General features: G+C 43.2%; 57 protein-coding genes (2 of these 57 cut by a window edge). 39 read left to right on the top strand and 18 right to left on the bottom strand.

Going from position 1 to position 57,671, the window contains the following annotated elements; all coding sequences use genetic code 11:
• Together F8C76_RS04455 and F8C76_RS04460 are read right to left on the bottom strand one after the other, a co-directional pair.
• A protein-coding gene (locus F8C76_RS04455) for a PQQ-dependent sugar dehydrogenase (RefSeq protein WP_152130634.1) crosses the window boundary here: on the bottom strand, positions 1-625 show its 5' portion. It extends 575 nt beyond the left edge of the window; only the first 625 of its 1,200 coding nucleotides appear in the window; its start codon is at positions 623-625; the stop codon falls past the left edge of the window.
• Positions 626-700: 75 nt separating this feature from the next.
• On the bottom strand, positions 701-1,258 hold the full coding sequence (locus tag F8C76_RS04460; RefSeq protein WP_152130635.1) for a DUF4251 domain-containing protein: 558 nt from the start codon (positions 1,256-1,258) through the stop codon (positions 701-703).
• A 91-nt stretch (positions 1,259-1,349) separates the two neighbouring features.
• Here F8C76_RS04460 and F8C76_RS04465 point away from each other — a divergent pair, with 91 nt between their 5' ends.
• The gene (locus tag F8C76_RS04465) at positions 1,350-3,566 is read left to right on the top strand and encodes a carbohydrate binding family 9 domain-containing protein (RefSeq protein ID WP_211372115.1); all 2,217 of its coding nucleotides are present in this window, start codon (positions 1,350-1,352) and stop codon (positions 3,564-3,566) included.
• Between the two features lie 13 nt (positions 3,567-3,579).
• Here the strand turns inward: F8C76_RS04465 and F8C76_RS04470 are convergent, their stop codons facing one another.
• From F8C76_RS04470 to F8C76_RS04490, 5 genes are all read right to left on the bottom strand, one after another.
• Positions 3,580-4,497, bottom strand: a complete 918-nt coding sequence (locus tag F8C76_RS04470) for an EamA family transporter (RefSeq protein ID WP_152130636.1) — start codon at positions 4,495-4,497, stop codon at positions 3,580-3,582.
• 108 nt (positions 4,498-4,605) lie between these two features.
• A complete protein-coding gene (locus F8C76_RS04475; RefSeq protein ID WP_129652438.1) occupies positions 4,606-4,938 on the bottom strand; it encodes a hypothetical protein in 333 nt (110 codons plus the stop codon).
• Positions 4,939-5,098: 160 nt separating this feature from the next.
• Positions 5,099-5,791 carry a YiaD family glycine zipper/OmpA-like lipoprotein gene (locus F8C76_RS04480; protein WP_152130637.1) on the bottom strand — a complete coding sequence of 231 codons (693 nt, stop codon included), beginning with the start codon at positions 5,789-5,791 and terminating at the stop codon, positions 5,099-5,101.
• Between the two features lie 3 nt (positions 5,792-5,794).
• Positions 5,795-6,280, bottom strand: coding sequence for a lipocalin family protein (locus tag F8C76_RS04485; protein WP_129652440.1), 486 nt, complete (start codon positions 6,278-6,280; stop codon positions 5,795-5,797).
• 89 nt (positions 6,281-6,369) lie between these two features.
• Entirely contained in the window at positions 6,370-8,346 is a 1,977-nt protein-coding gene (locus tag F8C76_RS04490) for an alpha-ketoacid dehydrogenase subunit alpha/beta (RefSeq protein ID WP_152130638.1), read from the bottom strand.
• 110 nt (positions 8,347-8,456) lie between these two features.
• Between F8C76_RS04490 and F8C76_RS04495 the strand changes: the two genes are divergently transcribed.
• The 5 genes from F8C76_RS04495 (at position 8,457) to F8C76_RS04515 (ending at position 12,618) form a co-directional block, all read left to right on the top strand.
• A complete protein-coding gene (locus F8C76_RS04495) occupies positions 8,457-9,407 on the top strand; it encodes an isopenicillin N synthase family dioxygenase (protein ID WP_152130639.1) in 951 nt (316 codons plus the stop codon).
• Between the two features lie 3 nt (positions 9,408-9,410).
• Complete coding sequence (locus tag F8C76_RS04500) at positions 9,411-9,740, top strand: translation initiation factor (protein ID WP_152130640.1); 330 nt, start codon at positions 9,411-9,413, stop codon at positions 9,738-9,740.
• A 143-nt stretch (positions 9,741-9,883) separates the two neighbouring features.
• Positions 9,884-10,816 (top strand): DUF1835 domain-containing protein, encoded by a 933-nt coding sequence (locus F8C76_RS04505; RefSeq protein WP_152130641.1) that lies wholly within the window; start codon positions 9,884-9,886, stop codon positions 10,814-10,816.
• A gap of 1 nt (position 10,817) precedes the next feature.
• Positions 10,818-11,702 (top strand): nucleoside phosphorylase, encoded by an 885-nt coding sequence (locus F8C76_RS04510; protein ID WP_152130642.1) that lies wholly within the window; start codon positions 10,818-10,820, stop codon positions 11,700-11,702.
• A gap of 67 nt (positions 11,703-11,769) precedes the next feature.
• On the top strand, positions 11,770-12,618 hold the full coding sequence (locus F8C76_RS04515; RefSeq protein ID WP_152130643.1) for a substrate-binding domain-containing protein: 849 nt from the start codon (positions 11,770-11,772) through the stop codon (positions 12,616-12,618).
• A gap of 94 nt (positions 12,619-12,712) precedes the next feature.
• On the opposite strand, the gene F8C76_RS04520 is transcribed toward F8C76_RS04515, so the two are convergent.
• On the bottom strand, positions 12,713-13,378 hold the full coding sequence (locus F8C76_RS04520) for a uracil-DNA glycosylase (RefSeq protein ID WP_152130644.1): 666 nt from the start codon (positions 13,376-13,378) through the stop codon (positions 12,713-12,715).
• 253 nt (positions 13,379-13,631) lie between these two features.
• On the opposite strand from F8C76_RS04520, the gene F8C76_RS04525 reads away from it, so the two are divergent.
• The 3 genes from F8C76_RS04525 (at position 13,632) to F8C76_RS04535 (ending at position 18,592) form a co-directional block, all read left to right on the top strand.
• Positions 13,632-15,803 (top strand): endonuclease MutS2, encoded by a 2,172-nt coding sequence (locus F8C76_RS04525; protein ID WP_152131469.1) that lies wholly within the window; start codon positions 13,632-13,634, stop codon positions 15,801-15,803.
• A gap of 369 nt (positions 15,804-16,172) precedes the next feature.
• On the top strand, positions 16,173-16,991 hold the full coding sequence (locus F8C76_RS18840) for a hypothetical protein (RefSeq protein WP_211372116.1): 819 nt from the start codon (positions 16,173-16,175) through the stop codon (positions 16,989-16,991).
• Between the two features lie 143 nt (positions 16,992-17,134).
• Positions 17,135-18,592, top strand: a complete 1,458-nt coding sequence (locus F8C76_RS04535) for a Gfo/Idh/MocA family protein (protein ID WP_152130645.1) — start codon at positions 17,135-17,137, stop codon at positions 18,590-18,592.
• Between the two features lie 165 nt (positions 18,593-18,757).
• On the opposite strand, the gene F8C76_RS04540 is transcribed toward F8C76_RS04535, so the two are convergent.
• Positions 18,758-19,039, bottom strand: coding sequence for a hypothetical protein (locus F8C76_RS04540; RefSeq protein ID WP_152130646.1), 282 nt, complete (start codon positions 19,037-19,039; stop codon positions 18,758-18,760).
• Between the two features lie 176 nt (positions 19,040-19,215).
• Between F8C76_RS04540 and F8C76_RS04545 the strand changes: the two genes are divergently transcribed.
• The 10 genes from F8C76_RS04545 (at position 19,216) to F8C76_RS04590 (ending at position 28,818) form a co-directional block, all read left to right on the top strand.
• The gene (locus F8C76_RS04545) at positions 19,216-20,034 is read left to right on the top strand and encodes a hypothetical protein (protein WP_152130647.1); all 819 of its coding nucleotides are present in this window, start codon (positions 19,216-19,218) and stop codon (positions 20,032-20,034) included.
• 302 nt (positions 20,035-20,336) lie between these two features.
• The gene (locus F8C76_RS04550; protein ID WP_152130648.1) at positions 20,337-20,855 is read left to right on the top strand and encodes a RidA family protein; all 519 of its coding nucleotides are present in this window, start codon (positions 20,337-20,339) and stop codon (positions 20,853-20,855) included.
• A 38-nt stretch (positions 20,856-20,893) separates the two neighbouring features.
• Complete coding sequence (locus F8C76_RS04555; RefSeq protein WP_152130649.1) at positions 20,894-21,556, top strand: hypothetical protein; 663 nt, start codon at positions 20,894-20,896, stop codon at positions 21,554-21,556.
• A gap of 45 nt (positions 21,557-21,601) precedes the next feature.
• A complete protein-coding gene (locus F8C76_RS04560) occupies positions 21,602-22,057 on the top strand; it encodes a GNAT family N-acetyltransferase (RefSeq protein WP_152130650.1) in 456 nt (151 codons plus the stop codon).
• Positions 22,058-22,253: 196 nt separating this feature from the next.
• Positions 22,254-22,712: an SRPBCC family protein gene (locus F8C76_RS04565; RefSeq protein WP_152130651.1), complete on the top strand. Its 459-nt coding sequence runs from the start codon at positions 22,254-22,256 to the stop codon at positions 22,710-22,712.
• Between the two features lie 66 nt (positions 22,713-22,778).
• Positions 22,779-24,308 (top strand): dienelactone hydrolase family protein, encoded by a 1,530-nt coding sequence (locus F8C76_RS04570; RefSeq protein WP_152130652.1) that lies wholly within the window; start codon positions 22,779-22,781, stop codon positions 24,306-24,308.
• 4 nt (positions 24,309-24,312) lie between these two features.
• Positions 24,313-26,064, top strand: a complete 1,752-nt coding sequence (locus F8C76_RS04575) for an arylsulfatase (RefSeq protein ID WP_249042360.1) — start codon at positions 24,313-24,315, stop codon at positions 26,062-26,064.
• A 73-nt stretch (positions 26,065-26,137) separates the two neighbouring features.
• A complete protein-coding gene (locus F8C76_RS04580) occupies positions 26,138-26,707 on the top strand; it encodes a Crp/Fnr family transcriptional regulator (RefSeq protein ID WP_152130653.1) in 570 nt (189 codons plus the stop codon).
• Between the two features lie 79 nt (positions 26,708-26,786).
• Entirely contained in the window at positions 26,787-28,061 is a 1,275-nt protein-coding gene (locus F8C76_RS04585) for an NAD(P)/FAD-dependent oxidoreductase (RefSeq protein ID WP_152130654.1), read from the top strand.
• Position 28,062: 1 nt separating this feature from the next.
• On the top strand, positions 28,063-28,818 hold the full coding sequence (locus tag F8C76_RS04590) for a DJ-1/PfpI family protein (protein WP_152130655.1): 756 nt from the start codon (positions 28,063-28,065) through the stop codon (positions 28,816-28,818).
• A 329-nt stretch (positions 28,819-29,147) separates the two neighbouring features.
• Here F8C76_RS04590 and F8C76_RS04595 read toward each other — a convergent pair whose 3' ends face one another.
• A complete protein-coding gene (locus F8C76_RS04595; protein WP_152130656.1) occupies positions 29,148-30,746 on the bottom strand; it encodes a thiol-activated cytolysin family protein in 1,599 nt (532 codons plus the stop codon).
• A 301-nt stretch (positions 30,747-31,047) separates the two neighbouring features.
• On the opposite strand from F8C76_RS04595, the gene F8C76_RS04600 reads away from it, so the two are divergent.
• Positions 31,048-32,805 (top strand): tetratricopeptide repeat protein, encoded by a 1,758-nt coding sequence (locus F8C76_RS04600; protein ID WP_170283976.1) that lies wholly within the window; start codon positions 31,048-31,050, stop codon positions 32,803-32,805.
• Between the two features lie 14 nt (positions 32,806-32,819).
• Here the strand turns inward: F8C76_RS04600 and F8C76_RS04605 are convergent, their stop codons facing one another.
• Positions 32,820-32,999, bottom strand: a complete 180-nt coding sequence (locus F8C76_RS04605; protein ID WP_152130658.1) for a hypothetical protein — start codon at positions 32,997-32,999, stop codon at positions 32,820-32,822.
• 267 nt (positions 33,000-33,266) lie between these two features.
• Here F8C76_RS04605 and F8C76_RS04610 point away from each other — a divergent pair, with 267 nt between their 5' ends.
• Entirely contained in the window at positions 33,267-33,971 is a 705-nt protein-coding gene (locus F8C76_RS04610) for a hypothetical protein (protein WP_152130659.1), read from the top strand.
• Positions 33,972-34,271: 300 nt separating this feature from the next.
• Here the strand turns inward: F8C76_RS04610 and F8C76_RS04615 are convergent, their stop codons facing one another.
• Positions 34,272-34,553, bottom strand: coding sequence for a hypothetical protein (locus tag F8C76_RS04615; RefSeq protein ID WP_152130660.1), 282 nt, complete (start codon positions 34,551-34,553; stop codon positions 34,272-34,274).
• A gap of 394 nt (positions 34,554-34,947) precedes the next feature.
• Here F8C76_RS04615 and F8C76_RS04620 point away from each other — a divergent pair, with 394 nt between their 5' ends.
• The 17 genes from F8C76_RS04620 to F8C76_RS04700 all read left to right on the top strand — a co-directional run bounded on the left by F8C76_RS04620 (position 34,948) and on the right by F8C76_RS04700 (position 50,843).
• Positions 34,948-35,400, top strand: a complete 453-nt coding sequence (locus F8C76_RS04620; RefSeq protein WP_152130661.1) for a hypothetical protein — start codon at positions 34,948-34,950, stop codon at positions 35,398-35,400.
• A gap of 152 nt (positions 35,401-35,552) precedes the next feature.
• Positions 35,553-36,212, top strand: coding sequence for a DMP19 family protein (locus F8C76_RS04625; RefSeq protein WP_211372117.1), 660 nt, complete (start codon positions 35,553-35,555; stop codon positions 36,210-36,212).
• 321 nt (positions 36,213-36,533) lie between these two features.
• Positions 36,534-37,601, top strand: a complete 1,068-nt coding sequence (gene rsgA / locus F8C76_RS04630; RefSeq protein WP_152130662.1) for a ribosome small subunit-dependent GTPase A — start codon at positions 36,534-36,536, stop codon at positions 37,599-37,601.
• A 154-nt stretch (positions 37,602-37,755) separates the two neighbouring features.
• Positions 37,756-38,379, top strand: coding sequence for an FISUMP domain-containing protein (locus tag F8C76_RS04635; RefSeq protein ID WP_170283977.1), 624 nt, complete (start codon positions 37,756-37,758; stop codon positions 38,377-38,379).
• Between the two features lie 122 nt (positions 38,380-38,501).
• Positions 38,502-39,638, top strand: a complete 1,137-nt coding sequence (locus tag F8C76_RS04640; protein ID WP_170283978.1) for a DUF4369 domain-containing protein — start codon at positions 38,502-38,504, stop codon at positions 39,636-39,638.
• 70 nt (positions 39,639-39,708) lie between these two features.
• Positions 39,709-40,809: a serine hydrolase domain-containing protein gene (locus F8C76_RS04645; RefSeq protein WP_152130665.1), complete on the top strand. Its 1,101-nt coding sequence runs from the start codon at positions 39,709-39,711 to the stop codon at positions 40,807-40,809.
• A 13-nt stretch (positions 40,810-40,822) separates the two neighbouring features.
• Positions 40,823-42,055 (top strand): transglutaminase domain-containing protein, encoded by a 1,233-nt coding sequence (locus tag F8C76_RS04650; RefSeq protein WP_152130666.1) that lies wholly within the window; start codon positions 40,823-40,825, stop codon positions 42,053-42,055.
• 84 nt (positions 42,056-42,139) lie between these two features.
• A complete protein-coding gene (locus F8C76_RS04655; RefSeq protein ID WP_152130667.1) occupies positions 42,140-42,904 on the top strand; it encodes a gluzincin family metallopeptidase in 765 nt (254 codons plus the stop codon).
• A 41-nt stretch (positions 42,905-42,945) separates the two neighbouring features.
• Positions 42,946-43,383, top strand: coding sequence for an acetyltransferase (locus F8C76_RS04660; protein ID WP_152130668.1), 438 nt, complete (start codon positions 42,946-42,948; stop codon positions 43,381-43,383).
• Positions 43,380-43,877 (top strand): hypothetical protein, encoded by a 498-nt coding sequence (locus tag F8C76_RS04665; RefSeq protein ID WP_152130669.1) that lies wholly within the window; start codon positions 43,380-43,382, stop codon positions 43,875-43,877. Before F8C76_RS04660 ends, F8C76_RS04665 begins: the two co-directional genes overlap by 4 nt.
• The gene (locus tag F8C76_RS04670; RefSeq protein ID WP_152130670.1) at positions 43,838-44,446 is read left to right on the top strand and encodes a hypothetical protein; all 609 of its coding nucleotides are present in this window, start codon (positions 43,838-43,840) and stop codon (positions 44,444-44,446) included. Before F8C76_RS04665 ends, F8C76_RS04670 begins: the two co-directional genes overlap by 40 nt.
• A 187-nt stretch (positions 44,447-44,633) precedes the next feature.
• Complete coding sequence (locus tag F8C76_RS04675) at positions 44,634-45,059, top strand: hypothetical protein (protein WP_152130671.1); 426 nt, start codon at positions 44,634-44,636, stop codon at positions 45,057-45,059.
• A gap of 44 nt (positions 45,060-45,103) precedes the next feature.
• Entirely contained in the window at positions 45,104-46,726 is a 1,623-nt protein-coding gene (locus F8C76_RS04680; RefSeq protein WP_152130672.1) for a M28 family metallopeptidase, read from the top strand.
• Between the two features lie 45 nt (positions 46,727-46,771).
• Positions 46,772-47,605 carry a sialate O-acetylesterase gene (locus tag F8C76_RS04685; RefSeq protein WP_170283979.1) on the top strand — a complete coding sequence of 278 codons (834 nt, stop codon included), beginning with the start codon at positions 46,772-46,774 and terminating at the stop codon, positions 47,603-47,605.
• Between the two features lie 112 nt (positions 47,606-47,717).
• Positions 47,718-49,355, top strand: coding sequence for a serine hydrolase (locus tag F8C76_RS04690; RefSeq protein WP_152130674.1), 1,638 nt, complete (start codon positions 47,718-47,720; stop codon positions 49,353-49,355).
• Between the two features lie 235 nt (positions 49,356-49,590).
• Complete coding sequence (locus tag F8C76_RS04695; protein WP_211372118.1) at positions 49,591-50,403, top strand: serine hydrolase; 813 nt, start codon at positions 49,591-49,593, stop codon at positions 50,401-50,403.
• 32 nt (positions 50,404-50,435) lie between these two features.
• Complete coding sequence (locus F8C76_RS04700) at positions 50,436-50,843, top strand: thiol-disulfide oxidoreductase DCC family protein (RefSeq protein WP_129652476.1); 408 nt, start codon at positions 50,436-50,438, stop codon at positions 50,841-50,843.
• Between the two features lie 45 nt (positions 50,844-50,888).
• Here F8C76_RS04700 and F8C76_RS04705 read toward each other — a convergent pair whose 3' ends face one another.
• Genes F8C76_RS04705 through aroC form a run of 5 tightly spaced genes read right to left on the bottom strand, consistent with a single transcriptional unit; the run spans position 50,889 to position 56,372 of the window.
• On the bottom strand, positions 50,889-52,061 hold the full coding sequence (locus F8C76_RS04705; RefSeq protein ID WP_152130675.1) for a peptidase MATCAP family protein: 1,173 nt from the start codon (positions 52,059-52,061) through the stop codon (positions 50,889-50,891).
• On the bottom strand, positions 52,058-52,885 hold the full coding sequence (locus F8C76_RS04710; RefSeq protein ID WP_152130676.1) for an N-formylglutamate amidohydrolase: 828 nt from the start codon (positions 52,883-52,885) through the stop codon (positions 52,058-52,060). Before F8C76_RS04710 ends, F8C76_RS04705 begins: the two co-directional genes overlap by 4 nt.
• The gene (gene gshB / locus F8C76_RS04715) at positions 52,878-53,909 is read right to left on the bottom strand and encodes a glutathione synthase (RefSeq protein ID WP_152130677.1); all 1,032 of its coding nucleotides are present in this window, start codon (positions 53,907-53,909) and stop codon (positions 52,878-52,880) included. Before gshB ends, F8C76_RS04710 begins: the two co-directional genes overlap by 8 nt.
• A gap of 16 nt (positions 53,910-53,925) precedes the next feature.
• Entirely contained in the window at positions 53,926-55,251 is a 1,326-nt protein-coding gene (locus F8C76_RS04720) for a dicarboxylate/amino acid:cation symporter (protein ID WP_129652480.1), read from the bottom strand.
• A gap of 56 nt (positions 55,252-55,307) precedes the next feature.
• Entirely contained in the window at positions 55,308-56,372 is a 1,065-nt protein-coding gene (gene aroC / locus F8C76_RS04725; protein WP_152130678.1) for a chorismate synthase, read from the bottom strand.
• A 193-nt stretch (positions 56,373-56,565) separates the two neighbouring features.
• Between aroC and F8C76_RS04730 the strand changes: the two genes are divergently transcribed.
• Positions 56,566-57,477, top strand: a complete 912-nt coding sequence (locus F8C76_RS04730; RefSeq protein ID WP_152130679.1) for a UDP-2,3-diacylglucosamine diphosphatase — start codon at positions 56,566-56,568, stop codon at positions 57,475-57,477.
• Here the strand turns inward: F8C76_RS04730 and F8C76_RS04735 are convergent.
• A protein-coding gene (locus F8C76_RS04735) for an FAD-binding and (Fe-S)-binding domain-containing protein (RefSeq protein ID WP_152130680.1) crosses the window boundary here: on the bottom strand, positions 57,448-57,671 show its end. The gene runs 2,692 nt beyond the window's last position; only the last 224 of its 2,916 coding nucleotides appear in the window; its start codon lies off the right edge, out of view; it ends in the stop codon at positions 57,448-57,450. The two genes, F8C76_RS04730 and F8C76_RS04735, sit on opposite strands and share 30 nt — an antisense overlap.

The raw sequence follows: 57,671 nt of genomic DNA on the forward strand, positions 1-57,671 counted from the left end.
GGTCCATACGGGTGATGGTGGCAAAGCGCTCATCCTCACTACTGCGCTCGCAAATGTTACAGGGAGCACCAACGGGGACGTACAATTTCCCATCAGGCCCAAAGGCGATATATTTCCAGCCATGATGGAACTCCGTTGGATAATCGTCATAGATCACCACAGGTTCTGGCGGATTGGCCAAATTGTCCTCAATATTGTCATAACGCAAAAGCTTGTTCACCGCGGCCACATACAAAGACCCATCCCTGAACGCCACTCCATTGGGCTGCTCCAGATCGGAAGCGATCTCAAAAATCTTTTCAGCCTTTAGGTCGCCATCCGCATCTTGGAGGGCATATACCTTGTTCTCGTTACGTGTTCCCACAAAAAGAGTCCCTTTGTCCCCCATGGCCATGGAACGGGCACCCTCCACATTCTCGGCATAGGTGCCAATCCTAAACCCTTCGGGGAGGTTCAACAGTTCCAAGGGCAAACTGGATTCGGAAGGTGTGTGGATAACCTCTGGTTCGGTTTGGTCATTGGCTTGTTCCTCATTGGTTTCCTCCTTTTTTCCATTACAGGAGAAGACCATCAACGAAATGGCCGATGCAAAAATCAATTTGTAGGGTACTTGGGAATATTTCATCACGCTATTTTTAAGTGCTATGGATTTCTTGCATAAAACTATGACAAAAAGATGTAATTCAAGACTAGGAGTAAATTATTCCGGGTTATAAGGCTCCCATGTGCCATCATACCAGATAGGTCCCCTATGGGAGCTTACAACACTGATATTACTGATTTGGGATGGGAACACATGGGCGGTAACTTGATAGTTCTCCACTCCCTCGTTTACGGAAAACTGGATGGTATATCCATCACCCTTTTTGGTAGGTTCCACAGTGAAGTCCTTGGCCAATCCCTTAAAGTGGATTCCCCCTTTACGTGGATTGTACGTTCCTCCTATCTGTCGTAGACCAAAATAAGAGAGATCGGCCATAACACTATCCTGGACTACCCGCAAGTAACTACCACTTCCGGTAATGTCTATACGGTTAATGGAGCTGCCCGGGGAAATCAATCCTGCATTGGCAATACTGGTCAAGGCCTGATCGGGCATGGGTCGGGCCCAACGTGCAGTGATATCAATGGATTTTTGTGAAATAGCGTTGTTCAATGCTTCCAATTCGGCAGTCGAAACCTTGGACCCAGGGTTTGAGGCACAGCCTGCGGCCCCTAGTATCAATACCACAAACATATATTTTATAACGGTCTTCATTACAATGGATTAAAGGTCTTTACAAAATAATCAATCCCTGAAAGATTTCCGATTTAAAGAGTATATTTAACATCAAACCAGACCTCACTTTATGAAAATTGCCTTCGGAAAACCCTTTGTGGTCTTAGCGCTGTTGAACGTTTTTTTTGCGTCATCACAACAAACCCTGACCCAAAGTAACAAGCCCACTTATTTTGCCACAGAACTTGAAACCGACCCTCAAGTGGACGGCGAAATCATCAACGACCCCCTATGGCAGAACATTCCTGCCATCACGGATCTGGTGCAGATAAAACCCAATTACGGGGAAGCGGTCTCGGAACGGACCGAAGTACGAGTGGCGTATACGGCCACTACCTTTTATGTAGCCGTGGTCTGTTACGATAAAAACGCGAAAGGCATTGTGGTTTCCGACTCCCGCCGTGATGCGGACCTGAACGATGAAGACAGCTTTCTCTTTATCATTGATACCTACCACGATAGACAAAATGGCTTTCTTTTCGGCACCAATGCGCAAGGAATGGAATACGATGCGCAAATAGACAATGAGGGTAAGGGGAACAACAATGCCAATCGGCAACAGGGCGGTGTCATTGGGGGCACCAACCTGAATTGGGATGCCACTTGGAAGGTACGTTCGCAATTGGGCGATTATGGTTGGAGTGCCGAGTTTGCCATTCCTTTCCGGTCCCTGCGTTTTGCACCGGGCAAAGACAAGACCTGGGGACTCAATTTTCAACGCAACATCAGCAAGAATACGGAAACTGCGTATTGGACCTCCCTCCCCTTGGGTTTTGATATGAAACGTTTGTCCTTGGCCGGAAACCTTAGCGGACTGAACCTGAGAAATCCCGGCAACCTGAAACTGATTCCCTATGTGCTGGGACAGTATGTGAACGACAAATCCGTATCGCCCAACGAAACGGACACCCATTTTGATGCAGGGGCGGACATCAAGTACAGTGTTACGCCCAGTCTTACGCTGGACCTTACCTATAACACCGACTTTGCCCAAGTAGAGGTGGATGATCAACAGGTGAACCTAGACCGTTTCAACCTCTTTTTTCCTGAGAAAAGGGCGTTTTTCTTGGAAAATGCGGGGCAGTTTGGTGTGGGAAGCCCGGGAGAAGTGGACCTGTTCTTCAGCAGGCGCATCGGTATCGGTGAGGATGGCAGCTTGGTCCCCATCATAGGCGGGGCACGATTGTCCGGAAAAGTGGGACAGACCAACGTAGGGTTTTTGAGCATGTTCACGGATGATGTGGTCGAGGCCGATATTGAAAAGAACAACTTTACCGTGGCCCGCGTCAACCATAACTTTGGGGGGACACGATCTTCCTTGGGCGGTATTTTAGTGAATAGAGCTGGTCTGGGCGAGATGGACGATGACTATAACCGGGTCTATGCCATGGATGGCAAATGGGGCATTGGGAACAAAGCCACGATCAATGGTTTTGTGGCCAAGAGTGTTACCCCGGGCATTGAAAATGGGGACCATGCCTTTAAGATCTTGGGCAATTATGAGTGGAGTGGTTGGAACATCAATGCAGGATATACCGAAGTTGGTGAAGGATTCAACCCTGAAGTGGGCTTTTTGCAACGAACTGCCTTTAGAAAACCTGAATTTCTGGTCTTTAAGGCCCATCGCTTTAAAAATGCAGGCCAAATGTTGGAGATACGCCCCCATGTTTCCTATCGCGGGTACTGGAACTTTGACGACCAATTGATCACCAGTTTCCTGCATGTGGACAATCACTGGGTATTCAAGAGTGGGTTCGAAATCCACACCGGTATCAACTTTACCACGGAACGGGTGTTGGAGGATTTTACCATTTCGGATGTCACCGTACCCGTGGGCAATTATGAAAATGAAGAGTTGCAGCTCGTGATCACCACCAATCCCAATAACGCACTTTCGTTTGACACGCGAACCATTATCGGGGGCTATTTCAACGGACACCAAATCACCAACAGTGGAACCGCCAAGTACAGGGTCGGGGATAGATTCAACAGTTCATTGACCTTTAGCCATAGCGATATTCAACTGGACACTGGGGACTTAACGGCCTTGGTGGGCGGACTGCGACTTTCCTATTCCTTCACGCCCAGAATCTTTATCCAAAGCTTGATCCAGCGAAACAATGTATCCAATATCACCTCGGTGAACGCCCGTTTTGGGTGGTTGCAGAACGCCAATACCGGTTTGTTCGTGGTATTCAATGTGGTGAAGGACGATGATTTAATCGATGCCGTGGACAATCAGACACTCAGCATAAAATATACCCACCGTTTTGATCTATTGAATTGAATGGTAGTCCGTCTTATCGCTTGAAGCGTTCAAAAATGGCCAAGGTCTTTTTGGTATTGATGAAATATACTCCTGTGAGCAATATCGCGGCCGCCATGATGGATTGAAGCGTTATCTGCTCATCCAAAAAATACCATCCCAACAGTAACGCCACAATGGGATTGACATAGGTGGATGTAGCCACTTTTTCTGGGGATACCGCTTTCAACAAATAATTGAACGAGGTAAATGCCACGATACTTCCAAAAACAATCAGCAAGACCATGGACAATTGTACCTTGCCACTCCAATCCATGGGAGATATCCACTCTTCACCAAAACCCAAACTCATCAAGGCCAGGATAATACCCCCAGTGAACATTTGATATCCCGTGTTCACAAAATAGTTATTGGGCAAATCGGCCTTGGAGACAAAAAGGCTACTGTAGGCCCAACTAAGCATACAGAAAAATATCATGATCATTCCTATAATGGAACTTTCTTGGGCAATAATCTGTTTTTGGCTTACCAATAAGTAAATCCCGATAACACCCAGACCTACCCCAACCAACGACATGGGCTTTATTTTTTTGCCCTGTAAAAAACGCATCAACAAAAGGATGATCAAGGGCTGGGCAGATATTTCCAAGGCGGCAAAGCCACTATCCACATATCGTAAAGCCCATACCACTACCCCATTTCCAAAACTCAGAAAAAGGATTCCTGCGATTATGGTATTCCACAATTGTCTTTTGGTAATCTTTAGCGAAATGCCCATGGATCTTGCCAAGGCAAATATCAATAGTCCCGCTGTGGTAAATCGGCATGAGGCCAGCATAAACGGGGGCAATTCCATGACCGCAATCTTGTTCAAAAGGTATGTGGACCCCCAGATTACGTAAATGGCAAAAAAAGCTAGGATAACTAGGGCAGAGTTTGAGGATTTTCCCATTGAAAGACTGGTTTATCGCCTTACAATATTACGGATGTTTGCAGGAGTATGAAACATTTCCCCATTTTGTTTATGAAGAAAGTGAATTTTAGGGTAGCGCACTGAAAATCAACTGTACTTGTCCGTATCCAGCAAATAGGCAGCTATATCCTTTTCCAATTGTTTGAAATGCGCAAAATGGTGCTCAATTTCATCACCCAAATCCTCCGTGGTTTGTCCCATTTTCTCCTTGAGGCTATCCATAATGCGCTTTTGGTCACCTGTATATTCCTTGAAGCTTCGCTTGAGTTCATACAACTTCTCAAAACAGGAATAGTCGTGGGGCTCACAGGTATAGGAACCCAACTTTTTGGAAAGACGCTGAATAAGCTTGTTGTTTCGCTCCATTCTTACCAATAGCTCCTGAATCTGATATGTGTTGTTTTCAAGGATATCGCCCATGATGTTTGGAATTTTAGGAGTCTGTAAAACTTTCCTTAAGGTAGTGATTATCCTACATTTTGGCTTTAAAAAAAACTTCAAATTTGTGTTAATTCTCGTTATAGCCATCAAAAAAAAGCCCGATGGAATCCATCGGGCTTTGGTCTATCAAAATTGCCTACTAGTTTTTGGTCTGCTCGTAAGCTTCTTCTTTTAGTTCATCACTTGCTATAATGGCAAGCTCAACACGACGGTTCTGCGCCCTTCCTTCTGCAGTTTCATTGGTTTCAATGGGCTGGGTCTCGCCATACCACTTGGTGGTGAACCTACCGCTTGAAATCCCTTTGGACGTCAAGTAGTTGGTCACGGACTGCGCCCGTTGCTGGGATAGGGTCATGTTATAGGCGTCGCTTCCGGCGCTATCGGTATGTCCCTCTACCAAGATATTGGATTTTGGGTATTCCTTAAAAATACCGGCCAATTTATCCAAAGTGGTTGCGGAAGCTCCTTTGATATCAGACTTGTTGGTATCAAAATATACCCCGTTTTCGCCACTAAAGGTAACATTGATACCTTCTCCCACACGTTTTACCTCTGCGCCAGGAATTTCTTCTTCGATACGTTCTGCCTGTCGGTCCATACGATTACCGATATAACCACCGGCAGCACCACCCACAACGGCACCAATGATGGCACCAAGGGCTGTGTTTCCTTTTCCAACGTTGTTCCCGATGATTCCACCGATCACGGCTCCACCACCGGCACCTATAGCGGCACCTTTTTGGGTGTTATTGGCATTTTGTATGGCATTACAGCTTAAAATAAGGCTCAATGCCAAGACTGCTGTTGTACTTTTTACTATAATTCTTTTCATGTGTTAGCTTTTTGTGAATTCATAAACTATGGTTACTGGCTGTCCATCCACCGAAACGTTGGATTTCAGTGTCATATTTTGCTCCGAAAGGTTAACGATATTCAATCGATACCCATATCCTCCGGAAATGTCCTTGCGATTTTCATCGATAAATTTGAACTGCAATTGACTGCTGTAGTTCTGAGAGGGCTCCACCACGGACCATCTGAAAAAACGGTCTCCGCCTTGGCAGAGGGTGCTTTGGTTAATGGTGTATCTTCCAGTACTGTTGTTGTCCCTGAAGAACCATTGGCTTCCCTCAAAGCAGATATCTTCGGCATCATTAAAGATGACGGATTTAAAATTGCCTGAATTGTTCTCGTAGGAAATGTTGTCCAAAATCCACGTACCACTAAAAAGGTTACGTTGCGTTCTTGCGCTTTTGGACACGGAGCAAGACGTAAGTAAAAGTCCTGCCAGTGCAATGATTAAAAATGATTGTTTTACCATAAGAATTGGAGTTTAAGTTTACATATATACGAGTGAGACACCTAAAATGTCCTCTTGGGGTATTAAAAAATTGTTAATGCGTCAGTAATTCAATAATTGTACAGCTCCAATAATGCTGTTTCAAATCTTTTCTTGGGCAGGTAATTCTCCTCTAATTCCCTAGCGAATGGTACCGGTGTTTCCAAACTCCCCACCCTTTTTACGGGGGCGTCCAAATGTTCAAAACAATTTTCCATGACCATTGCCGAGATATCACTCGCAATACCGCCAAATAACGTATCTTCTTGCAATATGATGAGCTTTCCCGTCTTCCTTACCGAGGTATAGACAGCATCAGCGTCCAGAGGTTGCAGCGTACACAAATCTACGAGATCCGCTTCAATTTCCGGATGTTTTTCCAACACCTCCAAGGCCCAATGCACCCCAGCACCGTAACTTACTATGGAAACCGCTTCTCCCTCCTTCACCAAATTGGCCTTTCCCAAGGGTAAAGTGTAATAGTCCAATGGCACATCACCATAGACACTCCTGTACAATCCTTTGTGCTCAAAGAACAATACGGGATTGGGATCATTGATGGCCGTATTCAACAATCCTTTGGCATCATGCGGGAAAGCAGGATACACCACCTTAAGCCCAGGCACCTTGGTAAACCAAGCCTCATTGGTCTGCGAGTGGAACGGTCCTGCCCCAACCCCGCCACCACAAGGCATTCGTATCACTACATCGGCTTTTTCATTCCATCGGTAATGTACTTTGGCCAAATAGTTCACTATGGGATTGAATCCGCTGCTCACAAAATCCGCAAACTGCATTTCCACCACGGCCTTCATGCCATTGATGGAAAGTCCCATGGCTGCTGACACAATCACCGATTCGCAAATGGGCGTATTGCGCACACGGCTCTTTCCAAACTTTGAAATAAACCCTTCGGTAATCTTAAAAACCCCACCGTAATCGGCAATATCCTGCCCCATAAGAATAAGTTCATTATGACGGTACATGGATTGTTCCAAACCTTCGGAAATGGCATCTACAAAACGAATATTCTTTATTTCATTTCTAATTTCAACTTCCTCAAATTTAAAATCTTGGTATACTTCACCTAATTCTTTACTTTCAATTGAAGAAATAACAGGTTCATCAAAGGCCATTTGCAGATTTTCATTGATTTCCGCCGATATCCGCTCCTTCAGCGCTTCTATTTCTTCCATAGAGACCAGGTTTTCATCCAACAAAAAAGATTCGTAGTTGGCGATAGGGTCCTTCTTGGCCCATTTTTTCATCAAATTTTCAGGAACGTACTTGGTACCGCTAGCCTCTTCATGCCCACGCATGCGAAAAGTCTTGAACTCGAGAAGAATGGGACGGGGACGTTTACGAATGGTTCTACAAATCTCATCGACCTTGGTATAAACTTCCAAAATATTGTTCCCATCAATAATTCGGGATTCCATCCCATAGCCCCTGGCCCTATCTGCCAGATTCTCGCAATTGTACTGCTCATTGGTGGGTGTGGATAGACCATAACCGTTATTTTCAATACAGAACAGCACAGGAAGGTTCCAAACCGAGGCCACATTGAGCGCTTCATGAAAATCACCTTCGCTAGTGGCTCCTTCACCTGTAAAAACTGCGGTTACCTGCTTGTTCCGTTTCAACATATTGGCCAGAGCAATTCCATCGGCCACTCCCAATTGAGGGCCCAAATGCGATATCATCCCCACAATCTTGTATTCCTGAGTACCAAAATGAAAGCTTCGGTCACGCCCTTGGGTAAAACCACTTTGCTTTCCCTGCCACTGTGCAAAGAGACGGTGCAAGGGAATATTTCGAGAAGTGAACACCCCCAAATTCCTATGCATGGGCAAAATGTACTCCTCAGACTTCAGGGCATGGGTTACACCAACGGAGATGGCCTCTTGACCAATCCCACTGAACCATTTGGAAATCTTCCCCTGCCGTAGCAGCACCAACATCTTTTCCTCTATCATCCTGGGCTTTAACATTGCCGTATACAAGTCCCGTAATTTCTGTTGGTCCAAATCCCCTATATGGTATCGCATATCCTAAAATTCGTGTTTGATAAAAGTAGAAAAAAAGCATTCATATTTTGTGAAATTCCCAATCGTTCCATTGAAATCATTACTTTTGAATGTAATCCAAAATTGACGACATGAGCGCAATTCCAAGTGTAAACCTGGAGGATTTTGTTTCAGGAGATCCGGCTAGAAAAGAAAAGTTTGTCAAAGAAATCGGTGCTGCATTTGAAGATATCGGTTTTGTGGCCCTTAGCGGTCATTTTCTTTCCGATGAACTGGTAGACCAGCTCTATGCCGAAATCAAAAAATTCTTCCAATTACATCAAGACGTCAAGGATACCTACGAAATTGAGGGCATTGGAGGGCAAAGGGGCTATACTTCCTTCGGAAAAGAGCACGCCAAAGGAAAAAAGGAAGGTGACCTGAAAGAATTTTGGCATTTTGGACAATATGTGGAAAACAATCCAACGTTGGAAGCGGAGTATCCTGACAATGTAACTGTTAGCGAGTTGCCCGAGTTCAATACCGTGGGAAAAGAAACCTACAAAATGTTGGAGAAGACCGCCCAATATGTGTTGCGGGCCTTGGCCCTTCATTTGGGGCTGGAGGAAACCTATTTTGACGATTACATCAAAAATGGGAATTCCATTCTCCGTCCTATTCACTACCCTCCCATTACCCAAGAACCCAAGAATGCGGTCCGTGCAGCAGCGCATGGGGACATCAATTTGATTACCCTTCTTATGGGCGCCCATGGAAAAGGATTGCAGGTCCAGAACCATGAAGGCGAATGGGTAGATGCCATTGCACGCCCCGACCAGTTGATGATCAATGTGGGCGATATGCTCTCCCGTTTGACCAACAACAAACTCAAATCAACCATACACCAAGTAGTGAACCCTCCCAGGGAACTGTGGGGCACTTCGCGGTACTCCATACCTTTCTTTATGCATCCTGTGAGCGACATGCCGCTCAATTGTCTTGAAGATTGTATTGATAAAGAACACCCCAAAGCCTTTGAGGATACCACCGCTGGGGAATATTTGCATGAACGGCTCGTAGAATTGGGCTTGGTGAAAAAATAATTTATGGACCTACAAGATCAATTGAAAAACCTTTTTCCGGACCACGAACCTGAAGAAGTGGAAAACACCGAACAGGAAGCACCATCGTATTGGCTACAAGACGACCCCATCATTTGCAAATACGAAAAACGAAAAGGAAAACCGGTCACCATTTTGGATGGATACAATGGAGCTGATTCCGATTTTAAAAAATTGACAAAAGACCTTAAAACCTATTTAGGGGTTGGCGGGAGTTACAAGAAAGAGTCCATCATCATACAAGGGGATTATCGCGACAAAATCATGACGTTTTTAAAAGACCATGGTTTTTCGGTAAAACGGGTAGGAGGTTGATTACATGCTTTTTAAAAAGTCTGTTTTACGTTTCAACCCTGTTAAATTTCAACATTGATAACCAATGTTTTACGAAAAAATTTTTGTGTTTTTGGTTTAAACCTTACTTTTATTCTTCCTAACCAACGAAAACTGAACTGAAAATGAAATCACTGTTGCACATTACCAACGGCGACGGTTTCACGTCAAGATTACAATCACTGCAGTTAAAGGGAGACATCATCACATGGCGCGAAATGCTCTGCGAAGGAAAGACCCTCTGCACCGTAGGCAGCGAATCCTTTTGGAAAACAAGATTCGATTTTTTAAGCAAAAACTACAAGGTCACCAAGTCGTGGTTTGTTGAAAAGACCTTGAAGGAGTATCGATCTCTATGCAACCACAAACAGCAGGACCAGATAGTCCTCTGGTTTGAATACGACCTTTTTTGTCAGATAAACATGCTTGCCGTTCTAAGTTGGCTCAAGACCCACAGAAGACACGCCGAGATATCCTTGGTTTGTAGCGGAAAAGAAGATGATACGAATAAGATGTACGGTCTGAACGAATTGAGCGACGAAAAGCTTTTAGAACTCTACGAAGAAAGGACCATACTTACCCAGGACGATATTGAATTTGCAGATTATGTTTGGCAATTGTACTGCAGCGACAATCCCATTCGATTGGAAAACCTGATTGCCCACAACGATTTTCAGTTTGAATACCTAGCGGATGCCTTGAAAACCCACCTGAAACGGTTCCCGTCCATAAAAAATGGACTCAACGAACTGGAAAACAAGGTTTTGGAAACATCCCTCAACCAAAAACCAAAATCAAAAAAAGAATTATTGGGAACTCTTTTGAGCGATCAAGGGTATTACGGCTTTGGTGATACACAATACGAACGCATCATCACTTCATTACGCCCGCTGTTCAGTTCCTTTAACCCAGTAAGACTTACCAAAAAAGGCAAGGAGGTTTTGGATAACCAAACTAATTATTACTCGCAAATACGTGATAATCAACTATATCTTGGAGGTTCTTTAAAGTATAACTTTCTATACAACACATCCACAGACCGTATTCTAAAACTCTAAAATGTCCTTAGGAAACTCAGAGTTGATTCTGAACCCTGATGGCAGTATTTACCATCTCAATCTTCTCCCGGAGGATATTGCCACGACCATTATTACCGTTGGCGACCCTGACCGTGTTTCTTCGGTAAGCAAACACTTCGATTCCATTGAGGTTAAAAAACAGAAGAGAGAGTTCCATACCCATACGGGACATCTCAAGGGAAAGCGCATTACTGTACTCTCCACAGGTATTGGAACCGACAATATCGACATTGTTTTCAATGAATTGGATGCCCTGGCCAACATTGATTTTAAAACACGAAAAGTCAAATCCAATAAAATACAGCTCAGTTTTATACGGATTGGTACATCGGGGAGTATCCAACCTGATATTCCAGTAGACTCTTTCTTGATGAGTACCAGTGCCATTGGCCTTGATGGGCTATTGCACTTTTATGAATCTGGACAGTACACCAATATCGGCCTAGAGAAAAAGCTTGGTGAATTCCTGGGGTGGAACAGTCTTAATATTCATCCATATGCTGTGGATTACGATGAAAAACTTGGGGAAGTTTTTACTTCAAATCGTATACGATTTGGAATAACATGTACAAATTCAGGGTTTTATGGACCGCAAGGACGTAATCTTCGCCTTAGTCCCAAGATTGTCGATTTCAATGAACGTCTTGCCGCATTCACCTATCAAAATCAACAGATAACCAATCTGGAAATGGAGACCGCAGGTATATACGGACTGGCCAAAATGCATGGACATCGTGCTGTTTCCTTGAATGCCATTCTTGCAAACCGTATCACTGGTGAATTTTCCAAAGCCGGGGATAAGACCGTGGATGACCTAATCAAGTACACCCTTGAAAGACTGGTTTCAAGTGATTTTATATCTTGATTTTTGGCTCATCATAAAAACCATACCAAACGGAATGGGTATTTTTGGAACCTAAAGATTGCTCTTCATGAAAAACGTAAAAATTATTGGAGTTCCTGAACATTTCAACCTGCCGTGGCACTTGGCTATGGAAGATGGTGCTTTTGAAGATCGGGGAATACAACTGACCTGGACCGATGTTCCCGAAGGAACAGGCAAAATGGCCCAAATGCTACTGGATGGAGAAACAGATCTGGCCATTATTCTTACCGAAGGCATGGTCAAGAGCATTTCACAAGGGAATCCCAGTAGGATTGTCATGGAGTACATCTCCTCACCCCTACTTTGGGGCATCCATGTGGCCGCGGACAGTCCAAGGAAATCCGTGTCCGAGCTCAAAGACGACAAGGTAGCCATAAGCCGTTTGGGTAGTGGCAGCCATTTAATGGCCTATATCAATGCCGAAAACCAAGGCTGGGACCCCACTCAACTCCAGTTTGAAACCATCAATAATCTTGATGGCGCAGTGGAAAGCCTGAGCAACGGATCGGGAGCCTATTTTATGTGGGAGCATTTCACCACCAAGCCTTTGGTGGATGACGGCACCTTCAAATGGTTGGGCGACTGCCCTACCCCATGGCCCTGTTTTGTTTTGGCAGCAACCAATGCTTTTTTGGAGGAAAATTCAGGGATATTGGGCCATATTTTGGAAGTGATCAATACCTACACCCCAGAATTCAAACAAATTCCAAGCATAGACCGCACACTATCCAACAGATACGAACAAAAATTGGAAGATGTTCAGGAATGGCTGTCCAAGACCACTTGGGGACAGCAACAGATTTCGGAAAAAACACTAAACGAGGTTCAATCGAGATTATTTGACCTTAATTTAGTTGATGATATAAAACGTGTTGAGAGTTTTCTTTGGAGATAGTCCAAAAATCTAACGATCTAATAATCCCTGATTGACACGAATTACTCGAATTTTCTCGAATGAAACGTGTTTTTACATATTTAAACAATCAGATTCACCAATCTATCGGTTGTCTGCCCAGCTGGGAAAGTAGCCCATTGGTAGTGCTGAAGTGTTGGTTTCCAAACCACAGTCCCCTATTCGCACTCAATGGCGAGGGATGCCCTGAAGTCAGGATGTGGTGCTTACTTTTGTCGATCAAGGTCGCTTTCTTTTTGGCGAATCCGCCCCAAAGTAAAAACACTACCCCATTCAAATGCCCTGAAACCATTTTAATGACCGCATCGGTGAACTGCTCCCAACCTTTATTTTGATGACTGCCAGCCTGATGTGCCCTAACCGTAAGGGTCGCGTTGAGCAACAACACCCCTTGATCGGCCCATCGCTCCAGATTTCCGCTCTTGGGATACGGTTTTTCAACATCCACTTTGATTTCCTTGAAAATATTGACCAATGAAGGTGGATGTGGGATACCATCCTTTACCGAAAAACACAATCCATTGGCCTGATTGGGACCGTGATAAGGGTCTTGTCCTATGATTACCACTTTGGTTTCCTGAAATGGACAGTGGTCAAAGGCCGCAAAAATATCCTTGCCTTTTGGATAGCAGGTATGCCCACTATATTCCTGTTTCACAAATTGCACCAATTGCTGGAAATAGGGTTTTTGAAACTCTTGCTCCAAATGCGTCTTCCAGCTTGGATCAATATTCACGTCCATAAAAATGCTTGTTATTTTTTCTTGGTCAGTTTGTAGAGCAAATAACCGATTCCCACAATAAAGTGCAGCAGGATGATGCCTGCAATTACATAAATCAAGGTGTTGTCCCTGCCCATTGGATAAGAATTTGCGCCCAAAAGGCGCTATTTTTTCAAATGTAAGCATAGAATGTCTTTAAATGGCCAAGTTGTCGGCAAAAACCCTTTTTCCCTCCCAAGCCAAAATCCTATCTTTACGCCGCCAGTTGAAAAAAATGCAGAACATTCACCCCAAAACATTACAGGATTTAGAGTTCCCCACTGTATTGCAACAGATTTCCTCGCGTTGCAATACCGAATTGGGAAAGGAATCCGCTTTGGAAATCGCACCGATTGACGACAAGGAAGCGTTGTTGGAGGTTCTGGGGCAAACCTCGGAGTATTTGGCCTCCTATACCAATGACAACCGGATTCCAAACCATGGTTTTGACAGCATCAATAGTGAACTGTCCTTATTGAAAATTGAAAACAGCACCCTTGAAATCCCAAGTTTCAGGCGAATTTCAAGTATTTGCAAGACGGTTGCCACCCATCAAAAGTTCTTCAAGAAATTCAAGGAGTATTACCCTTTACTTTTTAAAAAGTCCGAAGCTTTGGAGCCGAATACCGAGATTCCGGCCGCTATAGACGACGTAATCGACAAGTTCGGGGAAATCAAGGATTCCGCTTCCGATGAGTTACGCCACATCCGTTCGCAAATCAATAGCGTGCGTGGCAAAATCAACCAAAGCTTCTCGGCGGCACTGGTGCGGTATCAATCTTCCGATTTTCTGGACGATATCCGGGAATCGGTTGTGGAAAACCGAAGGGTATTGGCGGTAAAGGCCATGCATCGCCGCAAGGTAAAAGGTACTGTGATGGGCAGTTCCAAGACCGGGAGCATTGTCTACATCATCCCGGAGTCCACTGTGGCCCACACCAGGGAACTCAACAATCTGGAGTTTGAGGAAAAAGAAGAAATTCAACGCATCCTCAACCAGCTCACTAATAGCATTAGGCCTTTTGCCCCCCTCCTTAAGCTGTACCAAGCTTACCTTACTGATATCGATATTACAGCTGCAAAGGCCAAGTACGCTTCCGAAATGGATGCCCTACTTCCCGAAATCAGCGAGAAACGGGAACTTTTTCTTAGGGATGCCTATCATCCACTGCTGTACTTGAACAACAAACGGAAGAACGAAAAAACATGGCCGCAGACCATTCAACTGCACAAAGAGAACCGTATCATTGTGATTTCTGGGCCCAATGCGGGAGGAAAAAGTATTACCCTAAAGACCATTGGACTCCTACAGACCATGCTGCAAAGTGGACTGTTGATTCCGGTCCATGAGCGCAGCAAAGTATGCCTTTTTGATAAGATTTTAACAGATATTGGAGATAATCAATCCATTGAAAATCATCTAAGTACATACAGCTATCGACTCAAGAACATGAACCACTTCCTAAAGAAGTGCAACGACCGTACTCTGTTCTTGATCGATGAGTTTGGAACCGGAAGTGATCCCGAATTGGGAGGCGCATTGGCGGAAGCATTTTTGGAGGTTTTCTATGAACGGGAAGCTTACGGGGTCATTACCACCCACTATGCCAATTTAAAGGCGTTGGCCAATGAATTGCCACATGCCACCAATGCCAACATGCGTTTCAACTCCAAAACTTTGGAACCCACCTTTCAATTGGTATTGGGCGAAGCAGGTAGCTCCTTCACCTTTGAGGTGGCCCAAAAGAATGGCATCCCCTACTCTTTGATCAACAAGGCCAAGAAAAAGATAGAACGCAGCAAGGTCCGTTTTGATGCCACGATCGCCAAACTTCAGAAAGAGCGCAGCAAAATGGTACAGACCGGCTCCAAACTCAAGGAAGAGGAAAGCAAGGCCCGTGAAGAGGCCAGTCGTTTGGAAGAACTGAATTCCCGTATCAAATCCAAATTGGAGAACTATCAGGAACTGTACGACCACAACCAGCGGATGATCCAATTGGGCAACAAAATCAACTCGGCGGCCGAGAAATACTTCCTGGACAATAAAAAACGCCCCTTGATCTCCGAAATGCTCCGCATTGTGGAAACCGAAAACAGCAAGCGCAAGAAAACCACGGCCAAAAAGGCCAAGGAAAAAAAGCAACAGCAACAACAGGTGGCCCAAGAACTGGAACAAAAGATCAAAAAAGTACGGGTAGAGAAGAAAATCCAAAAGAAAAAGGAGGTCCAAGCCGAAAAGAACAAACCCAGACCCATTTTTAAGGTGGGCGACCGTGTTCGGATGATGGACGGTAAGGCCGTGGGCAGTATAGACGCTCTGGAAAAGGGCAAGGCCATTGTAAACTATGGCATGTTCACCACCAACGTGAGTGTAGACCAATTGGACTTGGTGGAAGTCAAGAAATAACATTGGTCATGTAGAACCCCTGTCTCGAGATTGGGAGGGAGCTATGCGAGTGTGAGAAATCCAATCTAACTTAAAAGATTTCTCAATCGGCACTAAGTGCCTCATATCGAAATGACCTTTATCATAACATTGCTACTGAGCGGCCGGAGAGTCGAAGCACCAGCTACACTAGTTCATTTGTCATTTCGAACCGAGCTATTCGAGCGTGAGAAATCCAACGCAATGAAGATTTCTCCTCGTTCCGGAAGGCTTCGGGACTCACTCGAAATAACAACAGTCAGCACAAACATTCTTGTTTGTTTGAAAATCAATCCTGTATTTAATATTTTTAAAATATCTCTATTATTTACTTTAACCACACTTGATTGAATGGACTGGAAAGAGCTAAAAGAAGTTTTGGAAATTTTAAAAATTCTCATTGAAGGTCTAGCTATAATCATAGCGGGGCTATGGACTTATTTGTTGTTTGTTAGACAACGTTTAGCATTGCCAAAAGTAAACATTGTACCGGCCATTACCCATGTCCGCACCTTCAATCATTGGACACTGATACATGTTGAACTGAAGATCGACAATGTTGGGTCAGTAGTGTTTAGGTCAGGCAACGCTGAGGTTCGACTCCGACAGGTTTCCCCTTTTCCCGATGATGTAACATACTGGATAAATATAGGGTATGATCCCGTGGAGCAGCATAGAACCGAGGTCGAATGGCCATTGATTGCCGACCGTAAATGGGACTGGTCCAAAGGTCCATTTGAGATTGAACCGGGTGAATCAGATTCGCTACACGCAGATTTTATCATCCCAAATTCCATTAATGTGATTGAACTATATGGCTTTATTGCAAATACCATGAAAAAAAGGCAAGGTTTAGGATGGACATTGACCAAAATACACCAAATTGATTCTCCAGTTGAGCATCCGAATTTTATTAAAGTTGAAGAATATCAACATAGGTCAGGGCAACAGCAACAGCAACAGCAACAGCAACAGCAACAACAGCAACAGCAACAGCAACAGCAACAACAGCAACAACAACAGCAGCAACAACAACAACAACAACAGCAACAACAACAACAGCAACAACAACAGCAACAGCAACAACAACAGCAGATGCCGCAAAGACCCCAACAACAGCTGCAGCAACAGCAATTTCTTAAACCACGCCCTCCGAAAGTGAAAAAATAAGCCAGTTCAATTTGATTAAGCCATCAACGGAACCCACTATTTTCTGTTGGCCCAAAATCAACATCACAAAAAACCAAACCATTCCCAACACTATTTTTTCTATCTTGTTGGGGAAAATTAATCTCAACAAACCTTAACAAGCAATGAAAGAAAAACCATCCCCCTCCAGCAGACGGAGTTTTATCAAAAGTACCGCACTGGCTTCCAGTATTTTTATCGTTCCACGCCACGTTCTGGGCGGCCCCGGCTATTTGGCCCCCAGTGATCGCCTCCATTTGGCGGCCATCGGTTCGGGCGGTAAAGGTGCCAGTGATATCAGCAATGCATCGGTCAATGGCCGTGAGCGGGTGGTGGCCCTTTGCGATGTGGATTTTTCCGGATCGGCCAAGAACACGGTGAAAAAATTCCCCAAAGCAAAGCTTTTCAATGATTATCGTGAAATGCTGGACAAGGTAAAGGGCATCGATGCCGTTACCATCAGTACCCCGGACCACGTGCATGGTCCTGCAGCGGCCTATGCCATGGGACTCGGAAAGCACGTATACGTACAAAAACCCATGACCCACAATATTCGCGAAGCCCGTATGTTGACGCAAATGGCGCGTGACAAGCAAGTGGTGACCCAGATGGGGAACCAAGGTGGCTCCAACCCTTTATTGGGCATGGTGCAACAATGGGTGGATTCTGGAAAACTGGGCAAGATCACCAAGGTAGAAATCTGGACCAATAGGCCCGTATGGCCACAAGGCTATGCCATGCCCGAGCCGGACCCTTCCAGCAAACCCAGCGATTTGGATTGGAATCTCTGGTTGGGCCCAGCCCCGTTGAAACCCTACACTCCAAACCTTCACCCCTTTAACTGGCGTGGATGGTGGGATTACGGAACCGGTGCCTTGGGCGATGTAGGCTGCCACTTGGTGGATATCCCCTACCGAACCTTGAAACTGGGCTACCCCACTGCCGCCGAATGTAGTGTGGGCACGGTGTTCTCCCAAATGTGGAACCCCGATTACCACCCAGAAGGATGTCCGGCCACCTCGTTCATTACCTTGAACTACGACGCCACCGAAAAAACAGGGGCACCTTTGGTCATGACGTGGAGCGATGGAGGCATACGTCCCTCCCACCCAGAGATCATCCCTGCCGATAGCGATATTGGAGGTCCGGGAAGCCAAAACGGCGTGCTGATTCACGGCGAAAACGGGGTCATTTCCACGAACATCAACGACAGTTCACCATTGACACCCAAACTCTACCTGAACGATGGTACCACCGAGTTTGGTCCAGAAGTGGAAGACATGCCGGAACCTGAATACGGCCACCAACGCAAATGGGTGGATGCCTGCAAAGCAGGATTCGGAAGTCCAGAGCACATGGGCCTAACCTCTTCCTTTGAGTATGCCGGTCCCATGACCGAGACCGTACTCATGGGCAACCTGGCCATCCGCAGTTATATGCTGCAACGCCCCAACGGCGATGGCAACATGGAGTTCTACGGTCGTAAAAAACTGCTGTGGGACGGGGACAACATGAAGGTGACCAACTTTGAGGATGCCAACCAGTTTGTTACCCGCACCTACCGTGAGGGTTGGGAAATGTAACCCGGCAACACACTATACCAAAGGGCCGCAAAATAAATATCCGATATCTGACGTCTGAGTTCTGATATCAGATTTCAGGGATATTTTGCGGCCCTTTTCTTTCTCCACCCCACCACCTAACTCCTAATTCCCAACCCCTATTTCCTAACTCCTGCTTCCTAGATCTTACTCCTTGATGCGCTCAATACACTCCCAAAGCCCCTTAACGCTGAACAGTGCATCTTTCTCGGCCTCGTCCAAGAGTTCATGGGAATGGTAGATGGTAACATCGTGCACCAATTTTAGGGCATTGACCAAATCGGGGGCATCCAGATAATGGGTATAGTCCAGCAGTTGTACCTGCGCGGGACTGAGCATTTTGGAAATTTTGGGGGTGATTTTCACCTCGTCCCCACTCATGCCGTGATTACAATGGGGGCAGTTGGTTTGATTCTCATCGGTTCGCATAATAGAAGATTAAGAAATTGAACAAATAACATTTGAACATCGCAAAACTGACAAGTGTAGCTAGGCAAATATACACTTTAAATGTAATGCGGTTGATAACTCTTTGAAATTGTATAGGTTAAAGGGTTGGCAGTAAGCCAAGAATGGGTGAAATTAGATGACTGCACACGTAATTCATGAAAACAAAAAGACAAAAAGACAAAGATATATTACCGCAAAGTATAACGACTTTATCAAGGATATTAATTTCTGCCTCTGCAACTGCGATTTCTGGAGATCCTGTTTTAGGTTCTGGTGCCGCCGCTTTTTTGACCGAGACATTTTTTGGTATTCGAAGTAGATTGAAATTAAATCGTGCTGAAAACTTTATAATTGAGTTTTCAAAATATATAAAATCAACAACTCCAGACTTTGATATTGAAGTTGTTGATAGTGAAGATTTTGGCGATTTTTTTGAACAAGTTCTGATAAAAGTCAGTCAAACGCACTCAGAGATAAAGTTAAATGGATTCAAAAAATTAACAGCAAATCAAATTCTTAATCCAGTTTCATACGATTTGGCCCCTAAATATTTAGAACTCATTTCAAAAATTAATGAAAATCATTTAATCCTACTTAGGCATTGGTTTTTTGAAGAACTCAATTACAAATCAATTATTGGGAAAATACATAGTGAAAGAAATCGATTAAAGCAAGAATATGATCTTGGATTAAACAAAGCCTCAAGCGATGAAACATACTCACAGTACCAAATAAGGTTATTGAATTATGATTTGATTGACAAAGAAAATTTTCGCGATAAAATAAAAATCAAACGAAAAAAATTAATAACCATATTTAAAAATGATGAATTTGATTTTTGGGCGCATGACCTGCGAAATCTAGGGGTTTTTGAGCATGACACTACTTCAAACTCTTACAAAGGAGATCGTTCTTTTCAATATTTATATCTTTCTCCTTTTGGTAAAAAAGCTGTAGAGTTTATTTTTAACTAATTGGCCTCTACGACTCTCGCAAAATTGCATTCTATACCCACTTGCCATTAAGACAGAAATGGGCGGCCTTAGTTGATAAAGCTAAAACCCTATTGCAACCATGCGCTGCGTATGAACTTCCCCATGTTCTTGCCCCTCTTTATCCCCCAGAAATTGACTATGTAATCCCTCAACATAAAATCACTACCTTAAACACCGTAACCAACGGGTTTGCAAATCGTTATGCCATACGCTCAAAACGATACCCCATGGTAACCGGGATAGCCGAAAACCGACCAAAGTAGGCCCAAACCATCTGAATTATGAAAAAATCAACCAACCGATCAACCTTGCTCACTACACTTTTAGTTTTGGCCCTTATTTGCCAAAGTTGTGAACAAAAACACCAGGAAGAAACCAAAGAAGTTAAAAAGGAAGTTTTGGCTGAACCCGAGAAACCTGAATATTTCCTTTTGCGCCCTGAGGTGGAAAAAGCATACGGATATTCCCACGCCGTAAAAATTGGAAATGATATTAAAATATCCGGAGCTGTAAGTATGGACGATGAAGGAAATCCAACGGCAATTGGCGATCTGGAACAACAGATGAAAAACTGTTATGCCGATTTGGACAAAATATTAAAACACTTTGGTTGCACATTTGACGATGTGGTAAAAGAAGATATTTTTACAACTGATATGGCACAAATGCTGGAAAAATCAGCATATCGGGCTGAAATTTATAAAAACGGATTTCCAACTGGCTCTTGGCTTGAAGTCAAGGGATTGGCATTACCTGAGTTTATGGTGGAAATCGAACTTGAAGTACATAAACCGGAATAGAAGTACAATTCCATGGCAATGACCAAAGTTGATATTGAATGAACAAAACCTTAAGACTATTACCTTTTTTTCTGTTGACAATAGCTGCTTGCAAGGCGCAAAACCATGAACCGTCCGATTTTATTCCAAAAGGTTATGCAGTGTTTGAAAACTATTATGGAGACCTAAACAATGATGGACAGGAAGATTGTGTTGTGCTGATCAAAAAGACCGATACGGCAAATATCGTCACCAATAGATTTGACCAAAAAGTGGATAGAAATAGGCGTGGAATCATTGTGCTGTTCAAAACTGCTGAAGGTTTCCGTGTAGCCGATAAAAATTATGACTGCTTTTCATCCGAAAATGAAGATGGCGGGGTTTACTTTCCACCCCAATTAAGTGTTGAGATCAATAATGAAAAATTGTACCTGCACTACGGACACGGCCGATATGGATTTTGGAAATACACTTTTAGATTTCAAAATTCAAATTTTGAATTGATAGGGTTTGATTCAAGCAGCAATTATGGGCCAATCATAAATAAAGAGACCAGCATCAACTTCTTGACAAAAAAGAAACTGATCAAAGAAAACACCAATGAAAATGCAGAAGGCGGAGATGAGGTGTTCAATGAAACCTGGGGTGATGTTGAAATAGAACATTTGATAAAACTCTCTGACATAAAAGACTTTGACGAATTGGAAATGTATGACTATTGAACAAAAACTTTCCACAACGAAATTATAAGCAAGACTGTTCAAAAAATGAAATTTAGAAAAGCGACCCAAAACGATGTTGCCAAAATCGTGGAAATGATCGCGGATGATGAACTTGGAAAAACAAGGGAAAATTATCAAGTACCCTTGCCCACGGAATATCTTGTCGCATTTGAAAATATAGATGCCGATCCTAACCAAGAACTGATTGTTGTGGAAAACGAAGAGGCTGAAATCATCGGGACTTTACAGATGTCCTTTATTCAATACCTCACCTATAAAGGTGGGATCAGGGCGCAAATAGAAGCGGTACGAATTAGAAAAGACAAAAGAGGCCTCGGTATTGGAAAAACCATGTTCGAATGGGCCATACAGAGGGCCAAGGAAAGAAACGCCCATTTATTGCAACTGACCACGGACAAAAAAAGACCAAACGCGATTCAATTTTACGAAGATCTTGGATTTAGCGCCTCGCACGAAGGGATGAAAATACATTTCAACTAGAGATGGTCCCGTTCCCTCCTACTTTTCAATGCGCTTGGGAATACTTAAAATCCTCCCCAAATCACCCAAGTGACTCCTTAACCAAAAATCACTACCTTAAATTTCTTAACCAATTGACCTTTGAGAGGCAATCACTTAAGACCAATTACCCATAAATCACAATTAGAAAGCTAAGTTTATCAACAAAATAAGAAGCATGAAAAAACTACAATACCATATAGACATCAAGGCATCCGCTGAGCGGGTTTACAACACCATGCTCGGTATAGGTGACATTGGGACCTACGAACAATGGACGGCAGAATTCAATCCAACCTCCTCCTATGAGGGAAGCTGGGAAAAAGGGTCTAAAATCCATTTTGTGGGAACCGATGAAAATGGAAAAAAGGGTGGAATGGTATCCGAAATTGCAGACAACATCCCTTTCCAATTTGTTTCCATTCGCCATAATGGAATCTTGGATGGTGAAAATGAGATTACGGAAGGCCCAGAAGTTGAAAAATGGGCAGGTGGACTTGAAAACTATTCATTCCATGAGAACAACGGAGTGACCACGGTAACCGTGGAAAGCGATGTGACCGAGGACTACCTGGATTATTTTGATACCACCTGGCCCAAGGCTCTGAACAAACTCAAAGAACTTTCGGAAGAATAGAACAGTTTTTACATAACCAATAACCGGCCTCCTAAGCATAAGAAAAATGAACACAATCCATACCTTATGAGATTACGCCTTCTACAAATTCTGATACTGTTCCAAATCAATCTCATGGTTTCTCAAACCTCTCTTGGGGAAATCAACCTTGAAAACGGAAAGTACACCGTGGGGTTTCGCCACTACCCTACTCTAGATAGCTCAAGAACCTACAGCAGGGCCATGGACTATACCCACAAAAAGGTAGCCCGACCCATTTCCATAAGTCTTTGGTATCCTGCAGAACAAATTGGAAAAGGTATGGAGCCCTTGCAGGTCCTGGATTACCTTGAAATATTAAAAGAGGAAGAGGAATGGGAGCATTTGCCCAACGAACAGATTTTAAATTGGTTTTATTATCCCAACACCCCTGCCAACCAAAAACACCTCAAGGAAAATACAACAGCTTATTCCAAAGCGGATTTCAGAAAAGAAAAATTTCCTGTAGTGGTCTATGCACCCAGTTTCATGGCGTCCTCCATAGAAAACTTTGCACTTTGCGAATATTTGGCAAGCCATGGGTATGTGGTGGTATCCAGCCTAAGTCGTGGTACGGAGACCCGTTGGTTCAGTAACAACAATGCCAAGGAGATTGAGACCCAGGCCAGGGATATGGAGTTTTTGATAAAAGAAGTTGGGAAACTCCCTATGGTAGGTTATGACCAGATTGCCCTAATGGGCTTCAGCTTTGGTGGCCTGTCAAATATCATCGTGCAAAATAGAAATGATATGGTAAAAGCCATAGTCAGTCTGGATGGCACCGAAAGATATCAATATGGGCTATTGGAGCAATCTCCCTTTTTTGATGCGGCCAAAATAGATGTCCCCTACCTCCATATGGCACAAAAAGACATTCCCGACATCGTCTTGAAAGAGGACAAAATCGATGCCGAACTCAACACAAAATTCCCCTTGTATGACAGCATAACCCAAGCTACCACATATCGGCTGAAGTTCCACGACCTTACGCACAGTTATTTCAGCACCCTTGGGATTCTCTTTGCCGATAGGGACAATAGACAAGATAAAAGTGATTCCAAAATCATGGAGTCCTACAAATGGGTAGTGGCCTATGCATTACATTTTTTGGATGCCGCACTAAAGAAGGACAGCAATGCCATGCAGTTTATGGACAATGAACCGTCTGGCAATGGCGTAACCCAAGATTTAATCTCCCAAACCACCAAGCGACCAGAAAAAAGAGCCTACACCTTTCAGGATTTTAACGACTTGGCCTCAGTCCAGGACTATAAAGATCTATCCCAACTGTATAACTCCATACTAAAAGCTCATCCGGACTTTACCATCCCGGAAGGCAATTTGAACACGCTCGGACTGCAATTGGTCTTCAACCCAAAAACATCTTCGCAAGGGATAGAGGTGTTTTTGTTGGCCACACGACTTTTCCCAAATTCTGCCAATCTCCATGACAGTCTGGCGGAGGGCTATTTATTCTTGGGCAACACGGAAAAAGCCATTGAAAGTTTTGAAAAATCCTTGGCATTGAACCCTCAAAGCCAAAATGCCATATATAGATTGGAGCAACTAAAAAAGTAACACTTTGAAAAAACCAACATTTCCATTCGTAGCACTCCTTTTTTGCATGGCCCATTTGGCCTTTGCCCAAACCCCAAAACAACCGAATGTGATCATCATAATAACGGATGACCAAGGGTATGGCGATTTGGGGAGTACCGGCAACCCGCATGTACAAACACCAGTCTTGGACAAATTCGCCCAAGAGAGTGTCCGTTTCAATAATTTTTATGTATCCCCCGTCTGTGCGCCAACACGTTCCAGTGTCATGACAGGCAGATACAGTTTGCGTACTGGCATCAGGGACACTTACAATGGTGGGGCCACCATGGCCCAAAACGAGGTGACAATTGCTGAAATGCTCAAGCAGGCCAACTACCGTACGGGTATTTTTGGTAAATGGCATTTAGGCGACAATTATCCGTTCAGGCCCAACGATCAAGGTTTTGACGAATCGGTCATCCATCTGGCCGGAGGCATGGGACAAGTGGGAGATGTTACCAACTACTTTAAGGGAGACCGAAGCTATTTTGATCCCGTACTTTGGCATAACGGAGTGCAGGAAGCCTATACAGGGTATTGCTCAGACATCTTTGCCGAACAGGCCATGGATTTCATCCAAGAAAATAGGGAGCGCCCCTTCTTTTGCTACTTATCTTTTAACGCGCCCCATACCCCACTGCAGGTACCCGACAAATATTATGAAATGTATAAGGACATAGACCCTGCTTCGGGATTTGACCATGATGGCAGACCGTTTCCCCATATGTCTGAAAAAGATAAGGAAGATGCCAGAAAGGTGTATGGCATGGTTACCAATATCGATGAGAATGTGGGCAAATTGTTGGATACCCTGGACAAGCTAAATATTGCGGACAATACCATCATCATCTTTATGACGGACAATGGTCCTCAACAATCCAGATATATTGCGGGTATGCGTGGAAAGAAAGGTAGTGTCTACAGAGGAGGTGTCAGGGTTCCCTTTTTTATAAAAAACCCTGCATTTAAAGCTGATAAAGAGGTGGAAATACCAGCAGCACACATAGACCTATTGCCCACCATAGCAGAGCTGTGCCATGTGGACCTGCCGAAATCCAAAACTGTGGATGGGCGTAGTCTGGTTCCCTTGATCAATTCTTCAAACCCTACATGGCCGGAAAGGTATTTATTCTTCTACTGGACCCGTCGTTATCCCGAACTATACAACAACATTGCCTTACAGAAAGGAGATTATAAGTTGGTGGGGCACACCTCCTATGATTCCCCTATTACCGAATTTGAATTGTTCGACATAAAAGAAGACCCCTACGAACAATCCAATATCATTGCAACAAACACAGAGCTTGCTGAAACTTTCAAAAAGGATCTGGACGCTTTGTACTATGAACTGATTTCCTCAGAGAACCTTATGCACCCTCCCCGCATTGAAATAGGAAATGCCAACGAGAACCCCACCATATTGAACAGAAATGATGCCGATGGGGAACGGGGCATTTGGAATCAGGAGGAAATCTATGGAAAATGGAACGTAAAGGTCAACGCAGGGGTGTACCATATAAAGCTGAAGTTCATCAAACCTGTAGCAACCGGAGGAAACTTATTGTTTGAAGCAGGAAGTGTGGTCACTAGAAAAAAAGTGCAAAGCCCCATTACGGATAGTATTGAAATGAACAATGTCTATCTCCCAGACATGGAATGTGAAATACTGCCCTATTATCTTGTGGACAAAAAAAAGATATTTCCGTTCTGGGTCCAAATGGAGAAAATTAATTAAAAGTTCAGGTTTGCTAAGATTGGAAAACTCAGCGAACAGATGCGTATCTTTACTGCTTGTTATGCCCTAGCCCATGAGCGAACAGATCCTGACAGAACACATCAGCAGCTACGTCAACTTTTCAAAAGAGGAATTATCGGAAATCGCACGTTTTTTTAATATTCAATCCTATCGCAAAAAAGAGAAATTGCTCCACGCAGAAAAACGCTGTGACACGATATTTTTTGTGGCAAAGGGATGTTTGCAACTTTACTTCATCGATGATTTGGGCAACCCTAAAACCACCCAGTTTGCCATGGAGACCTGGTGGCTGACCGATTTTCTGGCCTTTCAAAACCAAAGACCCTCCAATTTCTATGTGGAAACTTTGGAGAAATCAACGGTTTTATCCATTTCCTTTTCAAAATACCAGGAGCTGCTGGAAAAGTTCCCAAAAATGGAGAAATATTATAGGGCCATTCTGGAAACGGCCTACGGTGCGGCCCTTATGCGCATCAAGTACATCCACAGTCTTTCCAAGGAAGAGATGTTCTTCAGTTTCCGAAATAGTTTCCCTGAATTTGTACAACGTGTGCCCCAATATGTGTTGGCCAGTTTTCTTGGCCTAACCCCAGAATACCTGAGTGAAATCAAAAAAAAGTGATTTTCTTAAACCAGCTTAATTTTTATTGAATTTCGTTTGACCACCTTTGTATCACGCAAATACGGGAAAAAGTCAGAACATGGCGGACGCTAAAAAAATTGTTGTGGTAGGTGGAGGTTTTGCAGGTCTGGAACTTGTAAAACAATTGGGAAATTCGGATGCTTACCATATCACTTTGGTGGACAGTAACAATTACAATTTTTTCCCGCCCTTGATCTACCAAGTATCAACAGGCTTTATGGAACCATCGGCTATAAGCTATCCGTTTCGAAAGATCTTGAGGAAATTGAAGAATGTACGTTTTAGACTTGGTTCCCTTGAGAAGGTTGTACCCGAAGAAAACAAAATACTGTTAAGCAACGGGGAACTGGAATATGATATTCTGGTGATGGCCACGGGCACGGAAAGTAACTTTTTTGGAAATGGGAACATTGAAAAGCATAGCCTGCCCATGAAGACCATCAGTGATGCCCTTTCCCTGAGAAATGTTATCCTGACCCGTTTGGACCGTGCTACCCGAATCGATGACGTAGAGGAACGAAAAAAGTACCTGACCTTTGTCATTGCCGGCGCAGGACCTACGGGGGTTGAACTTTCGGGCATACTGGCCGAAATGAAGACCACCATCATCATCAAGGATTATCCGGAACTGCAGAAGAAAGACCTTGGACAGATTCATCTCATCGATGGTCAAGATTCCGTTTTGGCCGCTATGTCCAAAAGTGCCCAGACCTATACCGCCAAAAAACTGTCCGAATTGGGCGTTAACCTGACCATGAACACACTGGTCAAGGATTTTGATGGGGAAACCGTACAATTGTCCAACGGTACAGAGATTCCCTCCAAAAACCTGATTTGGGCCGCAGGGGTATCCGCCAAAACCTTTCAAGGCTTTCCAAAAGACAGTTTTGGGGCCGGTAAACGGTTAAGAACAAACTCCTTCAACCAAGTCCAGTTGTGTGAGAACATCTATGCCTTGGGAGATTGTGCCTTGGTCGTTGGGGATGAGAATTATCCCAAGGGACACCCACAATTGGCGCAACCGGCATTACAACAAGCAAAAAACTTGGCCGATAACTTAAAAAGGAAAGACCAAAACTGGAAACCGTTCCGCTATACCGATAAAGGTTCCCTGGCCATTATTGGTAGAAACAAGGCCGTGTTGGATTTCCCTGGACAGAAACAGTCTTTAAAAGGCTTTAGCGCCTGGCTTATATGGATCTTTGTGCACATCATGGGCCTCGTGAACTTTAAAAACAAGGTTAGAACGCTGTACAACTGGCTCGGATATTACATCTACAAGGACCAATATTTTAGAATGATCATTAAACCCACAGAAAGAAATAACACATAACATGAAACATTTAGGACTACTTGCCCCCCTATTCTTTGCCGCAATTCTTTTGAGCTGCAATACCGAAAAATCAAAATCCAGCCCTAAGACTGAACAAACTGATTATGTGAAGGTACCCTCGGATACGCTCACCAAACACTTAAAACCCTTCAATCTTGAATTGCCCACCATAGGACTTCTCATGTTCAATGGCGTTTTGCAGGGAGAGGTCATTGCCACATCGGATGTTTTTGGAAAACCAAACCAAGATATGGAGCAGCTCTTTAACGTGGTCACCATAGCGGAAACTGAAAGACCCATAACCACTGAAGAAGGCATGCATTTTGTCCCCGATTATACTTTTGAAAACTGCCCCAAGCTTACTGCGCTTTTCGTTCCCAGCGGTTACGATATGTATGCCCAGGTACGCAACAAAAAAATGATAGAATTCATCCAAAGGAAAAACGAGGAAACCCAATACATTGTCAGCAATTGTGCGGGAGCCCAACTTATTGGGGAATCCGGGATTGCAGACGGACATAAAATCGTTACCTATATTGGTGGTGGAAAGGAATTACAGGAGAACTATCCAAATTTAAAGGTACAAGACGATAGTGAAGTTACTTTTGTGGAGGATGGAAAGTTCAGTTCCTCCAACGGAAACCTGACCAGTTATATTTCCGCATTGAATTTGGTCGAAAAAATGACCAGTCCCGAGCACAGACAGTTTGTGGAAGATTATCTATACATAGACCGACTTAAAAATTGGGGAGAATAGATCTCCCCCCACTCCCTCTAGTACTACCAAAACCATTCGTGAAAATTGGTGTAATTCGAGTCGGAAAGCCAAAACATAGATTTCTCACATTCCCTTCGGCAAGTTCGAAATGACCATAAGGTCCACAATGTCATTTCGACAAAGTCCCGATAACTGTCGGGACGACGAGAAATCCCACTGATGTCTCGACTGCGCTCGACATGACAAGCACATTGCAATTCGTAAACATTGGTGCCATTCGTGTCAAACAATTAATCGCTTGACATTAAAAACAACAGCCGGCATCAGGTAGTTGAACCCCACCTGAGCGGCCGACTGTCGACACTATATCAATTACAGCTAATGGGAGCCAAGGTGATTTGCAGCAATAGGTTATTGGTCACCTCAAAACACTTCTGACTGCTCAGGTAGCCATAAGATCTTGGACTGCCCAGTTGTCGCCATATAAAGGCATCCTGGAACTGGAACTCCACCTCAACATCATGAGCACCATCCGGTGGACTCTTAACCGAACGTTGGCCATTGTTTACGGTATAATATCCTCCAATAACCGTATTGTTGGTCCCTGCGGTTTTGTAGACAAATCGGTACCTGACATCAAAAATGGAATTGTTGTCCACGTCCACACTGGCATGGTCATACTTAAAGGTTTGGCAACTTTCCACCCTGTAGTCTGTGGTGTAGCCCATTTTGGCAAGTGAATTGTCCTTAAGGTACCGGATGGTATACGCAATAGGCACCCCGGGATTGTCCCGACTATAAACGGCATTTTCCCCGGTAATCACACTGTTGAGCGACCCAAAACCGGAGTCGATATCCGCTAAATTGATGGCCTCGGAAGCCGCTTCGGCATTTCCACCGATGGTCACCACCGTAACACTGGAGGTTTTCAATATCTCATCATAGGTAGAATTCACGGTCCCTACCCCACTTACACCCCCTGCATATTCCAGTACGGCATCCAGTTCAATGGAGGTATCCGTATTGGTGGTTTCCATACGCACCATAATGATACGGCCGTAGGATACCGAACTTACATAAGCAGGCGGGGCATCGGAACCAATGGCGGCATCAACCTGCGCTTGGGTCACCGAAGGATCAAAAACACTGCCCGGTGAACTTGGGGTATCCATGGTCACCGTATAAAAAACCTGCTTGAACACCACCCCGGCATAGTGCTTTATGGTAGTGCTCTCATAATCGAACTGGGAAGCCAAGGAGCCTGTGGCCCATTCCAAGTTCAATCCCACATCCATGCTGAATTGTTTGGAGGAATACGATTCCGAAGCTTGATAGGATGAATTGGATGCATTCACATAACCATCCTGATAGGCATTGGCGTTCCACCATTCCAAGGCATCATCTATACCGGACTGCACGGACGAATTGGTGGGGTTGTCCACCACAATATTACCTTGGGTTCCTATTCCGGGTAAGTCCAAACGAAGCGTCACCGGAGCGCGGTCCAATGCCAAGGGATCAGGGGCACCGTCCAGCATTCCGGCATTGCCTATGACCAAGGCCCCGGGATAGACCACACCATTGGTGGGCCGCAAAATGGCCACATCGTCATAATTGGATTCCAAGCTATAGTCCATGGTTCTGCACTCGAACAATTGGCCCAAGGTTGGCCCCGTATTGGCCGTATTGTCCGAATTCAAAGTGCGTTCAGCAGCAGCTCCCCCGGTATCCTGTACATTCAAAAGTTCATCGGAGTTGTACGTAAGGCTGGACACGGAAGAGTTGATGTCCTCGAGGTTGTTGTTCTCTTCTCCTCCGTTCTCACCTCCATTCTCGCCCCCGTTTTCCCCGCCATTTTCTACCGGTGGGTCGGTTCCGCTGTCTTTACTGCACGAAACAGCAATGCATAAAGTCATGGCCCAAATGAACAGGGTCCACACATTTAATTTTTTTACAATTGTTTTCATAACTACTTGGTTTTATGGGTTCAACGCTCTCGAAATTAGAGGCCAATCCCACCCGTTCCTAGTAATGGATATGGACAAAGCATGGACAACTCCCTTTGATTTAGCCTCAAAACCCCATGGACGGCCTGTTATAGAGCAACAACCAAAACTCAATTTATAACATTGATTATCAATTAGTTAAAATAAGATAAAGATGCTATCCCAACAGAGACAACCATGGACAACGTATGGACAAGGCCATTATTCCTCTTAAAATCATATTCTATTTATGGTTACCTTGAAAAACCAAACCATCAACCACATGAAACCTCAATTACTTCTGTCCCTTGCTTTTCTTGCTTTCACATCAACCTTCTATGGGCAAGACCAACAAAGAGTGGATAGCCTAGTTGGAACTCTTAAGGAACAAGTAGATGAAGAGCGGTTGTTAACGCTGCGAGAATTGTTTATGGAATACTTGTATGTGGATCCTAAATTGGCCAAACCCTATTTGGATGAGGGAATCCAAATTGCACAACAGCTTAACGATACCAGTTTAATTGCCCAGACCACGAATGAGCATGCTGTTTTTCTTCTGGTAAACTCCAACCCAAAAGATGCTCTTCCCCTATTAAAAAAAGCATTGGAGTTGTACCGCTTGCTAGGAAACAAAGAACGCGAGAGCGCCATGCTCAACAACATGGGAAATACGTACCGTAGTCTTGGCGATTATGTGAGTTCCTTGGAAAGCCATATGAAATCCCTGAAAATCAAAGAGGAAATAGGCGTGGACAGCGAAAAAATGGCAGCTAGTTATTGGAATATTGGCAATTCCCAAGGGGACCTCAAAAACTACGAAGCTTCTACTGCTTGGTACAGAAAAGCAGAGGTCATCTACGACAGTCTTGACTTAGATGCCGACTATTACAACATACGCTATCTTATTGGATTGAACCTTAAGGATCTTGGCAATAACGAGGAGGCCATGTCCTATTTTGAAGAGGCTATTGAGTATTATAAGAAAAGTAACCGCCACAATGATCTGGCTGCCGCTTATGACAACCTCGGTATCATAAAAATGCAGAACGATGACTTTGATGAAGCGGAGGTCTACTTTAAAAAATCGTTGGATATCAGTAAAAATTATGGGGAAGAAACCTTGGTAGCGGTAACCATGCGCAACCTTGGCGTGACCAAATACCATCAGGGCAAACTTAAAGAGGCCTTGGAACTGCAAGTAAAGGCTTTGGAAAAATTGGAAGAGGCCGGAGCAAGAAAACTAATGATCAAAAGCCACCTTCACCTATCAAGGGTGTACCATAAACTAGGCATGTTGGAAAAGGCTTTGGAATCACACAAAAAATACGCCGAGCTCAACAATGAAATTATGAGCACGGAAAATATTGAAAAAATCAATGAGCTTGAAATTCGGTATCAAACCGAGAGAAAAGAAGCCGAGATCGCCCTGCAACAGGAAGAGATCAATACCCTGAACGAAAGGGCCAAAGTGGACCGGCTCACGAAGGGTCTCTACGCGGGGGGCATGTTCTCCTTTATCGCTGTTAGTGGGTTGTTGTTCTTCGGGTTTCGGCAGCGGATGAAGAAAAACCATATCGCCCGCGAAAAACAAGAAGAAATCTATAGGCAGGAAATCGCGCACAAAAAGAAGGAACTGGCCAGCCAGACCCTGCATTTGGTACAGAAAAACACCTTTATCCAAGAACTCAAGGAAAATCTGGAAAACATAAAGGCATCCCCCGAAAAGTTCAAGACAGAGTTCCGCCGCATTGTGATGTTGTTGAGAAAGGAAAATGCCTCGGACAAGGACTGGGAAATCTTCAAGACCTATTTTGCCGAAGTGCACAACGACTTTGATCAAAAACTCAAGACGCTCTATCCCGATATTTCGGAAAAGGAGATACGCTTGGCTGCCTTTTTGCGCATGAACCTTACTACCAAGGAAATTGCTGCCACCCTGAACGTGCTGCCGGACAGTATCCTAAAATCCAAATACCGCCTCAAAAAGAAATTAAGGCTGGACAAGGATACAGACCTAAATGATTTCTTGAACTCGCTTTAATTAGCTTTCCGAAATCATCCCATGCTATTGGGCCTGCTACTGCTGCCCGAACTGCCAGAGTCCGAAGACTGATCTTGTAGCATTTGGAAGGTGTCTTCAGTGTCTTTTACGGAATCGGCGGTACAGGAAACCACAAACATGGACACCACAGCCAGAAGAAATACATACTTGAACTTAGAAATAAGAGTCATCATAATTATGTTTGTTTTATGTTGAAATATAACACTTTACAAAATAGGAAACAACCTCCAAACCACGCATTATATTCTTACAAAAAATTGAAGTTGGGCCAAGAAAGACCACAAACTCGTGGACGAGACATGCCCTCAAATCTACAGGTACTCACCTTAAGTAATGGAAAAATAACTCCTGCCCGAACATAACTGTTGGTGATTCGGGCAAAATGTGCGAACTTGTCCGTATCCCCCGATAGTCATTTCAGTATCAAGCTATTGTAGGGTATGAAAGTCTCGTCAGAAAATCAGTTTTTTGCCTTTTCCGCGGTTTGGTTCGTCCTAAACGTATTTTGGGGGTTTGCCCATTCCTTCTACCTTCCCAGCTATTTTGGAAACACAGACCCCTTGCCCATACATCTGGTGATCCATGGGGTTGTTTTTTCCATTTGGATCTTGTTGTACGCCGTGCAGATTTTCCTGATCCGATTCCGAAGCTATAAAACACATATATTCTTGGGCATGTTCGGGCTAGCGGTCATGATCGTAATGGTACCCACTGGTCTTTTTCCCTCCATCTACAAAATGTATGCGGGCATTATCCCCATTGATGCGGCCGGGCACAATGTGTTTCGGCTACTATCTGCCTATGCCCTGTTTGGAGTGGCCTTTGCCAAGCGGAAAAACGCATTTTTGCACAAACGGTTGATGTTGGGCTGTATGGTGATGCTCATGGGAGCCGCCATTTTCCGGTTTTCCTATGATCTGGGCCTGCAGGAGAGCCAACTGTTCAACAAAGGCGTGCAGATGTTCCCCGCTTTGGTCTTGTTCGGCTTTGATTGGGCAAAGCTCAAGAAAGCGGTATGGGTAGATCTGGTTTCCCCCATGCTTGTTTTGGGCATCTTCTTCTTGGCCGATCATTTCTGGTTGTCCCCCATCGGGGCCGGTTTTATGGATCTCCTCATTGCCATTTTTGTAAAACCCTTCCTGTAGCGGCCCAAACGTCATTTCGATATGAGGAGGGTAACGACAATTGAGAAATCCCAAAAAATAGATTTCTCACACTCCCTTTGGTCAGTTCGAAATGACGAGGCCATTGCAATTCGTGAACATTGGTGCCATTCGTATTGGAAAGCCAAAACACAAATAAGAAAACCGGTCCCAAGTCATTTCGATATGAGGAGTGGAACGACGATTGAGAAATCCCAAAAAAATAGATTTCTCACATTCCCTAGATCCCTCGCAAGCTCGGGACAGGCTTCGAAATGACCACCGGCCTCCTATCCCCTAAAATCACTCCGTAATCTGTTCCAGACACTCCCACAGCCCCTTGATGTTGAAAAGAGCGTCCTTTTCCGCTTCGTCCAAAGGTTCATGGGTGTGGTACAGGGTGGTGTCGTGCACCAGTTTTAGGGACTTGACCAATTCCGGGGCATCCAGATAATGGGCGTAGTCCAACAGTTGTACCTGAGCTGGACTTAGCATTTTGGAAAATTTGGGGGTGATTTTTACCTCATTTTCGGCACCGCCCTGCGTGCTACAGGGGCAGTTTTTTTGACCATCTTGTGTTGACATACGTAAGAAGATTAAAAATTAAACAAAGAGGGAAGGTCACCGTCAACACATTCCAAGCAATGCTCAGATAGGTCTCGGGACTTGCACCCGTATGCCTTCCCAGTTTCTTTTGTTTAAACCGATTTTGAAGTTTTCGCATTGCGAGATTGTTAAAATGTGTTGACATGGCAAATATACACTTTAAATGCAATGCAGTTGATAACTCTTTGAAATCGTTGGGATTAAAAAGTTGGTTATAAGAAAGGAACGGGGGGAATTAGTGAGCCATACCTTAGTCATGCAGAAATAAAGGATGACCCATTACACTAGTTTTATGCCTATATTGAGGTATATAGATGTATTTTATGCTTATATAAACAAGTTGTGTGTCATTAAAACCCAAATAAACTTTAAAATGAGAAACATTAGAATTGTAATCATATTGTTAAGCATTTTTCTGATCAATTCCTGTGCTTTGAAACCTATTACATCGGAATATACATTCATTAAAACTGACATTGAAAACGTAGAATTAAATGATTTAGGGAATGGAAATATTTTGATTTATAATGGAGCAAATATTTTGCACAAAATGGACAATACCGCTCGATTAAATATCTGGCTTGACCAAAAACCTCTCGGACAAATTAGACCAAGCGAATATGTAATTATAAACCTCAAAAAAGGAAAACACCAATTCAAAGTTTTACACATTGATGTTGTGAATATGAGAAGTGAACACGAAATTGAAGTAGATGACAAAACAAAAATCATAAAAATAAAACCGACTATTACATCAAATAAATTAGAATTGACAAATGAGTTTCCTAAAAATTTTGACAAGTTTAAATACGCAGAAAAAAGATAAAAAAACGCCACACAACAATGGCTATACGTAATAGCACCATTATAGCCTACTTCCGAAAATCCTCATAGATTTTCAGTTTGGTGCGTACTTGCTAAGTTAACCGCTAAACCACACAACTACTCATAGCCGAGACTGTTAAGCACAATTGACGAATGAAACTAATAAACTTAATAGGAATAATAATTATGGGACTTTTTAGCTTTTTTGGTTGTAAGTCGGACAAAAAAACTGATTCAAAATCTGAAATGGACCAAGAAATACAGGATTTAATCGACAAATCGTTCGAGGAGTTCAACAATAGAAAAATCTATAAGACTTTAACATCTGAAATTATTGATAACACAGAAGATGATAAGTTGCTACAAACCATATTTGATAACATAGAAACCAACTTTGAAGAAGGAGAGCAATATACCTTGGACAAAATCTCAAAGCTTACGAAAGGACAACAAGCAATCTTTTCAATTTGGATGTTGCAGGCAGAAGTTAACAACGGAGGATTTAATCAATTCTATTATAATTCGAGTGGTCAGTTTTCAGAAATGGCAAGATACGGACTGGACTTTATTGGTGCAGGAAAATTTGCTGAATTAGTTGAAAAAGCAAATAAGACTTATTCAGAAATTAAGGACAAACTTGAATCAAAGGATAATGGAACAATTGAGAGCTTTAGTGAATCCTATGAAGATAATCCTCTGAACGATTTAGACGACAAATTTTATGAGCTTGAAGAATCTGAAAATTTAGATAGCCTGCAAATAGTGTTTATTAGAAAAAACAAGGAAGAATTTATAAAAGAAAAGAGCAGGTAACAAAATGTATAGTGTATATCCTTCGGGATACGCACCATACCCAAACCGTTGGGCTTAATACAAAAACACTGCCTTTATAAAGGAAATTCGTAATTTTGTACCCCAATACATTTTATGTTCCGTACAGCTGTAATATCATATTCGGATATTGTAAAATAGATAGTCAATTTTCTTTGACTATCTCCCTTCTTTTCCTCAGGTAACCATCTGAGGTAGTACCATCTATTTACATTTTACAACTAATCACAGGCATTGTGGACGCTTTTGTATTTATATGAATATAAATACCGTAGTGTTTGCAATGGTTTAAACACACAGAATATGAAATTGGAACATTTTGGATATAACAACAACATAGAAAAACTAAGGATCCAACATAACCTTTTAGACTTTGGAATCGGGAGAGTTATTTCAGAGCACAAGGAGAGATATATGGTTAAAACGGAAAACGGTGAATTTGAGGCAGAAATCACAGGGAACCTACGATATACCGCAAATTCTCGTGAAGATTTTCCCGCTGTGGGCGATTGGGTCGCCATTTCTGAATATGATGACCATAAAGTGCTCATACACGCCATTTTGCCCAGAAAAACCATTATTAAAAGGCAGGCCGTTGGCAAAAAAGGGGAAAATCAGGTCATAGCGACCAATATTGACTTTGCTTTTATCGTACAGGCTGTGGACAGGGATTTTAATATCAATCGAATAGAAAGGTATCTGACCATTTGTAATGTATCGAATGTACAACCGATCATCATTCTCAATAAGATTGACTTGATTTCCGAAACTGCTCTGACCGATTTGATATCAGAAGTTCAAGAAAGAGTGAAGCACGTACCGCTTATGGCCATAAGCAATACGTCCCAAAAGGGAATCGAGACAGTGAAAGGATATATTGTAAAGGACAAAACGTACTGTTTGTTGGGCTCGTCAGGCGCAGGAAAATCAAGCCTTCTGAACAATCTTTCGGGCAAACAACTGATGAAAACCAATACGATCAGCTCAAGTACGAACAAAGGACGGCACGTTACCACCCACCGGGAATTGATAGTTCTTGAAAATGGTGGGATTATCATTGACAATCCCGGTATACGGGAAGTGGGTATCTCAGATTCCGTTGGGGGATTGGAAAAAACATTTGAAGAAATTGTTGAGCTATCCAAAAACTGCAAGTTTAAAGATTGTACCCATACCATAGAAATGGATTGTGCTATTCTGACAGCCGTTGAAAGTGGAAAGGTGGATAAATTGTTCTATGAAAATTACCTGAAAATGAAACGGGAAAAAGAACATTTTGAATCAACTGTAGCTGAAAAACGCAAAAAGGACAAGAATTTTGGAAAAATGGTCAAGCAGTTTAAAAATTTGAGAAAATCAAATAAGTACTAAGCACAACAAAACGTGTACAAGCAATAGCGGTTTGGGTGCCCATCCAAGCCGCTATTTCATTTAATTAGAGTATTTTGGAGACATGGATTCCAAGCTTCCCCTACTCCCACAAGATTATTTCTTGTGGTCCTGTAAAGCCAAAACCATACACACCATGAGGATACAGCACATTTTCATCTTAATTTCCATTCTACTTTTTGCCTGCGCGGGAATTGCACAATCCACAAGTACCTTTACCGACTCGCGCGATGGACAGACCTATGCGACCATCAGTTTTAAAAACGCTTCTACGGGCACCACCTATACCTGGTTGGCCCAAAACCTCAACTATAAAATGCCGGGCAGTTACGCGTATGATGACCATGAGGACAACCGAAAAGAACTGGGCTTGCTCTACACTTGGGAAGCAGCAATAAAAGCCTGCCCCTGCGATTGGCATTTGGCAACGGATACCGAATGGTCCCTTTTGGTGGACCAATTTGGCGGCACGGATAAGGCCGGAGAGGCCCTAAAAAGTACCAATGGCTGGAAAGAAGGTGGAAATGGCACCAACAGCAGTGGGTTCAATGCGCTTCCTGCAGGCATTCGTAGAAACAATGGTTATGACGTCTTGGGGTATTTCGCTTTCTGGTGGTCGTCCACTTCTGCCGGTGTAAATGGTAAAGTATGGGGATGGGACATCAGTTATGGTGGCCCTGACATGTCCATCAAATCCAAAGTGTTCCGGTACGATGTCAAAACCCTTGGTGGACTCTCGGTTCGTTGTGTTCGGGATTGACGTATTTTGAGTTGTCCAATAAAGGCTTCACTCCCACATTGTTGTATCTTGTAGGCAAGTAACTGATGTTTATCCGAAACCAATATGAGCCAATAGAAAAAATTCAACCTCAATTGAAGAACATGAAAACATTCGCCAAATTAACATTGATTACAGCCTTTATTATTGCCCTAAGTGCTTGTAACAACAAAGAAAACAAAGAGGAAACGTTCACCATATCCGCACAGGTAACCGGATTTCCCGATGGAACCACATTCTATCTGAGAAACATGGCTACCGATGCGGTTTTTGATAGTGCCACAGTCAAAAACAACACCTTTGCGTTTGAAGGAAACTTGGCCAGTCCACCTGAGCATATCTGGTTGAACACAACCGTGGACAAAAAATTCATCTATACCAATCTACTTATTGGAAATGAGAATATCATTGTCAAAGCAGATATTACAGATTTTCCTTGGGACGTGGATGTCAAAGGTTCAAAAACCCATGAAGATTTTGCTTACGCACAAAGCCTCACCAAAGAGAACAATAAAAAAAGAGATTCCTTGGTCCAAGTCTTTTTGGGACTCCCCCAAGAAAAACAACAAGAAGCAGGGGCTGAAATTTGGAAGGAAATCAGAAAAATTGACAGTATTACAGATGCTTCACAAGTTGACTATGTAAAATCCCATCCCAATACTTATATAAGCGTAATGCAACTTGGCTTTCTAAAAAATAAATTGCCAAAAGACACTGTACAGAAAATATTCAATAGCTATACCCCTGAAATAAAGGAGAGCAAATATGCCAAAGTAGTTGAAGTATATCTAAGGGAGAATATCGCTGAGATTGGAGATACCTTTCATGATTTTGAAGGAGTGAACCAAAAAGGAGAAACCGTGAAATTTTCAAATATTAGAGGTGACTATACCCTTCTTGACTTTACGGCAGCGTATTGTGGTCCCTGTATCCAGGCTGCGGACGAATTGGTTGAAATAAGCGAAAAACACTCCGATTCCCTGAAAATAGTCAGTTTTACCCAAGACCCTAAAAAGGAGGTTTGGCTAAAATCCTTGGAACGGGATAAAGTCACCTGGAACAGTATTTACGATGGAAAAGGCAGGTATAGCGAAACATCAATCAAATATGGGGTTCAAGGAATACCAACCTTCGTTTTAATAAATCCGGAAGGAACAATTATTGACAAATGGACTGGTTACCGTGAAGGCAGTATCCTTGAAAGATTGGAAAAACAAAACGGCCCACAACAAGGATTATGATCCATAGTGACAGAGAACCAAAACAAAGTTTCATTGATCAAATAAACGGGGGATACACTTTAATAATCCTATGAAAAACTACCTCTGGATAACATTTTTTGCGCTAACATATTTCTCTGGACATGGACAATTGGAAACCTCAACAACGAAACAGACGGAGAAGATCCATCTCTCAGAAAAGCAATCAGAGCTCATTACCCATTGCATGGACACACTCCCCAACCAAGCACAATTATCAATTGCACTAATTGAAAATGGGAACGCACACTTTTTGGGGTTCAAAAAGGAAAAAGATTTGGTTATACCCTATGACAATTCAGGGAAAGTTTTCGAAATAGGCTCCATCACCAAGGTTTTTACGGCCACCTTACTTGCCGATTTAGTTGTGGACCAGAAAATCCACCTTGATGACCCTATTAATGAATATCTTGATTTTTCGCTGAAGAACAATGTTCAGATTACTTTCAAACAACTGGCGACCCATACCTCGGGGCTGCCCCGTGTACCGATCAGCCTAAGCTCCCCAGATCTGAGTTTGGAGAATCCGTACAAGGACTTCGAAGAAGATAAATTGAGACTTTACCTTACCGAAAAGCTGGAACTGATCGGTGAACCAGGAACAGCGTCCTCCTACTCCAATCTGGGTTTTGGTCTTTTGGGTTATCTGCTGGAGAAAATTGACAATACCACATATGAAGATTTGATGCAGACCAGAATATTTTCCAAATATCACATGCCCAGCTCTACAACCAATCGTGACCGCATAAAGGAAATCCTTGTAGAGGGATTGAACGATACGGGCAATCCAGTCCCTAATTGGGATATGGCCGCGCATATGGGTGCTGGAGGAATATTGTCCAACATTGAAGATCTGGCAAAATTTGCCATTGCCCAGTTCGATGATATCAACCAAGAATTAAAATTGACCAGGGCAAAGCATTTTACCGTGGACGAATATTACTCAACAGGCTTGGCTTGGGGCTTGATCAAAACGGATTCTGGTGAAGTTTGGGACTGGCATAACGGCGGTACGGGCGGATATACATCTTCCATGATCTTGAACACCGGAACTAAAAATGGTATCATTATTCTATCAAATATTTCCGCGCTTGGCAAACTGACCGCACATATTGCAGGATTGGCCCCTGAACTGATGGAAACGATTGAATAAAAATTCCAATAAAATGACCAAATATCTATATATTCTACTTTTCATTTTTTCCCATACCTACGTTTTAGGAAATCCCAATTATGAAAAAATTGACAAAGAGTCAAAAAATGTTCCTGACTCATTAACAAGTTCACACCAAATAACCGATTTTTTAACATCAAAATGGAAGGGTGAAGATGAAAAAGTAAGAGCTCTACACATATGGATAACACATAATATACACTATGATGTGAGCCAAATAAATGGCGTTTTCAATTATGGTTCCTATGATGAAATGGTAGAGGAAACTGTAAAAACACGTAAGGGAATCTGTGGGCATTATGCCCGGCTATTTCATCATATGTGTGAATCCATAGGAATTGAATCCTTCATAATATCTGGTTATACACGTGAATGGGATTCCAAAGAGATCTCGCAATTGGACCATGCTTGGAACGCTGTTAAAATCAATAATCAATACCTTTTTATTGATAACACTTTTGCCGCCGGATATTTAGACCATAATGATGATTATGTACATGAATTTTCCGATGATTATTTCCTGATTCCTCCAAAGGACCTGATAAAGACCCATGTGCCATTTGACCCCCTTTGGCAGTTTTTGGACAACCCAATCAACAACATGGATTTTAAAAACAGGGACTTCTCCAAACTCAACATTAGTGGGGATTTTGACTATAGGGATTCAATTGCAACAATGACCAAGCTGGACTCAATAATTCGAATCAAGAAAAAGGTCGCCCGCATTAAAAGATCGGGCATAACAAATCGTTTAATTCAGGAATACATCAATGAACGCGAGGAACAAATTGAAAACCTTACATATGGTCGGTGGGTTGCAATTTTCAATGGAATAAGCAATATGACAAATGATGCCAAAGATGAAATCAACTTGGGTATTAGTTTCAACAACATATTCTTCGGCTACATGAATAAAGGGTTTCGTAATCCTAAAATTGATGACCAACAAATAAAAAGCACCATAGAAAAAGTAAACCTCCATTTTTATCAAGGAAAAAATCAATTGAAAAAATCAAAGGACCTTTTGAATGGACTAGAATATTCAGGAAAAAATGTAGAACACTTAAAGTCCTCTGTAAATCATAAACAAGAACTGATTGACTTTATAGCTGAAATGGAGTATAAACTATTGGAGATTGAACTCTCCATAGTGAAAAACACTGATTACGCAAATAGATATTTAAAAAAATGGAAACCTTTGAGACCTTGGGTACCCTATGAATAAAACGTCTATGGCCAATGGGCCAAGACCCTTTGTGGTTTTGTGCCGAGCTGAAGAAGTAACAATGATAAGCTGACAACACTATAAATGCAAAAATTTAGAAAAGCACTCATAATATCGGCACTATTGGTTCTGACGCTTTTGGTCCTCTCTTCCATTCCTGAGAGCAGAAATGAGCTGAAGACCCAGCACTTTACATTACGGTTTAGCAGTAGTATGGACTCCACGGCAATTGCCGAACTTGGTGAAACTCTGGAAAACAGTTATTCTAGAATAGGTAACGACCTAAAAACACAACCTTACCCTACCATTGAAACCAATATTTATGCCCAACGATGGCGGTATATAAAGGCAACAGGGAACTGGGGGGCTTCCGGAAGCATAGAAGGAATCTCCAAGCTTCATTTTTTGGAACAGGCATGGGGAGAAAGTGACGTAAACAAAACCGCAGTACACGAATTTGTCCATGCCGTTACCCTGAAACTGCTTTTGGACCATGAAACACAACCTGTAGACTCCAAGACTTTCGACAAGAAATTCATGTCCTTCCCCGTATGGTTGTGGGAAGCCATAAGCGTCTATGAAGCCAAACAGTTTGTGGAGCCCCGAACACTGCCCTATTTGAACAATGGACAATATCCAAGTCTTTCGGAGTTGAACAATCGCACAAAAGGCGGAAAAATTTATAGCTGTGGCTATACCATTGTGGAATACATTTTGGACAACTATGGGCAAGATAATTGGGTTGATCTGATCAAAAATTACGGGAATTTAAAAACGACTTTTGGTGTAACGGACGAACAATTCAGCAAGGATTGGTATGGGTTTGTACAGGAAAAATATTTGAAGTGAACCTAGACGCTGCCTCCACTAGATAGTCGGTAATTATGAATATGAAAATAGATAGAATACATAAAACGGAATATCCAGAAGTGGTAAGGGTCTGGGAATCTTCCGTCAGGGCTACACATCACTTTTTAAAAGAAGAAGACATCGAATATTTTAAACCATTGATCCTGAACACCTATTTGGATGCCGTGGAATTGAGGTGCATGAGGAATGACGAGAACAACATTTTGGGTTTCCTCGGTGCTGCGGAGCAGAATTTGGAAATGCTGTTCATTGATCCTGAACACCGTGGTAAGAGAATAGGCAAATCATTGCTGGATCACGCCATGGAAAACCTCAATGTCACCAAAGTAGATGTGAACGAACAGAACGAACAGGCCGTTGGGTTTTACAAACATTGTGGGTTTGAAGTCATTGGTCGCTCCGAACTGGATTCTTCCGGGAAACCTTACCCGATTCTACATATGGCGTTGAAAAAATGACGACTACCAAATACATATCGAGAATCCTTAACGGAATTTTCATTCTGATCCTGCTACTTTTTGTTCTGGACATGCTGACTTCCTTTGAAATTAAAAGCCAGGCGATAAAGTCGTTTGCGTATTTCGGGATCATGGCATTGTCGCCCTTGACCTTGCTTTGGAACCTGTGGGCTTTCAAAACAAGGAAAGAAAAAATGATTGGCTTGGCAATTCCAACATTGGCCTTGGTAGGAATCTTGATCATCGGGCCTTTAAACATTTTATATTCCTCATCAGCTTGGGAAACACAGAAAGTGCTCTATCAAAATGGCCATTTGGACTTTAAAAAAGTAGAGCTTCAAATGCAGGACGTTGGCGCTTTGGGGTACAACAAGAGAACTGTGGAGGTTACCTATCTGACCGACTTATTTATGATGATCAGTCCCGTGGAAAAGGACATTGATAATCGAGTGGAATGGGTAAAAGTCAACAAAGAAGTAAATCACTCGGACTGAAATTTCCGTTATCAACAATTGGATCAATGAATTATAGCTTACTTTACAACACCATCCATAAAATCATTGAAAAAGAGGATTCCGATTTAGCATCTTTAACTGGAAAAGGAATTTTTTACGCTCCTGAACTGTATCTCGCTTTTATCGTAGGGAAAGAAATCAAGAGAGAGGAAGCTTCAATTTTTGGACACAGCACGGAATGGATAAGGGAAACAAACTTTGGAAATGGGGGACCGACTGATTTCGCATTTAAAGCCGGTAAAAGGACCTATGCTTTTGAACTTAAAGTAAGGGATAACTACCATTCATATGCTTCTGATATTGAAAAATTAAATCAACTGGACGATAACTATGACAAATTCTTTGTTGCGTTGGTTGATAGTTGGGAATCAAAAAAAGATTTGGACGAACGAATTCTATCTCTTGAAAACCAATTCCCTGGTCAATTAAACAGGATAAATGATTTCAGAAGCTTCCCCACCCTACAGGACAGATATAAGGGAAAGGTTTGTTGCACTTTGGCGGTATGGAAAATCCAAAAAACTAGGGCCAGTAAAACGTTTTCTTGACCTATAGCTTGCATTTATGGGAAAACTATCCCTGTTCCCATCAAGTGAGGTTCCAAGATGTCCCATCGCATCGATTTTATGCTTATTTTGTAGGTATTGTGATGTAAAATGCATCCTATAAACAAGTTGCGGTGCAATTTTGAAAGACAAGCCAGTTTTTATTTTAAAACAAAACGTACTGTTCCCTTTGGGAGCAATATTGGTTTCTGCCTCATTGATTCTATCGCTTTTTTATTTGGTGGAACCATACGGAAAAGCACCATGGAAATGGAAAGTCATGGTAGTGGGAATTACCGCCCTAGTATTGATGGTGCATCTGACCAAGCGTATTCTGGCTTGGGAATTTAAGTTTTATGAAGACAGATTGACCATTTCAAGACCGTTTGGTCTTATTGACAAGCAGGAAAAGGACATCCTCCTTTCGGATATTGAAAAAGTCCATCTCTCCTTGGGTTTTCGAAGAAATTGTCAACTTATGGTCCATACAAAAGCTGGAAAAAGATTTGTTTCGTTCTTCGATGTTACAAAAATTCATGCTCCTGCCCAATTGATCGCACTCTGCTTGAAAAATGGAATTGAATTCACCAGAAGTGGAGGGAAATGGGACCTATAAAGAACGTAAAACATTGAAATGATTAAACCTAAACATACAAGACCATGATAAAGAGTTATTTGAAAGTTCTGGCGGTAGCGATACTTTTTGCCGGTTGTGAAAACAACAAAAAGTCAGAAGCAACCCCAGTTGAAGTGGACCAAACAACCATCGGCCACCACATGGAACGTTTGGCATCGGATGAATTCTTGGGAAGAAAACCCTTCACGGAGGGTGAGGTAAAGACCGTAAACTATTTAAAGGGTGAATTTGAAAAATTGGGACTTTTACCGGGCAATGGCGATAGCTTTTTCCAAGATGTTCCCATGGTTGAAATTACGGGAACGCCTTCCGAAAACATGGAGATTTCCGGGAAAAACACCTCCATAAACTTGGAGCGCCTAAAGGATTTTGTGGCCACGACCAATAAACCCGTTGCCGAAGTGGGGTTGGAAAACTCGGAACTTGTTTTTGCCGGATATGGCATTGTTGCCCCGGAATATGAATGGAATGATTATGAAGGTGTTGACTGGAAGGGCAAAACAGCTGTCGTCTTGATTAATGACCCAGGCTTTAAATCCGGGGACTCCACCTTGTTCAAAGGCAATGAAATGACCTATTATGGACGTTGGACCTATAAATATGAGGAAGCTGCCCGGCAAGGCGCCGATGGGCTCATCATCATCCATGACACCGAACCGGCCGCGTACGGATGGAATGTGGTGGAAGCTGGCTGGAGCGGTTCCCGCTTGACCATTGAAAGCGATCTGCCCCTATTAAATGTCGAATCATGGATCAGTGGGGAAAGTGCCCAAAAAATGTTCGATGCTTCTTCCATGAAAGGTCAAGACTACAAGACCTTGGCCCGTAACAAAGATTTCAACCCAATTCCGTTGGACCTAACGGTTTCGGTGGGCATTACCAATACCATTAAAAAGGATGTTTCCAAAAATGTAGTGGCATTATTGCCCGGAACGGAACGGAAAGATGAATATATCATCTACTCAGCGCATTGGGACCATTTTGGGGTTGGCAAGGCTATTGATGGGGATTCCATTTATAACGGTGCGGTGGACAATGCATCCGGAACTGCGGCCTTATTGGCCATAGCGGAAGCATTCAAGAAAAGTGGTGACACAAAGCGTTCCATTGTGTTCATTGAAGTAACCGGGGAAGAGCAAGGCCTTTTGGGGTCGGCATATTATGCGGAAAACCCCATTTACGACCCTAAAAAAACGGTGGCGAACATCAATATTGACGCTCTGGACAGTCCGGGAAAAATGAAAGACCTGACCATTACCGGTTATGGCCATTCCGAAATGGATGAATATGCCAAGGAAGCTGCCGAAAAACAGAACAGGTATGTCATCCCTGACCCAGAGGCAGAAAAAGGATACTTCTTTAGGTCGGACCACTTTAATTTTGCCAAAATTGGAATACCCGCCCTATATGCAAGTGGTGCCTACGAAGGATTTGAGATCAGCATTGAGGACATCAAAAAGTACAATGACCACTATCGTATGTATAAATACCATCAACCCTCGGATGAATACGACCCGGAAACCACAGAATTGAGCGGAATACAATTGGACCTTCAATTACTCTTTACTGTGGGATTCAAATTGGCCAATGAAGATTATTTCCCAAAATGGTACGATGGCAGTGAGTTTAAAGCTGCACGGGAATAGATGCTGGGCATTGTAAAACCATATTACCCCATAAGCTTAAAGAAAATGACGCAACTGCGATTCTTGGTCATTACCCTATCCACCACCCTTCTTTTGAGTTGTTCCAGTACTCCAAAAGTCAAGTATGCTGATGGGGTATCGGACCAGTTGGAGTATGATGTGATCCTAATGGGAGGTCAATCCAATATGGTTGGACAGGGAAAACTCATAGATCTTGAACCGATGAGCTTTCCCAATATAACCTTATTCGACTTTAGTGCAAATCCGAACCTGAGCCCTCCCCAAGGTAATTTTGGACCCGAAGTTGGCCTCTCCACGGAATTAAGCAAAAACTATCCGAACAGAAGATTTCTGCTGATTAAATACGCCATTGGGGGAGCTTCCCTACTGGACTGGTCACCCAATTACGACGCACAAAAAGCTGAAATCACAGGACATCCCGAATTTGGGAACATGTACAAAAGATTGATCACACTAACCGATAGTCTGACCCAAGGGCACCAAGTAAAAACAAGGGCCTTACTTTGGATGCAAGGTGAGCGGGACGCTCGAATTCCCGCAGCCGGGGTGGAGTATTACCAAAACTTTGCATCGTTGGTCAACTCCATTAGAAAAGACCTAAAGAGTCCCGAATTGCCCATTATATTCGGAAAAGTCAATCCCCCACCGCATAGATACCCAGCTCTTGACACTGTCATTCGTGCACAAATGCAAATAACTCAGGAATTGCCCAATACCTATCTTATTGACACGGATGATTTGGAAAAATGGGAGGATGACCTTCACTATTCGTCCAGTGGACAGATCAACCTAGGGGTCAAGTTTGGGAAAAAACTAACCGAGCATATAGAAGTAGAAACGAATGCCATTCATGATTAAACTACATGTGATTGTTCACCATAAATTCATAACTTCAAAACGTAAATCCAATCTTCCCCCACCTACCACAAGATTATTTTTTGTGGGCCACTAATTTTAAAACCTGTCAATAATGAAAAGGACCTTAATCGCCATTCTTTCAGCATTCTTTTTTCAAATTGCCCTGCCCCAAAACCCCAGTGCGGAATTTGATTCGCTCATGACCAAAGTTTTTAAGGCAGATGAGGCCGGTGCGGTGGCCTTGGTCGTTAAAAACGGTAAGGTTTTGTACCGTAAGGCTTTTGGGATGGCCAACATGGAACTCGGCGTAAAAATGAAACCCGAAAATGTCTTCAGGATAGGATCCATTACCAAACAGTTCACGGCATCCGCTATCTTGAAGCTCAGGGATGAAGGAAAACTGAGCTTGGATGATGATATCACCAAATACATTGCAGACTACCCTACCCACGGACATCAAATCACCATAAAGCACTTACTTACCCACACCTCCGGAATCAAGAGCTACACCGGAATGGAAACCTGGGATGCCGAAGTCCGGAAAAAAGATTTCACCCCCATGGAATTGATAGATTTCTTCAAGGATCAACCCATGGATTTTGATCCAGGGGAAGAATGGCGGTACAACAATTCGGCCTATTTTATCCTCGGCCATATCATTGAGGTGGTGTCTGGCGCAACGTATGAAACCTATATTGACAGCACCTTTTTTAAACCGTTGAAAATGTCCAATTCCTACTACGGTTCCCCTTCCAGAATCATCAAGGATAGGGCGTATGGGTACGACAAAAGGGATGGTGAACTTATCAATGCCGATTTCTTGAGCATGACACAGCCCTATGCGGCCGGGTCGTTGCTTTCCACCGTTGATGATCTTTATAAATGGTATAGCTCGGTCATGGAAGACAAGGTCATTTCCAAAGCCTCAAGGATCGAAGCACAATCTACCTACCAATTGAACAATGGTGAAAAAACAGGATATGGCTATGGATGGGGAGTTGGCAATATCCAAGGAAGCCCAATGATATCCCACGGAGGGGGAATCAACGGGTATTTAACCAGTTCCATATTCCTGCCGGAAGAAAAGTTGTTCGTTGCGGTGTTTTCCAATTGCAACTGTAACTCTCCTGGGGACATCGCCACAAAAATGGCGGCAATGGCCATTGGAAAGCCATTTTCATGGAAACCGATAACCCTGCCTGAAGATGTTATGCGAAGTTATGAGGCGGTGTATGGACCGGATAAGAAAAACCAACGTATCATCACCTTTGAGGACGGACAACTTTTTTCCATGAGGACCGGGGGGAGCAAATTCAAGATATCCCCTTTTGAAAAGGACAAGTTCTTCTTTGAAGGAGGCGGCGTTACCACGCTTCATTTTATCCGGGACGCCAATAATACTATTGCTTCTGTTACCGCAAAGGGTACGGGGTACGACATGGATTTGGAACGTACCGAGTTGCCCATCCCAACCCTGACCAAAATAGAACTAGATGCTTCCGTTACCGATACCTACCTTGGCAAATACGAACTGGCTCCAAACTTCATCATCACGATCTTTAAGGAAGATGATACGATATTTGCCCAGGCCACGGGACAGGGGAAAAATGAAATCATTCCATTTGAAGAGAACAAATTCAGTTTGGTAAATGCGGACATCAAGCTAACATTCAACAAAGATGAAAATGGAGAGGTGAACAGTTTGACCCTCCACCAAGGAGGCGATCACGAAGCCAAAAAAGTGGAATGACCGAAATAGAGATTTGCTGCTATTGTAAAATTGTACCTTACAGACCATTTGCTTTACCAGCGAAGAAAACCAACCATAATCTATGTCAAAACTAGATATCAAACTTGAACAGTTGAATACAAGGACCACAATGCCACGGATTTACAAAATGCTAACCATCAAAGGTTTATCACTAATCATCCCTTTGTTTTGTTTCTTCACCGCATGTCAGCCAAAACCCACCAAAAAAGAAATTTTGGAAGATAAGGTCCATGCCCAAATCGATTCCATTGAAGGGAATGTGGCCGTGGCGTTCCTGAACCTTTCAGACCCCAGCGATACCCTGTACTTCAATGAAAATGAAGAGTTCCATGCAGCAAGCACCATGAAGGTTCCCGTAATGATTGAGCTTTTTAAACAAAAAGAAGAAGGTAAAATCAACCTAAACGATTCCATACTTCTAATAAATGAGTTCAAAAGTATTGTAGATGGCAGTTCCTACAGTATGGATATTGGTGATGATAGTGACGATGTAATATATAACAAGATCAATACCCAGGTGGCCCTTAAAGATCTAATGTACAATATGATAACGGTTAGCAGCAATCTTGCCACCAATGTTCTGATAGAGCTGGTGGATGCCAAAAAAGTAACCGCTACCATGAGAGACTTGGGCGCCGAGAACATTGAAGTGTTGCGCGGAGTGGAAGATCAAAAGGCCTATGATTTGGGATTGAGCAATTCCACCACGGCAAAAGACCTGTTGATCATTATGGAAGCGATTGCCACCAATAAAGCAGGAACAAAGGAAGACTGCAATGACATGATCGCTATTTTAAAAGATCAACGATTCAACGACCTTATTCCTCGTGATTTGCCAAAAAATGTTGAAGTGGCCCACAAAACAGGTTGGATTACCGGGGTTCACCACGATGCAGGTATCGTATATTTACCCGATGGGCAAAGCTATGTGTTGGTATTGCTCAGTAAAAACATCCAGGATTCAGACAAAGGAACCCAACAATTGGCGGACATTTCAAAAGCTTTTTATGACTATATGGCGCATTAGGCTCTAACAGGAAGTCATCGTATCTTTGCAGTATGGAAGAAGGTAAAAAAATAATCCTCTTTGACGGTGTCTGCAACCTATGCAACAGTTCGGTCCAGTTTGTGATCAAACGGGACAAAAAGGATATCTTCCGGTATACCGCCCTACAAAGCGAAGTAGGCCAAAAGATGATTGAAGAGCGGGGCATTGATACCTCCCAAGTGGATTCCATTATCCTTATTGAACCCGGTGTGGCCTACTATACCAAATCGGACGCAGCATTGGAAATAGGTCAAAGTTTTGGTGGTGGTTGGAAACTTTTGGCGATTTTCACTTGGTTACCCAAACCTTTTCGGGATGCCATGTATGATTTTGTGGCCCGAAATCGCTATAAATGGTTTGGAAAACAAGAATCCTGTATGATTCCTACCCCCGAGCTCAAGGCCAAGTTTTTGGGATGACATTTCTCGATACGGTTTTCTTGGAAAACCACTCAAAATAACAGACTATTTTAGGTTGTTCAGGATAAAATCCAAAGTTTTGTTGGTGTTCAGTTTTTGGTCAAAGGAATAGCTCTTGTGCGTAATGGGGTGTGACAGTCCCAAACTCTTCAGATATTGAATAATCTCCTCATAATCCAATGACACTTTACCCGTGAGCAGCACATCCATACTTTCTTCTTTTTGGTAGCGCTTGTAAATTTTACGAAGGCCACTCAGGTATAATCGGTCCTTGGTAAAGCCCCCTCCCCTATGCGCCCGAAGGGTAATGCTAAAGGCATCATCCCGATTGAGCTTATATTGTCCGTGGATCAAGTCAAAGGTATCGGCAAAGGAATATCCTTTGATCAAACTGTCAGCAGCCAACACCCTGTATGCCAATTCTTTTAATCGCTTTAAGGTCAACGCCCCACCCATATATTCGCTAAAGACCGCCAAACCTTCCTGGGTCTCCACATTTTTGGGCAGACCGTTGGAGAAGATTTTTAAGGGTTGTTGCAAACCATTGTACGTGGTGACCAAATGCACTCCAATTTCATGGTTGGCCAACGTAAGCAACTGGTTCTTGCTGAACTTGGTGTTCTTTTTGATCAAAAGCGACTGGGAACTGTTACTCACCATGGCCTCGGCGGCAATATTGGTAGAAAACTTAATGTTCAAAGGAAATTCATACTGCTTTACGAAATCCTCAAAATAGGCCCGTGCCTCTTCGGCAGAAAACACTTTTTCCATGTCCGAAGTCATGGGTTCGTCCCCAAAATGGAGGATGAAACGTGCATTTTGCACATCCTTTTCGGTCGGGGTCCCGTAAACGCGTAGCGAGTTGTAGTAAAAGTTCTTGCCCCTTCCAATGGTCTCTATACACTGCACCATATTGGAGTAGTAGTATATGACCTCCTGATACAGTTTTCGGATTCTTTCATCTGAAATTCGCTCCAACCGTTGTGAGAAGAACAACCGATGCAATTTATAGGGATCAAACTTGAGCTTAGGGTATTTAAACTCGGGGTCAATAGTATATTTTGAAGCAAAGAAGCGGTGCTTCTCCTTTTCAATGTTCAAAGGGTTGATGTAGCTCAACAGCTCTATACGGCGCACCAAACGGTCCAGATTGGCATCAATTTCAAACAGGTCGCCATATTCCCTAGCCAATTGTTGTGTTTCCTTTTCTCCTATCATACGTCCGCTTTTTCAAAAGTAGTTACCATCTCCGGAATCAAAATCTTTAATTGCCGCTCCACGGCGTGTACCACTTCGGGAAAAATAATACCGGTATGCTCATCACAATAGATTTTCGAGATTTCAGTCGCCAAAACTAAGGTATTATCAAATTCGCTAGTGATAAATTTTAGAAAATGGCCGTTCCCTTGAAAGGTATCATTGATTTTTGAGGTGGAACGTATTCCATGGGGCAGCTGCATGGTCTGCAATTGTTCTCTCCATCGTTCCGCCAATACCCCAAACCGTTCATTATCAATATTGGAAGTGCCCAAGTTCCAGACTGGTACTTCACGCTCCCAACGCTTCCAGTTGTAGCTGTGCATATCGAATACCAAAACCTTTGGGAATTTAAACTCCAGTTTACGGATCAAGACCTCCACGACTTTGTAGAAATTACGGTGTTTATGTAGGCTCAACTCCCGTTCTACTTCAGATAAAGGGGTTCGCCAGAGTTGTTTGCCCCATGCATCGGTATAGATGGCTGTTTCTTCTGGCCGGTTCAAATCATACTCGAACCTGCTGTCACACCCAGCAATGACAATGGGATGGGATTGCACCATTTGTTTGGTACAGGGGTCTTCCTCGTACCAGCGTTCGTATTCGGTATGTAGACAATTGTCCCAAAGTGTTCTTCTAAAGTGGCGACCATCATGAACGGCTCCACATACATAAGGAACGTATTCTTCAATCTTTATAGTAAAGGAGTAATCATCGGAAACCGCTTCAAAACATTCTTCGTTATTGATACGAAGAATCATATCATCAATGCTACACCTAAGCATTTTCCACTTCGTTACGTAATCGGGACCTGCGGTCAAAGGCGGTCAGTTTGTCCAGCACCTTGCTTTCTATGAAATCGATTACCTTGGTCTGGATTTTGGTCTTGTAAGCCTTGTTGATATAGGTAATACCCCCTGGAGACATGACATTCACCTCCACCAGTTTGCCTCCTATCACATCGATGCCGACAAAGTAGAGCCCATCGTTGACCAATTTTGGGCCAATCTGTTTGCACAGTGCCTTTTCTTCTTTGGTCAGGGTGTGTTTTGCCACAGACCCCCCAGCAGATACATTGGAGCGATGATCGTCGGAACCGGGAATCCTCCGCATGGCGCCAATGGGCTCTCCATTGAGCAATAAAATACGGATATCCCCTTGGTCCGCCCCTTCAATGTATTCTTGAAGTATGACATAGTTGGAACTTCCATCTGAGTTGGTTACGTAAAAGTCCAATAATGAATTAATATTGGACATCGCCGACTTTTCAATAAGAATCACCCCAGAACCACCATAGCCGTTCAAGGGCTTTAAAATCATCTTGTCCGCAGTCGAGGCTTTGATCTGTTGAATCAGGTATCTCTTGTTTTTGGACACATGGGTCGCCGGGATGATATTGCTATGGCTATCCCCAAAAGCAGCAGTGTATAATTTATTATTGGCCTCACGCAGCCCTTGCAGTGAATTGACGATGAACACATCGTCCTTCACCGAGTCCAGAAAGTTGAGCATCAAGGGGTCCAAGGGGGGATTTGCTCGCATAAAAATCACATCAAATCCTGCCAAGGGAAGCATTTCTTCGCGGATAGTGGCCTGTTTGTAAAAAGTCTTTTGACTGCTGGAAATCTTTTCCTGTCTATTGATCACGGTACAGAAAGCACTGGTAACACTATTTCGAATGGTCAGATTGGCCGGTGTACATAGGGCCACACCGTGCTTTCTCCTTACACACTCATGGATCAAGGCCAAGCTGGTGTCCGTTTCAGGATTAATCTGATCCCACGGATACATTAAAAAACAGATGTTCATGGCAGTATGTTTTTTGTTATTTAACTTCATCGTAATGGTCGTCCCATTCCTCCACGTGAGGCTTCCCCAATTTACCAACCGATTTGGCCACCACCATGGAAACGGTGGCATCCCCAGTAACGTTAACTACGGTACGACACATGTCCAAGGGTCTATCCACTGCGAATATCAAAGCCAAGCCTATGGCCAACTTATCTGCTGGAAAACCAATGGATTCCAGCACGATTACCAACATCACCATTCCCGCGCCCGGTACAGCGGCAGAACCAATGGAAGCCAACAGGGCAGTCAATACTATTGTTAATTGATCGGCAAAGGTTAGGTCAAACCCAAGGGCCTGCGAGATAAAGACCGCGGCCACCCCCTGATACAAACTGGTCCCATCCATGTTAATAGTGGCACCAACAGGCAATACGAAACTGGACACTTCCTTATCCACACCGATATGCTCTTCCACACGCTCCATGGTCACCGGTAATGTTGCAGCACTTGAACTGGTAGAGAACGCCAACAATTGGGCAGGACTCATTTCTTTCAAGAACCAAAATGGATTTTTCTTGGTAAAGACCGAAACCACCACACCATAAAAAGCTATCATCAGTGCTAGACCCAATACCACGACCCCTGCATATTTCAACAGGGCCAACAACAAATCTGGATCACTTGAGGAGACCACAACCGCCGCCAAAAGTGAAAAAACAGCGTAGGGAGCCGTTAGCATAATCAAATCCACCATCTTCAGGACCACATCATTAAGCGAATCGAAGAAATCCTTCAAAGGCTTTGCCTTTTTCTCGCCGATCAACAACATGGAAATCCCCAAGAAAATGGTGAAAAAGATGACCTGTAGCATCAGGCTATTGTCACTCATGGCCGCCAGAGCATTATCTGGCACCATATCCACCAAAAACTGTAATGGTCCGCTATCCTTTTGTCGAGAGGCTTCTTCGAGTTTGGAGGTAACCCCGGCATCATTGGCATAGGTTTCCGTGAGCTTGACAACGGTTTCCTGGGATATCCCTTTTCCAGGTCGAACCACATTGACCAACACTAACCCAATGGTAATGGCCACCACTGTGGTGACAATATAAATCCCTATGGTTCGTAAACCTATGTTCTTAAACTTGGAAATGTCCTTAAGGTCTGAAATCCCTTTGACCAAGGAAGCAATGATGAGGGGAATAGCTATCAGCTTTAGGAGTCTCACAAAAATGGTCCCCAAAGGCTGGATCCAATCCGACACAAAACCCTTTCCCCAATCCACTTGGGTCATTCCAAATCCAAACAGTATCCCCAATAGCATCCCGATAAGGATTTGCCAATGCAGTTCAAGTTTACGCATATTCACTTTTTAGGAAAGTAATATACTATTTTTGATGGGAAACGACCTAAAGCAGGTCAGATTTTGTTGGAACGCGCCAATAGCGTATAGTCCGCAAGGACCAAGGCTGCCATGGCCTCTACGATGGGAACGGCTCTGGGCACCACACAGGGATCATGCCTTCCTTTGCCTTGAGTAGTAACTTTTTCGCCTTCTTTATTGATGGTGTCATAGGCCTGCAACACGGTAGCGACAGGTTTAAATGCCACATTGAAGTAAATATCCATTCCATTGCTGATACCGCCCTGGATACCGCCACTACGATTGGTTTTTGTGGTACCGTCCGGGTTATAGGCATCATTGTGTTCGCTGCCTTTCATGGCAACCCCATCAAAGCCACTGCCATACTCAAAGCCTTTTACGGCATTGATGGATAACATGGCCTCCCCCAATTTGGCATGGAGTTTATCAAAAACAGGCTCTCCAAGACCGATAGGTACATTTTGGATGACGCAGGTAACCACACCTCCGATGGTATCGCCCTCTTTTTTAATGGATTTGATATACTCTTCCATATGTGTCGCCATTTCCATATCCGCACAACGAACAGGATTAGACTCGATTACGGAAAAATCGAGTTGGTCATAGTTCTTCTCCAACTTGAGCGCACCTACTTGGGAAACATAGGCGGTTATTTTAATATCACTCAACAATTGCTTGGCAATGGCCCCGGCCACTACCCTGCTCGCTGTTTCCCTAGCCGAACTCCTACCTCCCCCGCGATAATCACGAAAGCCGTATTTTTGATCATAGACGTAATCGGCATGGGATGGGCGATAAGAATCCTTGATATGGGAATAATCCTTGGATTTCTGGTTGGTGTTTCGAATGGCAAAACCAATGGGCGTTCCCGTGGTCTTTCCTTCAAAAACACCTGAAAAAATCTCTACCGTATCAGGTTCTTTGCGCTGGGTAACTATGGCCGATTGTCCCGGCTTTCTCCTATCCAGTTCTTCCTGGATCTTTTGAAGGTCCAGTTCAATTCCCGCAGGACAACCATCAATGACCCCGCCCAAGGCAACACCATGCGATTCCCCAAAAGTGGTCAGTCTAAAAAGTTGTCCAAAAGAATTCCCAGCCATCCGGTATAAAATTTAAGAAGTCCAAAGGTAAATGTTAAAAATCATATTCAAAAACAACCTGACCACTTAATGTTATTGTAACATATTGCCCTAGAGATTGATGTTTATTTAACGATATGCTCATGAAATATTGATTTGAATTTGATTTTAAGTTTATTCCTACATCCTTAATTTGTAATTAAACCCTATAGGATTGAAAAAAAGGAAGATAGAACTTGCCGTCATATCCGATGTACACTTGGGAACCTACGGTTGTCATGCCCACGAACTCATCGCTTACCTCAACAGCATACAGCCCAAGAAACTCATTTTAAATGGGGACATCATCGATATCTGGCAGTTTAAGAAACGGTATTTCCCGGCAGCCCACCTAAAGGTGCTCCGAAAAATAATTGGAATGGCCTCAAAAGGGACTGAGGTTTACTATATTACTGGAAATCACGATGAAATGCTCCGTAAGTTCAGTGACACTTCAATGGGGAATTTCAAAATTTCCAATAAATTAGTGCTGAACCTGGATGGGAAAAAAGCTTGGATTTTCCATGGCGACGTATTTGATGTTTCCATACAAAATGCCAAATGGTTGGCCAAACTGGGCGGGTACGGATACGACTTACTTATTCTCATCAACAGTTTTATCAATTGGGGCTTGGTGAGAATGGGCCGTGAAAAATATTCCCTTTCCAAGAAGATAAAAAACAGCGTAAAACAAGCCGTGAAGTACATCAATGACTTTGAGCGCACTGCAGCCGACCTCGCCATTGAAAATGACTACGATTATGTCATCTGTGGACACATCCATCAACCGAAAAAGGAACGCTACGAAAACAAAAGAGGAAGTTGTGTCTATCTAAATTCTGGGGATTGGGTGGAGAACCTTACCGCCTTGGAATATTCCTTTAAACGTTGGAAGGTCTATCATTACAACCATGACCGACTATCCCCTTTCTTTGCCGATGAAGACCTCAAGGAAATGGACATGAACGAACTCATTGCCTCCATTACCGACAAGGAGGTGGAGATTGAAAACGTTTCCGAAGAATACGAAGGCGAAAAACTGGAAAGTGAAAAATCCTTAAACGACCAAAGCCTGTCTCAAGATTGACACTGGATGCTGGGCATCCCGCTCCGTTCCATCCTTGATTTGATGCCTACAGCTGGTTCCATTGGCAGAGATCAAAGTATCCCCGTCAGTTTTCCTTACAGCAGGGAACAACTTTAAACCCCCTACTTTCATACTGGTGTCATAGTGCTCTTTCTCGTACCCAAAAGACCCCGCCATTCCACAACATCCTGATG

This window comes from Flagellimonas olearia, from assembly GCF_009184425.1.
GTDB lineage: Bacteria > Bacteroidota > Bacteroidia > Flavobacteriales > Flavobacteriaceae > Flagellimonas > Flagellimonas olearia.

What these genes read in the sequence shown, in the direction of transcription:
- F8C76_RS04545 (WP_152130647.1), top strand. Translation starts at nt 19,216, where the DNA reads ATGAAAACAAAAAGACAAAAAGACAAAGATATATTACCGCAAAGTATA.
- F8C76_RS04670 (WP_152130670.1), top strand. Translation starts at nt 43,838, where the DNA reads ATGGGTAAAAGTCAACAAAGAAGTAAATCACTCGGACTGAAATTTCCG.
- F8C76_RS04645 (WP_152130665.1), top strand. Translation starts at nt 39,709, where the DNA reads ATGAAAAACTACCTCTGGATAACATTTTTTGCGCTAACATATTTCTCT.
- F8C76_RS04480 (WP_152130637.1), bottom strand. Translation starts at nt 5,791, where the DNA reads ATGAAAAGAATTATAGTAAAAAGTACAACAGCAGTCTTGGCATTGAGC.
- F8C76_RS04525 (WP_152131469.1), top strand. Translation starts at nt 13,632, where the DNA reads ATGCAGAACATTCACCCCAAAACATTACAGGATTTAGAGTTCCCCACT.
- F8C76_RS04615 (WP_152130660.1), bottom strand. Translation starts at nt 34,553, where the DNA reads ATGTCAACACAAGATGGTCAAAAAAACTGCCCCTGTAGCACGCAGGGC.
- F8C76_RS04705 (WP_152130675.1), bottom strand. Translation starts at nt 52,061, where the DNA reads ATGATAGGAGAAAAGGAAACACAACAATTGGCTAGGGAATATGGCGAC.
- F8C76_RS04605 (WP_152130658.1), bottom strand. Translation starts at nt 32,999, where the DNA reads ATGATGACTCTTATTTCTAAGTTCAAGTATGTATTTCTTCTGGCTGTG.
- F8C76_RS04510 (WP_152130642.1), top strand. Translation starts at nt 10,818, where the DNA reads ATGTCCTTAGGAAACTCAGAGTTGATTCTGAACCCTGATGGCAGTATT.
- F8C76_RS04625 (WP_211372117.1), top strand. Translation starts at nt 35,553, where the DNA reads ATGAAACTAATAAACTTAATAGGAATAATAATTATGGGACTTTTTAGC.
- F8C76_RS04550 (WP_152130648.1), top strand. Translation starts at nt 20,337, where the DNA reads ATGAAAAAATCAACCAACCGATCAACCTTGCTCACTACACTTTTAGTT.
- F8C76_RS04640 (WP_170283978.1), top strand. Translation starts at nt 38,502, where the DNA reads ATGAAAACATTCGCCAAATTAACATTGATTACAGCCTTTATTATTGCC.
- F8C76_RS04475 (WP_129652438.1), bottom strand. Translation starts at nt 4,938, where the DNA reads ATGGGCGATATCCTTGAAAACAACACATATCAGATTCAGGAGCTATTG.
- gshB (WP_152130677.1), bottom strand. Translation starts at nt 53,909, where the DNA reads ATGAACATCTGTTTTTTAATGTATCCGTGGGATCAGATTAATCCTGAA.
- F8C76_RS04535 (WP_152130645.1), top strand. Translation starts at nt 17,135, where the DNA reads ATGAAAGAAAAACCATCCCCCTCCAGCAGACGGAGTTTTATCAAAAGT.
- F8C76_RS04565 (WP_152130651.1), top strand. Translation starts at nt 22,254, where the DNA reads ATGAAAAAACTACAATACCATATAGACATCAAGGCATCCGCTGAGCGG.
- F8C76_RS04655 (WP_152130667.1), top strand. Translation starts at nt 42,140, where the DNA reads ATGCAAAAATTTAGAAAAGCACTCATAATATCGGCACTATTGGTTCTG.
- aroC (WP_152130678.1), bottom strand. Translation starts at nt 56,372, where the DNA reads ATGGCTGGGAATTCTTTTGGACAACTTTTTAGACTGACCACTTTTGGG.
- F8C76_RS04505 (WP_152130641.1), top strand. Translation starts at nt 9,884, where the DNA reads ATGAAATCACTGTTGCACATTACCAACGGCGACGGTTTCACGTCAAGA.
- F8C76_RS04600 (WP_170283976.1), top strand. Translation starts at nt 31,048, where the DNA reads ATGAAACCTCAATTACTTCTGTCCCTTGCTTTTCTTGCTTTCACATCA.
- F8C76_RS04515 (WP_152130643.1), top strand. Translation starts at nt 11,770, where the DNA reads ATGAAAAACGTAAAAATTATTGGAGTTCCTGAACATTTCAACCTGCCG.
- F8C76_RS04635 (WP_170283977.1), top strand. Translation starts at nt 37,756, where the DNA reads ATGAGGATACAGCACATTTTCATCTTAATTTCCATTCTACTTTTTGCC.
- F8C76_RS04620 (WP_152130661.1), top strand. Translation starts at nt 34,948, where the DNA reads ATGAGAAACATTAGAATTGTAATCATATTGTTAAGCATTTTTCTGATC.
- F8C76_RS04495 (WP_152130639.1), top strand. Translation starts at nt 8,457, where the DNA reads ATGAGCGCAATTCCAAGTGTAAACCTGGAGGATTTTGTTTCAGGAGAT.
- F8C76_RS04660 (WP_152130668.1), top strand. Translation starts at nt 42,946, where the DNA reads ATGAAAATAGATAGAATACATAAAACGGAATATCCAGAAGTGGTAAGG.
- F8C76_RS04690 (WP_152130674.1), top strand. Translation starts at nt 47,718, where the DNA reads ATGAAAAGGACCTTAATCGCCATTCTTTCAGCATTCTTTTTTCAAATT.
- F8C76_RS18840 (WP_211372116.1), top strand. Translation starts at nt 16,173, where the DNA reads ATGGACTGGAAAGAGCTAAAAGAAGTTTTGGAAATTTTAAAAATTCTC.
- F8C76_RS04665 (WP_152130669.1), top strand. Translation starts at nt 43,380, where the DNA reads ATGACGACTACCAAATACATATCGAGAATCCTTAACGGAATTTTCATT.
- F8C76_RS04585 (WP_152130654.1), top strand. Translation starts at nt 26,787, where the DNA reads ATGGCGGACGCTAAAAAAATTGTTGTGGTAGGTGGAGGTTTTGCAGGT.
- F8C76_RS04500 (WP_152130640.1), top strand. Translation starts at nt 9,411, where the DNA reads ATGGACCTACAAGATCAATTGAAAAACCTTTTTCCGGACCACGAACCT.
- F8C76_RS04540 (WP_152130646.1), bottom strand. Translation starts at nt 19,039, where the DNA reads ATGCGAACCGATGAGAATCAAACCAACTGCCCCCATTGTAATCACGGC.
- F8C76_RS04490 (WP_152130638.1), bottom strand. Translation starts at nt 8,346, where the DNA reads ATGCGATACCATATAGGGGATTTGGACCAACAGAAATTACGGGACTTG.
- F8C76_RS04555 (WP_152130649.1), top strand. Translation starts at nt 20,894, where the DNA reads ATGAACAAAACCTTAAGACTATTACCTTTTTTTCTGTTGACAATAGCT.
- F8C76_RS04470 (WP_152130636.1), bottom strand. Translation starts at nt 4,497, where the DNA reads ATGGGAAAATCCTCAAACTCTGCCCTAGTTATCCTAGCTTTTTTTGCC.
- F8C76_RS04595 (WP_152130656.1), bottom strand. Translation starts at nt 30,746, where the DNA reads ATGAAAACAATTGTAAAAAAATTAAATGTGTGGACCCTGTTCATTTGG.
- F8C76_RS04685 (WP_170283979.1), top strand. Translation starts at nt 46,772, where the DNA reads ATGACGCAACTGCGATTCTTGGTCATTACCCTATCCACCACCCTTCTT.
- F8C76_RS04720 (WP_129652480.1), bottom strand. Translation starts at nt 55,251, where the DNA reads ATGCGTAAACTTGAACTGCATTGGCAAATCCTTATCGGGATGCTATTG.
- F8C76_RS04610 (WP_152130659.1), top strand. Translation starts at nt 33,267, where the DNA reads ATGAAAGTCTCGTCAGAAAATCAGTTTTTTGCCTTTTCCGCGGTTTGG.
- F8C76_RS04680 (WP_152130672.1), top strand. Translation starts at nt 45,104, where the DNA reads ATGATAAAGAGTTATTTGAAAGTTCTGGCGGTAGCGATACTTTTTGCC.
- F8C76_RS04710 (WP_152130676.1), bottom strand. Translation starts at nt 52,885, where the DNA reads ATGCTTAGGTGTAGCATTGATGATATGATTCTTCGTATCAATAACGAA.
- F8C76_RS04485 (WP_129652440.1), bottom strand. Translation starts at nt 6,280, where the DNA reads ATGGTAAAACAATCATTTTTAATCATTGCACTGGCAGGACTTTTACTT.
- F8C76_RS04465 (WP_211372115.1), top strand. Translation starts at nt 1,350, where the DNA reads ATGAAAATTGCCTTCGGAAAACCCTTTGTGGTCTTAGCGCTGTTGAAC.
- F8C76_RS04520 (WP_152130644.1), bottom strand. Translation starts at nt 13,378, where the DNA reads ATGGACGTGAATATTGATCCAAGCTGGAAGACGCATTTGGAGCAAGAG.
- F8C76_RS04570 (WP_152130652.1), top strand. Translation starts at nt 22,779, where the DNA reads ATGAGATTACGCCTTCTACAAATTCTGATACTGTTCCAAATCAATCTC.
- F8C76_RS04700 (WP_129652476.1), top strand. Translation starts at nt 50,436, where the DNA reads ATGGAAGAAGGTAAAAAAATAATCCTCTTTGACGGTGTCTGCAACCTA.
- F8C76_RS04580 (WP_152130653.1), top strand. Translation starts at nt 26,138, where the DNA reads ATGAGCGAACAGATCCTGACAGAACACATCAGCAGCTACGTCAACTTT.
- F8C76_RS04460 (WP_152130635.1), bottom strand. Translation starts at nt 1,258, where the DNA reads ATGAAGACCGTTATAAAATATATGTTTGTGGTATTGATACTAGGGGCC.
- rsgA (WP_152130662.1), top strand. Translation starts at nt 36,534, where the DNA reads ATGAAATTGGAACATTTTGGATATAACAACAACATAGAAAAACTAAGG.
- F8C76_RS04560 (WP_152130650.1), top strand. Translation starts at nt 21,602, where the DNA reads ATGAAATTTAGAAAAGCGACCCAAAACGATGTTGCCAAAATCGTGGAA.
- F8C76_RS04590 (WP_152130655.1), top strand. Translation starts at nt 28,063, where the DNA reads ATGAAACATTTAGGACTACTTGCCCCCCTATTCTTTGCCGCAATTCTT.
- F8C76_RS04650 (WP_152130666.1), top strand. Translation starts at nt 40,823, where the DNA reads ATGACCAAATATCTATATATTCTACTTTTCATTTTTTCCCATACCTAC.